43 protein-coding genes (2 of these 43 cut by a window edge) are annotated in these 57,671 nt (G+C 45.9%); 27 read left to right on the top strand and 16 right to left on the bottom strand.

Annotated features, from left to right (window positions below; translation table 11 throughout):
* Positions 1 to 3,887: the 3' portion of a SidE phosphodiesterase domain-containing protein gene (locus J7439_RS06060; RefSeq protein WP_209200929.1), read on the top strand. 1,093 nt of this gene lie to the left of the window's left edge; only the last 3,887 of its 4,980 coding nucleotides appear in the window; the start codon falls outside the window, past its left edge; the stop codon is at positions 3,885 to 3,887.
* A gap of 137 nt (positions 3,888 to 4,024) precedes the next feature.
* Positions 4,025 to 4,264 (top strand): hypothetical protein, encoded by a 240-nt coding sequence (locus J7439_RS06055; RefSeq protein ID WP_209200928.1) that lies wholly within the window; start codon positions 4,025 to 4,027, stop codon positions 4,262 to 4,264.
* 57 nt (positions 4,265 to 4,321) lie between these two features.
* Here J7439_RS06055 and J7439_RS06050 read toward each other — a convergent pair whose 3' ends face one another.
* Positions 4,322 to 5,122 carry a cytochrome C assembly family protein gene (locus J7439_RS06050; protein WP_209200927.1) on the bottom strand — a complete coding sequence of 267 codons (801 nt, stop codon included), beginning with the start codon at positions 5,120 to 5,122 and terminating at the stop codon, positions 4,322 to 4,324.
* Between the two features lie 229 nt (positions 5,123 to 5,351).
* On the opposite strand from J7439_RS06050, the gene ffh reads away from it, so the two are divergent.
* The 11 genes from ffh to J7439_RS05995 all read left to right on the top strand — a co-directional run bounded on the left by ffh (position 5,352) and on the right by J7439_RS05995 (position 23,566).
* Positions 5,352 to 6,767, top strand: coding sequence for a signal recognition particle protein (gene ffh / locus J7439_RS06045; protein WP_209200926.1), 1,416 nt, complete (start codon positions 5,352 to 5,354; stop codon positions 6,765 to 6,767).
* A gap of 493 nt (positions 6,768 to 7,260) precedes the next feature.
* Complete coding sequence (locus J7439_RS06040) at positions 7,261 to 9,381, top strand: hypothetical protein (RefSeq protein ID WP_209200925.1); 2,121 nt, start codon at positions 7,261 to 7,263, stop codon at positions 9,379 to 9,381.
* A 229-nt stretch (positions 9,382 to 9,610) separates the two neighbouring features.
* Complete coding sequence (gene rpsP, locus J7439_RS06035; protein ID WP_101745200.1) at positions 9,611 to 9,859, top strand: 30S ribosomal protein S16; 249 nt, start codon at positions 9,611 to 9,613, stop codon at positions 9,857 to 9,859.
* A 13-nt stretch (positions 9,860 to 9,872) separates the two neighbouring features.
* Positions 9,873 to 10,424: a ribosome maturation factor RimM gene (rimM, locus tag J7439_RS06030; RefSeq protein WP_209200924.1), complete on the top strand. Its 552-nt coding sequence runs from the start codon at positions 9,873 to 9,875 to the stop codon at positions 10,422 to 10,424.
* A 99-nt stretch (positions 10,425 to 10,523) separates the two neighbouring features.
* Positions 10,524 to 11,294 carry a tRNA (guanosine(37)-N1)-methyltransferase TrmD gene (gene trmD, locus J7439_RS06025; RefSeq protein WP_209200952.1) on the top strand — a complete coding sequence of 257 codons (771 nt, stop codon included), beginning with the start codon at positions 10,524 to 10,526 and terminating at the stop codon, positions 11,292 to 11,294.
* Positions 11,295 to 11,424: 130 nt separating this feature from the next.
* The gene (rplS, locus tag J7439_RS06020) at positions 11,425 to 11,778 is read left to right on the top strand and encodes a 50S ribosomal protein L19 (protein WP_209200923.1); all 354 of its coding nucleotides are present in this window, start codon (positions 11,425 to 11,427) and stop codon (positions 11,776 to 11,778) included.
* Between the two features lie 573 nt (positions 11,779 to 12,351).
* Positions 12,352 to 13,353, top strand: coding sequence for a hypothetical protein (locus J7439_RS06015; RefSeq protein WP_209200922.1), 1,002 nt, complete (start codon positions 12,352 to 12,354; stop codon positions 13,351 to 13,353).
* Between the two features lie 357 nt (positions 13,354 to 13,710).
* Positions 13,711 to 17,643: an ankyrin repeat domain-containing protein gene (locus J7439_RS06010; protein ID WP_209200921.1), complete on the top strand. Its 3,933-nt coding sequence runs from the start codon at positions 13,711 to 13,713 to the stop codon at positions 17,641 to 17,643.
* Between the two features lie 899 nt (positions 17,644 to 18,542).
* Entirely contained in the window at positions 18,543 to 21,500 is a 2,958-nt protein-coding gene (locus tag J7439_RS06005) for an ankyrin repeat domain-containing protein (RefSeq protein WP_209200920.1), read from the top strand.
* A gap of 187 nt (positions 21,501 to 21,687) precedes the next feature.
* Positions 21,688 to 22,596: a site-specific tyrosine recombinase XerD gene (gene xerD, locus J7439_RS06000; protein ID WP_209200919.1), complete on the top strand. Its 909-nt coding sequence runs from the start codon at positions 21,688 to 21,690 to the stop codon at positions 22,594 to 22,596.
* A 184-nt stretch (positions 22,597 to 22,780) separates the two neighbouring features.
* Entirely contained in the window at positions 22,781 to 23,566 is a 786-nt protein-coding gene (locus J7439_RS05995; RefSeq protein ID WP_209200918.1) for a thioredoxin fold domain-containing protein, read from the top strand.
* Between the two features lie 60 nt (positions 23,567 to 23,626).
* Here the strand turns inward: J7439_RS05995 and J7439_RS05990 are convergent, their stop codons facing one another.
* Positions 23,627 to 24,337 (bottom strand): SDR family NAD(P)-dependent oxidoreductase, encoded by a 711-nt coding sequence (locus J7439_RS05990; protein WP_209200917.1) that lies wholly within the window; start codon positions 24,335 to 24,337, stop codon positions 23,627 to 23,629.
* 98 nt (positions 24,338 to 24,435) lie between these two features.
* Here J7439_RS05990 and bla point away from each other — a divergent pair, with 98 nt between their 5' ends.
* The 3 genes from bla (at position 24,436) to J7439_RS05975 (ending at position 31,952) form a co-directional block, all read left to right on the top strand.
* Positions 24,436 to 25,329 carry a class A beta-lactamase gene (gene bla / locus J7439_RS05985; protein WP_209200916.1) on the top strand — a complete coding sequence of 298 codons (894 nt, stop codon included), beginning with the start codon at positions 24,436 to 24,438 and terminating at the stop codon, positions 25,327 to 25,329.
* Positions 25,330 to 25,814: 485 nt separating this feature from the next.
* Positions 25,815 to 29,516, top strand: a complete 3,702-nt coding sequence (locus J7439_RS05980; RefSeq protein WP_209200915.1) for an ankyrin repeat domain-containing protein — start codon at positions 25,815 to 25,817, stop codon at positions 29,514 to 29,516.
* 333 nt (positions 29,517 to 29,849) lie between these two features.
* Positions 29,850 to 31,952, top strand: coding sequence for an ankyrin repeat domain-containing protein (locus tag J7439_RS05975; protein ID WP_209200914.1), 2,103 nt, complete (start codon positions 29,850 to 29,852; stop codon positions 31,950 to 31,952).
* Between the two features lie 47 nt (positions 31,953 to 31,999).
* Here J7439_RS05975 and J7439_RS05970 read toward each other — a convergent pair whose 3' ends face one another.
* The 5 genes from J7439_RS05970 to J7439_RS05950 form a co-directional block, all read right to left on the bottom strand.
* Positions 32,000 to 32,245, bottom strand: coding sequence for a hypothetical protein (locus tag J7439_RS05970; RefSeq protein ID WP_209200913.1), 246 nt, complete (start codon positions 32,243 to 32,245; stop codon positions 32,000 to 32,002).
* 18 nt (positions 32,246 to 32,263) lie between these two features.
* Positions 32,264 to 32,452: a hypothetical protein gene (locus J7439_RS05965; protein WP_209200912.1), complete on the bottom strand. Its 189-nt coding sequence runs from the start codon at positions 32,450 to 32,452 to the stop codon at positions 32,264 to 32,266.
* Between the two features lie 152 nt (positions 32,453 to 32,604).
* Positions 32,605 to 32,814, bottom strand: a complete 210-nt coding sequence (locus tag J7439_RS05960; RefSeq protein WP_209200911.1) for a hypothetical protein — start codon at positions 32,812 to 32,814, stop codon at positions 32,605 to 32,607.
* Positions 32,789 to 33,190: a hypothetical protein gene (locus tag J7439_RS05955; RefSeq protein ID WP_209200910.1), complete on the bottom strand. Its 402-nt coding sequence runs from the start codon at positions 33,188 to 33,190 to the stop codon at positions 32,789 to 32,791. Before J7439_RS05955 ends, J7439_RS05960 begins: the two co-directional genes overlap by 26 nt.
* A 145-nt stretch (positions 33,191 to 33,335) precedes the next feature.
* Positions 33,336 to 34,166 carry a hypothetical protein gene (locus tag J7439_RS05950; protein ID WP_209200909.1) on the bottom strand — a complete coding sequence of 277 codons (831 nt, stop codon included), beginning with the start codon at positions 34,164 to 34,166 and terminating at the stop codon, positions 33,336 to 33,338.
* Positions 34,167 to 34,372: 206 nt separating this feature from the next.
* Here J7439_RS05950 and J7439_RS05945 point away from each other — a divergent pair, with 206 nt between their 5' ends.
* Positions 34,373 to 34,756: a DUF2237 family protein gene (locus J7439_RS05945; protein WP_209200908.1), complete on the top strand. Its 384-nt coding sequence runs from the start codon at positions 34,373 to 34,375 to the stop codon at positions 34,754 to 34,756.
* A 180-nt stretch (positions 34,757 to 34,936) separates the two neighbouring features.
* On the opposite strand, the gene J7439_RS05940 is transcribed toward J7439_RS05945, so the two are convergent.
* Positions 34,937 to 35,389 (bottom strand): ferritin-like domain-containing protein, encoded by a 453-nt coding sequence (locus J7439_RS05940; RefSeq protein ID WP_101748767.1) that lies wholly within the window; start codon positions 35,387 to 35,389, stop codon positions 34,937 to 34,939.
* A 380-nt stretch (positions 35,390 to 35,769) separates the two neighbouring features.
* Here J7439_RS05940 and J7439_RS05935 point away from each other — a divergent pair, with 380 nt between their 5' ends.
* The 7 genes from J7439_RS05935 to J7439_RS05910 all read left to right on the top strand — a co-directional run bounded on the left by J7439_RS05935 (position 35,770) and on the right by J7439_RS05910 (position 46,612).
* Positions 35,770 to 39,069, top strand: coding sequence for a hypothetical protein (locus J7439_RS05935; RefSeq protein WP_209200907.1), 3,300 nt, complete (start codon positions 35,770 to 35,772; stop codon positions 39,067 to 39,069).
* A gap of 138 nt (positions 39,070 to 39,207) precedes the next feature.
* The gene (locus J7439_RS05930) at positions 39,208 to 41,235 is read left to right on the top strand and encodes a baculoviral IAP repeat-containing protein (RefSeq protein ID WP_209200906.1); all 2,028 of its coding nucleotides are present in this window, start codon (positions 39,208 to 39,210) and stop codon (positions 41,233 to 41,235) included.
* 526 nt (positions 41,236 to 41,761) lie between these two features.
* Complete coding sequence (locus J7439_RS26350) at positions 41,762 to 41,893, top strand: hypothetical protein (protein WP_286198220.1); 132 nt, start codon at positions 41,762 to 41,764, stop codon at positions 41,891 to 41,893.
* Positions 41,894 to 42,116: 223 nt separating this feature from the next.
* Complete coding sequence (locus tag J7439_RS05925; protein ID WP_209200905.1) at positions 42,117 to 43,196, top strand: hypothetical protein; 1,080 nt, start codon at positions 42,117 to 42,119, stop codon at positions 43,194 to 43,196.
* A gap of 149 nt (positions 43,197 to 43,345) precedes the next feature.
* Positions 43,346 to 44,176, top strand: coding sequence for a hypothetical protein (locus J7439_RS05920; RefSeq protein WP_209200904.1), 831 nt, complete (start codon positions 43,346 to 43,348; stop codon positions 44,174 to 44,176).
* Between the two features lie 88 nt (positions 44,177 to 44,264).
* Positions 44,265 to 45,122, top strand: coding sequence for a YopT-type cysteine protease domain-containing protein (locus J7439_RS05915; protein WP_209200903.1), 858 nt, complete (start codon positions 44,265 to 44,267; stop codon positions 45,120 to 45,122).
* Between the two features lie 47 nt (positions 45,123 to 45,169).
* Entirely contained in the window at positions 45,170 to 46,612 is a 1,443-nt protein-coding gene (locus tag J7439_RS05910) for a hypothetical protein (protein WP_209200902.1), read from the top strand.
* 34 nt (positions 46,613 to 46,646) lie between these two features.
* On the opposite strand, the gene J7439_RS05905 is transcribed toward J7439_RS05910, so the two are convergent.
* From J7439_RS05905 to J7439_RS05870, 8 genes are all read right to left on the bottom strand, one after another.
* The gene (locus J7439_RS05905; protein ID WP_209200901.1) at positions 46,647 to 47,582 is read right to left on the bottom strand and encodes a type VI secretion system baseplate subunit TssG; all 936 of its coding nucleotides are present in this window, start codon (positions 47,580 to 47,582) and stop codon (positions 46,647 to 46,649) included.
* Positions 47,575 to 49,344, bottom strand: a complete 1,770-nt coding sequence (locus J7439_RS05900; protein ID WP_209200900.1) for a type VI secretion system baseplate subunit TssF — start codon at positions 49,342 to 49,344, stop codon at positions 47,575 to 47,577. Before J7439_RS05900 ends, J7439_RS05905 begins: the two co-directional genes overlap by 8 nt.
* A complete protein-coding gene (locus tag J7439_RS05895) occupies positions 49,323 to 49,712 on the bottom strand; it encodes a GPW/gp25 family protein (protein WP_209200899.1) in 390 nt (129 codons plus the stop codon). The genes J7439_RS05900 and J7439_RS05895 overlap by 22 nt, the downstream gene beginning before the upstream one ends.
* A gap of 13 nt (positions 49,713 to 49,725) precedes the next feature.
* The gene (locus J7439_RS05890) at positions 49,726 to 50,982 is read right to left on the bottom strand and encodes a type VI secretion system contractile sheath domain-containing protein (RefSeq protein WP_209200898.1); all 1,257 of its coding nucleotides are present in this window, start codon (positions 50,980 to 50,982) and stop codon (positions 49,726 to 49,728) included.
* 8 nt (positions 50,983 to 50,990) lie between these two features.
* Complete coding sequence (gene tssC / locus J7439_RS05885) at positions 50,991 to 52,475, bottom strand: type VI secretion system contractile sheath large subunit (RefSeq protein WP_209200897.1); 1,485 nt, start codon at positions 52,473 to 52,475, stop codon at positions 50,991 to 50,993.
* Between the two features lie 9 nt (positions 52,476 to 52,484).
* Positions 52,485 to 52,985, bottom strand: a complete 501-nt coding sequence (gene tssB, locus J7439_RS05880; protein ID WP_209200896.1) for a type VI secretion system contractile sheath small subunit — start codon at positions 52,983 to 52,985, stop codon at positions 52,485 to 52,487.
* Between the two features lie 74 nt (positions 52,986 to 53,059).
* The gene (locus tag J7439_RS05875) at positions 53,060 to 53,599 is read right to left on the bottom strand and encodes a type VI secretion system tube protein Hcp (RefSeq protein ID WP_209200895.1); all 540 of its coding nucleotides are present in this window, start codon (positions 53,597 to 53,599) and stop codon (positions 53,060 to 53,062) included.
* Between the two features lie 140 nt (positions 53,600 to 53,739).
* Complete coding sequence (locus tag J7439_RS05870) at positions 53,740 to 54,777, bottom strand: hypothetical protein (protein WP_209200894.1); 1,038 nt, start codon at positions 54,775 to 54,777, stop codon at positions 53,740 to 53,742.
* 305 nt (positions 54,778 to 55,082) lie between these two features.
* On the opposite strand from J7439_RS05870, the gene J7439_RS05865 reads away from it, so the two are divergent.
* The 3 genes in view from J7439_RS05865 to J7439_RS05855 are tightly spaced (at most 4 nt apart) and all read left to right on the top strand, a layout consistent with a single transcriptional unit that may run on beyond the window.
* A complete protein-coding gene (locus J7439_RS05865; protein ID WP_209200893.1) occupies positions 55,083 to 57,035 on the top strand; it encodes a type VI secretion system Vgr family protein in 1,953 nt (650 codons plus the stop codon).
* 4 nt (positions 57,036 to 57,039) lie between these two features.
* Positions 57,040 to 57,633 (top strand): DUF6931 family protein, encoded by a 594-nt coding sequence (locus J7439_RS05860; protein ID WP_209200892.1) that lies wholly within the window; start codon positions 57,040 to 57,042, stop codon positions 57,631 to 57,633.
* Positions 57,630 to 57,671 carry the 5' portion of a PAAR domain-containing protein gene (locus J7439_RS05855; protein WP_209200891.1) on the top strand. It continues 261 nt past the right edge of the window, so only the first 42 of its 303 coding nucleotides appear in the window; its start codon is at positions 57,630 to 57,632; its stop codon lies beyond the right edge, outside the window. Before J7439_RS05860 ends, J7439_RS05855 begins: the two co-directional genes overlap by 4 nt.

Below are 57,671 nucleotides of genomic sequence, written 5' to 3'. Positions count from 1 at the left end.
AACAGTCCGCTGTTATCCGGGAGTTAATCTCCCCATACACCGAACACCCGGCAAAACCACAGGAACCCTCCTTCTCCCTGGCACAACTGACCCCACCCGGTGCGGATATAAAAGAGTGCCAGGGCAGTTGGCCAAAGGGGCTGTATAGCGACCCCGTCAGCCAACAGGTCTATTACATCAAACCGACCAGCGGTGAGCTAAGTGCGCAAAACCAGCGGCTGATGGGCAACCTGGCCCGACTGCTGGGCATCACCGTACCCGAGAGCTTTGTCCATCAGGAACAGGGTCATTTTTATCTGGTCAGTGCTGTTCCCGAACAATGGCAGGGTAAACTCAAAGGCGGGGAGGAGACCCTGCGCTCCCTGTCTTGTGAACAGTGGGCCAGATTACTGCTGATTAATGTGATTGTCGGTAACGAAAGTATGGTGAACAGTGACTGGGAGGGCATTGAACTGACCCCGGAAGGGGAACCGGTGATGTTCCACTGGGACTTTGCCGGGATGGCGACTCGCTACCCATGTCCTGAGAAACCAGACCCCGCCCCCAAAGCGGATGATTTTTCCTCCATGCCGATGCTGCTGAATAAACTGCGAGACCCTCAGGCACCCCCCATGAACTCGCTGCCCATCCACAACCCCTGCGTCGATATCCTTGCGCAATTGGATGATGACTTGCTGGGCCATACCCTGAAAGATATCTTGCACCAGGTTGACTGGCAGGCCCTGGACCGGCTGATCGAACACAGCGGTTTCCTGCCCGGTGACCGCAGCTGGTTAAGGCAGACCATTCACGATCGTATTGCCTGGCTGACCACCCGCTTGCCCAATACCCTGGCGGCAGATGAGCGGGTATCCATGGCGGAATACAAGGCGATTGAGGCGGCGGGTATCCGGGGTGGTTGGCTGCCGGTCAAAGGCCGGGATATCCAGGGCGGACAGATTGGCATTAGCCAGTTACTGGATGCCAATGGCCAACCCATCACCCGGATGACCCTCAAGTTATCACAGGAAGCCGGCAGCAAACTGGCGGATAACCTGGCCCTGGAACGGGGATTGCACCGACTGGCCAGCCAGGTTAAATATGTCAACCATACCCTGAACGTAAATTACCGCGACTGGCGCAGTGAGCTGACCAGCCTGGCCAATGACTGTGACGGCCTGGCCAATCAGCTAACCAACGATAAAACACGATGGTGTAACGAGCATCACGATACCATTGACAAGACCGTGGTGACTCTGCAGGACATTGTTGAAAAGTGCCGGACAGCATTAACTGCTGACGTGCCGTCCATTGAAAAACTGCCATTAATTAAAATTCCCCTGCCTGCTCCTGAGTTTCCTGCACGAGTCAGCTCAAGAACCGGCGAAGAAGTTGAGGCAAAAGTACAACTGGCGGAATTCAGCCACGGTTTTGCCAAACTGACAGGCCAGAGCGTCAGTTACCTGGATCAGCAACAGCTGGATGAAGGCAAACTGACTGCCTCACCGGTACATGGGGTTGAACTCGAAGCGGACGTCTGTGAGGGCGGCAGTATACTGTTTTTTCCTCCGAACCTGCCTGATGCCCTTACCTTTGAAAATCAACTGATCATCACCTTTCCAGGACACGATAAATCAGTGGTTGAGGCGTTGTTCAGGGAACTGGCAGGGCTGGGCATTGATGGCGAGCGGCCAAATACTGTTGACCTGGAAGAGCAATGGCTGGACGCCCTGGCCGACTTCCACGGTTGCCTTGGTGATATGAACCTCGCCGTGGCAGCGGATATCAATATTCCGGTAAACACCAGCAAAAAAGCGTTTCTTAAACGGTTGCTGAACCTCAGTGACGAAAAACTGGATTGTTTCAACCATTCCAGTATTCGCGCAGGACGTTGGGTGCATTACGGCCCGGGGTTTCCCCATGGCATTGGGGCAGACCCAGCAAGGAAGTTCTGCCCCGGCCACAGTATAAACTTTTCTCCAGACCGGCTCCGGAGCACTAAAGAGTTGGTGAACGAGAGCCTGGAAAATGAAGCAGCTCTGATCTCCTTTGGGCGACGTACTCAGATCGGGATAAAACCGTCCGGGAATGCCGCGGGTATGCACTTCAGAATAAATTTCAATACAGAACTAGTATTTACCCGAATTATGGAGATAATGCAGGCAGAAAATCTGGCAGATCAGTCCAAAAAAGAATTAACAGGTGCCATGTCTATGGTCCTGCAACCTGAAGCACTCCGCCGCCTGGATACAATATTTTTTAAAAATCACGATCATTTCAGTACATGCGAATACCCCGAACTGAAATCCTACATCCACAATCAGAAAGTTATTCCGCAGTCAACGGATGATTACCAGAAATTGGTTCAGGGAGATGCGGGGCAGGAAACTTGTTTTTCCAATCCTCTGTCCTTGCATGATGAGTTGAACAAACTTGAGATCAGTTCTCCTGAAGATCAGCAACATCTGTTGCATTCACTGAAGAAACGCTATAGCCACTGGCCCGACGGGCGCCCGCTGGAACAGCTTTTTCAGCAATCCTGGTCCAACTGCTACCATGAGTTAACCTATAAATACAGCAAGGTTGACGAAAACTTCAGAAATCTCATCAAGGCTTGTGGCAAAGAGAGCATTCAACGGCTGGTTGAGCAAAACCCCCATCTGTTGGAGGGACGGCTGGATTCGCTGGATGGCTTGCAACTGAAGGGTGATTATGAAATATATGGCATTGATTTCAGCAGCTGTTCAATGAACGGTACCGTGTTGCAATCTGTTAAATTCCAGAACTGTACATTCAACACAGAGGTGTTAAACCGCCTGACGATTGAAAATGTTTCATTTGTTGGTTGTTATTTTCAAGGTGAGCCGTTTTCATCGTCGGTATTGGACAATGCCAGTTTTGGCCCTGACACTGAGTTTGATGGCTGGGTATTTGAAAGTACCAATCAGCTTTCCCAAATCATCTATAAGTCGTGTGTTAATGAGCAGGGTGAGTTCAATCTGGCACAATGGCTGGAGGTGATGATGAACAATCATTTTCTACGCCGTTCCTCAACACCTTTGGATGATTTAAGCCGGGATATCCTGTCACAACACATGGAAGAAATTATCCAGGATCATCCACATCAACTTATTGGCATGATCAATGAATTTCTCAAAATTAGATTCAATAATATTGACCATGCAATAGGTTTTATCAGGAATAATCAAGAATTCCATACTGGCAAAGTCAAAGATCTCAGAGATTTGTTCTTTGATTTCAAAAGCGTCCTCCTGAAAGAAGGAAATTATCCGGGGGGGCAAAAGGGACCACTTAATGAATTAATTAACTTAGAACCGGACGAGCGCAATGATCTGCCCAGCAAAGTGGTTTTGGCGTTGATTTTAAACATTATTAATCTTGTGATGTTCCCTCAATTCGAAAATGAATACATGGAATTTGGAGTCAATGTCAACAACACAGATGATCACAACAATGACCGGAAGAACATGTCTGAGTCCGGTAGCCAAAGCAGAAAAAATAACACGACATCGTACCCGGAATCAGATGACCTGCCTCTCTATAATCTGAATCGTTACAGAGCCAATCTTTGTCGGTATAACCTTAACAATTATCGGGACTATATGGATAAACTCTGGAAAGAGTGTTCAGAAGAGGGTAAATCAGCAATAGCCAAACACTGTTTGAGTCAGCACAATGTTGCCGTTAGACCCCAGACCACAAGGGAATTTATGAAATTATTGCTGACGAATAATCCCGAAGAAAAACATTGGCAGGATAACTATAACGCTAACATGGCAAAGCATATAAAAAACCAGCAGGCGTGTAACCAGTTGATTACGGATCATTTTGGCTCATGGTTACGTGACAGGACAGTGATTGACGCATCCTTGCCAACAACGATTTAAGACGGAATCGGGATTCAAGACCTGAAATCGCGACGAAGGGTGATTGGCATAGTCTTTATTCAGGCACGGAGTTTACGCCCTTCGACTCCGATCAGGACGAACGGAGTTTGGGTGCGATTGATAGGAAGACCCGTTGAGTGGGCAGTTGTTCGTCTTTATCAATCGTCGCCGAAACTCTGGAAAGAGAAATTCGGGGCCAATCCATTAAAAGCCGATCTCGACAAGTAGGGGGAGTCTGCCCCCTGCTTGAACACTTACCCCGCTATGTAGAAAGGCGTCTCTACCCGGGCAATGTATGGTCCATGGATTTAACCGGAGAAGGCCCGCTGACGCTGACTGCGGCCGATGGCACCGCATTGCACAACATGACGTTCTGACTTACCAGGCAATCCCATGCCCGGCATGGGATTGCCATTTTTGATCTGCAAGCCCCTTCAAAAGCAGGACTGCCCGGAAACCACACAGTCAAGCACCAGTCTTGAGCCAAAGTAAGCAAGGACCAGAAACAGGACACCGGCCAGAGTCCAGCGAACGGCCGTCTGCCCACGCCAGCCAAATCGCCAGTGGCCAACCAACAGCGCCGCAAAAAGACACCAGGCGGTGATGGACAATACCGTTTTATGCACCAGCCTCTGGGCAAACATATCTTCCAGGAACAGAAACCCACTGCCCAGCGAGAGGGTCAGCAAAATAACCCCAAGGACCAGAAACTCAAATAGCAGCCGTTCCATGGTTTGCAACGGTGGCAGTGTCCTGATGGTATGCCGGTGAGTGCGCAGCTGGTGTTCCTGGTAGGAGAGCAGAATGGCCTGAAATGCCGCCACCATCAGAATGCCATAGGCCATAACCGAAAGCAGCACATGGGAAACCATGGATGATGCGGTGTTCCAGACAATATGTTCAACCGGGGCCAGCAGGGCAAGCACAATGGCCAGCATGGTGACCGGCAGAATCATCACCAGCAGGCTTTCCGAGGGTTTTTTCAAACTGCTCAGGAGCACCATCATGGTCACCATCATAGAGGTCAGCGATCCCATGGTGAACACGCCAAGGTTGATGCCCCGATCAGTATGGATGGAAATGTATAACGCAATAACGTGGAAAATCAGGCCAAGGGCGGTAATCAACAGAACCAGCGATTTGGGCACTTCACGCCCGCAGTTTCGCAACCCCTGCCCTACCGTGCCTGCCAGATAGCAACCAAGCGCACCCATACTGACGAACATGACACTCATTAGCGAAGCCTATTTATCCCCAAAGCAGCAAAAAAAGCAGGAAGCCCTCTAAGACCACAGGCTTCAACGTAAAGCAGCATCGGCAGTTTGTCATATTACCCGGCGCTAGACAAACAACCTTACACCAGATCCACTGAAATGGATGCCGCTTTAGTTTTGATTCCTATATAATGGCCAACATTCTGTGCGTTCAACCGCATAAACACCTTAGATCAGGGTAATTCCCAGAATGTTCGAAAATTTAACCGAACGCCTGTCCCGCACACTGAAAACTGTAACCGGGAAGGCCAGGCTCACCGAAGATAATATCAAAGACACCCTGCGCGAAGTGCGCATGGCCCTGCTCGAAGCAGACGTTGCCCTGCCGGTGGTTCGAGAGTTTATCAACCGGATCAGGGACCGGGCCATCGGGCAGGAAGTTCAGTCCAGCCTGAGCCCGGGCCAGGCGTTTGTCAAAATTGTCCAGAATGAGCTGATTGAGGTCATGGGTTCGTCCAACGACGAACTGAACCTGGCCACCCAGCCACCGGCCGTGATCCTGATGGCCGGTCTGCAGGGTGCCGGTAAAACCACCTCCGCGGCCAAACTGGGTAAATGGCTGAAAGAGCGCCAGAAGAAATCCGTTATGGTGGTCAGTGCCGACGTTTACCGTCCCGCGGCGATCAAACAGCTGGAAACCCTGGCCCAGGAAACCGGCCTGAACTTTTTCCCGTCGTCTGCTGACCAGAAACCGGTGGATATTGTTAATGGCGCGATTCATGAAGCCCGCATCAAGCATGCGGATGTCCTGATTGTCGACACCGCCGGTCGTCTGCATATCGATAACGATATGATGGCTGAAATCCAGCAGCTGCACAGCGCCATCAACCCCATAGAAACCCTGTTTGTGGTGGATGCCATGACCGGTCAGGATGCAGCCAATACCGCCAAGGCGTTTGGTGATGCCCTGCCATTGACCGGTGTTATTCTGACCAAAGCGGATGGTGATGCCCGTGGTGGTGCTGCGCTGTCGGTGCGCCAGATCACCGGCAAGCCCATCAAGTTTATCGGTATGGGCGAGAAGACCGATGCCCTGGAGCCTTTCTATCCGGACCGTATTGCCTCCCGCATCCTGGGCATGGGGGATATTCTCTCCCTGATCGAGGAAGCCGAGCGCAAGCTGGACCGCAGCAAGGCGGACAAGCTGGCCAGCAAACTGAAGAAAGGCAAAGGCTTTGATCTTGAAGATTTCCGTGACCAGCTGCAGCAAATGAAGAAAATGGGTGGACTCAGCGGCATGATGGACAAACTGCCCGGCATGGGCGGCATGGCACCACAGCTTCAGGGTCAGATGGACAACAGGATTTTTGTCCAGATGGAAGCCATCATCAACTCCATGACCCCGGCTGAACGCGCCAACCCGGACATCATGAACGGATCCCGCAAAAAACGCATAGCTGCTGGCTCCGGCACCCAGATCCAGGACATCAACCGACTTATCAAGCAGCATAAGCAGATGAGTAAAATGATGAAAAAAGCCACCAAAAAAGGAGGCATGAGCAAACTGATGCGAGGCATGTCGTCCATGAAAGGCCAGCTGCCCGGCGGCATGGGCGGAATAGGTGGCATGATGCCTCCCGGTGGCGGCAAAAAGTTTCCGTTTTAACAACCCATTAATGGCCAGCCCCAAAACAGGGCTGGCCATTTGAATTTAATAACAATTTTCATTGAAATCGATAATTTATTTCAATCCCGAATAATAAATAAAATCCACATTCCGAACATTTACGAATTTTTGCTGTCTAAGTTTCTGCGTAATTAGAAATCAGGTCAGGTAAGGGACCTCTGTTTTTAATCACTGCTCCTGTTCAGAAAAGCCCCGCAAACATGGGGATTGATACGGGTTTAGAGATTTGAATTGGAACCACAAAGCACACAAAGAGCACTAAGAACAGATTTTCTTTTCCTTTGTGTGTTGGTTCCAATCGCCGGGTGCCTTAAAGCCCACGTATGACAAGGCTTTCACCCTTAAGTCAGTGCCATTGGTTCAGAGACCCAAATCCGGGCAAATGAATAAGGCATTTATTTTAATAAACCAAAACGAGCAATGACCTTATAACAAATTAAATTTTGACCATCAGCATAATGGAGTATTCGAAGTGGATAAGATTACCCGGTCCAATCATGATTATTCAAGCTTGCCAGGAAGCCAACCTGACCCGCGGCATCAAGACTTATCTCCTGGTCGTCCTCGCAGCAACAGTGTTTGCCTGGGTTCATTCGGCTTGACAGGAGATGGTGCCAACTGCACCGGCGAGAGTAATGTCGGTGACATTCCGATTCAAGATCGAACGATCGAAATTCCCGTTCATCAGCCCACAACAAACGCCGCCACTGCGCCAAAGACTGATACCGGATCGGAAGATGCATCAGCTAGCCCCTGTCAAGACACCCCCACATTATCTCCTCCGGAGAGCCCCACTCCATCAACCGATAGTAGCTTGTATCTTGCCCACTACAACTTACTGATGCATTACTTGGGAACTATCCCTAAAAAGCAAAAGCCTGATCTGAAGAAGCCAAATGATGGTCCGCAAGAGCAAAAGCCTGATCTGAATAAGCCAAATAATGATCCGCAAGAGCAAAAGTCTGATCCACGAAAACAAACACCTGTTCCAAAACCTCGAAAATCCATTGGCTCAAAATCTCTTCCGCAAACGCAAAAACCTGCTCCGAAACAGCGAAAATGTATCCCTCAAGAGCAAAAACCTATCCAGGGAGATATGACCACACGGGAGGGGCAAGTAGTTAAGGAGCCATTGGAGAACGCAACCAGCGCGGCCTGCCCTTCTCCGACGCCACAGCTAATACACTCATTCGGCAATGTTTCATTAACCATGTATTCAGGCATCCAGGCAAAAAACAACAACTGTGCACTGGCTGCCTTTTTTATGGCTCTATCAAACAACGGAGCATTGAATACATTGATTGACGAGATTGATGACAGAGCCCGTAAACTAAAATCGAAAGGCAAAATGCAAGATGCCAATACTCTGGATGAATTTTTACCGATATGCAGACATTTTCACTTTGATGAAAATACGAATGGCTACATTGCCGATGAGGGTCTGGACCGCATAAGAACACTTTTCAAACTCAACAATGGAACACTCAGCGAACCCCTTTCAATATCGGATATTATCCCCGCAATCCTCGAACGCATCTATGACTATCCGGACGCTGGAAAAGTCCCATCCGAAAATTTCGGTATCCTTAAATATACACAGTCCTCTTTGAAGCACAAAATAGTATCGATTACAGCCGGGGATGGCTTCGTCACTATCAATGACACACAGGAACCAGTCAGCAGTCTCAGGGATGATAGAATTCCCTCAATTGCGATACCAGAGGGCCTGACCAAAGTAGTGAAAAATAAAGAACAACGAAAAGGACCTCCCCCCTCCAACCCGCCAAAATTTGTTTGGACTGTTGACGAATACGTACGGGGTGAGGAACTTGCCATAATATGCACGGAAAAACATGAAAGCAGCACAGGCAATCTGTCCGGTAGAAAATTTGAATATTTTGGTGACCCGGTGAATAAATTGAGGGTGATGGATGCCGAGGTTGAATATCACTATCGCTATGGCCTCTTTCCTCGTACCGTTAGTTCATCATTTATCAATATCCGGGGACAGCAGATATTCGTTAATCATAAGCTAACCGGTTTTAACAAAGATGAACCTGAAAGTGGCAGAATAACCGCAACCTCTTCTCGATGGGCAACAACCCTGCAAGAGCTGATCGATAATTGGCTCAGGAACACTAAGCAAGGAATGGAACTTGATGATTGTGCATTCAAAGAGTTGTTACCTGATAACCATCACTCCCCGGAAGTGTTGTTGGTAACCATACCCAACTTTGGAACCGAGATCAGACCCGAGCTGGAGTGGTGGAAAGATGTCTCTATCCCCACTGCCAACGGAAAAAAGAAGGATTACGAAGTCGGTGGCGTGGTCACTATTGAAACAGGCCATTTTGTGGGCTGGCGTAAAGAAGGCAACGTCCTTCATTATGCTGACTCCATGGGAAACATCGAAGACACTGAGACAATTCCCCTAGTCGTCAAAATGCCGCTGACCGGGGCTGAAGAAACGTTACAGGCCGCTAATAATGACAGTGAAAGTCAATTCGATGCCTATTGCTCGGCAAGCCGAAGGGTCGCCAATCTGGGGAAATCAACAGCACTGGTTATTCTGACACAAAAGCCTGATTCATAGGGAACATACTTATCACAGCATATTGCCTCCTTCCCTTGTTTTCCCTACAATATGCGCCCTTTATGATTGGCTTGAAGCCGATCATGGATTAGCTGACGGATGATGAAAAAGGATCTTTCCTCGCTCAAATCTGTCTCAACTCTTCTGGGTTTCAGTCATACGTCCTGCGCGTCTGGCCAGTGAACACAGAAAACCAGTTGCCGGAAACAACTATAGGAAACCCTATTCCATGGTAACCATTCGTCTTGCACGTGGCGGCTCTAAAAAGCGTCCATTTTACCACCTGACCGTGGCTGACAGCCGTAACGCTAACGGCGGTCGTTTCATTGAGCGCGTAGGTTTCTTCAACCCTGGTGCTCGTGGCCAGGAAGAGCGCCTGCGTATTGATAACGAGCGTGTAGAATTCTGGCTGGGCCAGGGTGCTACTGCATCTGACCGCGTCGCCCAGCTTCTGAAAGAAGCCAAAAAGGCTGCGTGAGGTTAATAACCCAGTGACAACGGCAGTAGAGGGCGCTGTGAAGCGCATTGCGTTAGGCCATATTTCCTCCGTATTCGGGGTCAAAGGCTGGCTGAAGATTCACTCCAACACCAGCCCGATGGAAAACATCCTCAACTACCCACGCTGGATTCTTGACCGCAACGGTGATGTTAAAACCGTTGAAATCGATCAGGCCCGGCCACACGGGAAAGGTCTGATTGCCCATATCGTCGGTTGTGACGATCGTGAGCTGGCCCGCAGTTACTGTGGTTACCAGATCACCATCAACGCCGATGATCTGCCCGAACCGGAAGATGACGAGATTTACTGGCATCAACTGGAATCGCTGGATGTTTTCTCCCGCAACGCCGAGGGAGACAATGTTCTGCTGGGCAAAGTCAGCCACCTGATGGAGACAGGTGCCAACGACGTCCTGGTCATTCGCCCCACGAAAGGCAGCATTGACCGTCGAGAGCGTCTGGTACCCTGGCTTACCGGATCGGTGGTGCTAGACGTCAATCCTGAGAAAGGATTTATCCGGGTAGATTGGGACCCGGAGTTTTAACTGGCCATGACGACTCAACACTCACCCCTTGATGAGCCAGCCGGAGAAACACTGGCAGAAACTCATCAGGACACAGACAAGAGCGCCATGGACATCGGAATGTGGTTCGGTGTCGTCAGCCTCTTCCCGGAGATGTTCCGGGCCATAACCGCGCACGGTATTACCGGCCGCGCGGTTAAGGAACGGCTGATAGAGGTACAGACCTGGAATCCCAGGGACTTTACCCATGACCGGCACCGAACTGTGGATGACCGACCTTATGGCGGTGGTCCCGGCATGTTGATGAAAATTCAACCTCTGCGTGACGCCATCCATGCAGCCCGCAAAGCTGCAGGAGCCGAGGCCAAAGTGATTTACCTCTCTCCCCAGGGTCGTATGCTCGACCAGAAAGGGGTAGAGGAGCTTGCCCAAAGCAAGAAACTGATCCTGGTCGCGGGGCGATATGAAGGTATTGACGAGCGGGTAATCCAGACCGAAATCGATGAAGAATGGTCTATTGGTGATTACGTGTTAAGTGGTGGCGAACTCGCTGCCATGACTCTGATTGATGCAGTATCACGCTTTGTACCGGGCACCCTGGGTCATAAGGATTCCGCTCAGGAAGATTCATTTGCTGATGGTCTTCTTGACTGCCCGCACTACACCCGTCCTGAGCTTTTTGAAGGACAGGAAGTGCCGCAAGTACTGTTATCAGGCAACCATGCTCTGATTGAGCGCTGGCGACTGAAACAGTCCCTGGGCAGAACCTGGCTGAGACGGCCTGACCTGTTGGAGAACCTACTGCAACAAAGGTCACTGACCAGCGAGGAAGAAAGGTTGTTGTCGGAGTTTATTGCTGAACACTCAGCCAAAAGTGACGACAGTGCCTGAGAGCCAGACTCTCAAGCCAACCAGATTGTGCTATCGGCTTGTTTCGGATTGGTTTTGACCCTGCGTCAGGGCAATCTGAGTGAAACACAGCTTGAGCGGGACAGAATTGACTAACCAGGAGCAATTATCAATGAGCAAAAACAAAATCATTGCGCAGCTTGAAGCTGAACAAATGACCAAAGAGATCCCTGCTTTTAGCCAGGGTGACACTGTAGTCGTACAGGTTAAGGTAAAAGAAGGCAACCGTGAGCGTCTGCAGGCGTTCGAAGGTGTTGTCATCGGTAAGCGTAACCGTGGCCTGAACTCTGCCTTCACCGTTCGTAAAATCTCCAGCGGTGTTGGCGTTGAGCGTACCTTCCAGACTTACTCTCCACTGATCGCTTCTGTGACTGTGAAGCGTCGTGGTGACGTTCGTCAGGCTAAGCTGTACTACCTCCGTGAGCTGAGCGGTAAAGCTGCTCGTATCAAGGAAAAGCTCAACTAAGATTCAGTTTAATTTTCCGGCAACTGATTTTTACACGAGTTTCTCAGAAGAGCGGATGGGTGAAACACCTGATCCGGGAAAAGCGGCGAAAGCCGCTTTTTTTTATCTGAACAAATCATGTCTTTCGCTGTCTTAATAAATCGAGAAGCAGTTATAAAGGCAGTCATATTTATGCCGGATATTATTCAACCCTGCCATTCCAGCTTTGCCGTAAGAACAGCACCACCGAGTGAGAATAACACTGTAGATAGCAGAAACAGCAGTGCCACTCACTTTCGGGAGTCAGACCTACCCTCCACCAGAACAACAGTTACCAGCGGTATTGGCGATTCGAACCCCACCAGAATCAGTCATAGGCACGTCTCGACTAATACCGCCACGACCCACTCACCACTCACGTCAACGGCAACTCAGGATATGGCAACACTACCTGAGGGGCCTGACTTTCTTCTGCGCTTTCCCGAAGAACATCTTTTCCTGTTATTTGCCGACCCGGATGACATTATTTCAAGTCGTTCACCACAGAAATATGAAGATGCAGAGCCAGGATGCACAGCGGCCTGGTGCCGCTGCATGAGCCAGGTGTTAGAGTGGATCCAGCATGACGCTGCAGATGCCCCCCTGATTTCCCGACAACGCTATATGCAGATCAACGCCCTACTGACCGAGGGCGTGCAAAATATGCTTGACAGCCATATCCCCGGAACCGTACGAAAAAGGCACGTGGGGTACCCCTCCAGTGAACATACCCAAAAAGGCTTCATCCAGGCACTGTTATACAAACAACGACTGGAAGAAAGCTATGAACTTTGCCGTGGCACCCATGGTGCGACCATTGCCACTTCTTCGAATGGCCGCATAATTCCTGATAGCAAACTGATTGCAAATTATACCGACCTCAAAGGTATCACCATTTCTTTCAGGGCATTAGGGCCTAATGGTCCAATATCAGATACAAACGGAATGGATAAAATTTTGTTCAAATACCAACTCATGACCCTCCTTGAGAAAGAAATAATCACGCCACTGAATACACAACTGGAATCACTTCAGCACAAAAAAATCAGCACGCCTAAACTGCTGGTAAAACTGATTAGCACACTTGCCACATACTGGCCCAGACTTGAGCAGCTACACATTCCTATGGATGGCACCTGCAGAACAAATTATATGTTAATGCAATATATTTTTATGAAATTTGGTTTCCCTCCGCCGGTATTGATGGATCCAAACTCAGTTGACCTGGTTCATACTTCTCTTTGTAAACGAATCATAGGCATTGGCTTAAAAAATTCACTTGAACTGATGAATAAAAAAGATCAGTTATCAGAAACAGAGGCAATTATCCATCGATACACAAAACAATACCTGAAAAATTCGTTTTGCCTTATCCGCCCATCTCAAAATTACGAAAAATACCTGATCCCGGATGTATTGAATTTTAACGATCATCACAAGACCCAAATGAAGCATCTTACCAAAGAGCTCATTGAGGTACTGGCTCCATACAGAGCCACCACACAAACCGGTACAAGACCACTGAAGACACCTTTACGCAGCCGGAAAAAATCATGATTTCACTTGGTTAACTACTTATTGCACCACTGAATCAATCAGCTCATCCGGAACAATCACAATGACCAGCTTTCCCCCGGGAAAAAGATAAAACTATAGTACAGACAAAAAACTCCTGGGCTTGCTGAATGATTAAAAAAGAACGGCAGTATTGGAACTATTGATCAATTTTACGGTCTGAATAAAGGCAAAATTATTAAAGCTCGTTAAAGTTTCAGTTATTGCCCGGCATTTCAGGTTCTCTTACGGCTTATAGCAAAAGTAGTACCGTAGTAATTTATTATCAGGAAGCTCAAAGGCCAACAGCGAAACCTCAACAGGCTTTGAAAATACTTAGGTAAAAAAAGGACCTGATAAATGTTCTATATTGGCGTACTGATTACTGCTGTTGCAGATACTATTTCTTCAGCTATTGCAACTGATCCACAGAATCCAACTACCGGCACAGCCACTGGTGACACCCGCCAGCTTCCCGATGACTTCGATCATCGCCAGGTGTGCCGGAACTCATCTGCAACCACATCCATTTGCAATCCTCCGCCAGACTCACCATCACCCCATCGACAAAGCCTCGGGCAAAGAACCATGCGGCCGCTCCATGTTGATATCACGATCACTGACACACCCTCCAGTGAAGAAAACGGGCATGATGCTGCTGTAAGTGGTTCAGCTGAAGTTGCTGTAGCCATAGATACTGCTCAATTACCCGAAGAAACTCTTGGAGCTGTTGACCAGGATTCTACTGAATTGCACGAAGAAACTCCTGAAACTGTTGACCAGGATTCTACGGAATTGCACGAAGAAACTCCTGGAGCTGTTGACCAGGATTCTACTGAATTGCACGAAGAAGCTCCTGGAGCTGCTGACCAGGATTCTACTGAATTGCACGAAGAAACTCCTGTAGCTGTTGACCAGGATTCTACTGAATTGCACGAAGAAGCTCCTGGAGCTGCTGACCAGGACTCTACTGAATTGCACGAAGAAACTCCTGGAGCTGTTGACCAGGATTCTACTGGATTGCACGAAGAAACTCCTGGAGCTGTTGACCAGGATTCTACTGGATTGCACGAAGAAACTCCTGGAGCTGTTGACCAGGATTCTACTGAATTGTACGAAGAAACTACTAACGCTATTGCCAAAGATACTTCTGAACCACCCAGAGACACCACTGAAACTACTGCCGAAGATTCATTTGAATTACGCGGAGACTCTCCTGAAACCGCTGCCATAAATAATACTTCCGGGCTACCCGGAGAAACAAATGAAACCGCTGTTATAGATGATACTAATGAACCACCTGCATCAACTTCAGATATGACTAGCTTCTTTGGCACAGACCATGAAGATAGTGGTGCAGCGTCTAGTAATGGTACTTTGGTACGTCATGACACAGACACAGCAACATTTCCACTAACTCCACCTCCTTCACCTTCAGCTCCTCCACCCGGATATTACGAGCTATACCCCAGGTACGCATTATATAATTCAGTGGACAATATTTATCCACCAGAAGCAAACGAGATTAACAAAAATCCCATCCCGGACGACCTTGAAGGGGCATGTGCATTGCCACCAGTTACTGAGATGCCAATAAGTCTGAAAGATTTCAATGACACCTACTATGATGCCTTACAGTATGGTGACTTATATACTATAAAGCGCCTGAGGCAAGATTATCCCCAGTTAATGATTGATCCTTTGACGCATCCGGAAGAACCGAAGAAATCATTTCATCCCCTGCATGTAGCTGCCACATTTAATCAGATTGAAGCGTTAGAATTTCTTTGCGAGAATCCGTATATTGATATAAATGCCTTATCATCTTTTAAGATGACTGCTCTCCACCACGCTATCAATAAAAATAACGTGGCAGCCGTAAAATTTCTCTGTCAACGCCAGGATATTAATGTAGATCTGGAGAATGCTTTCGGCTCCACCCCTATTATTTTAGCCTGTAAAAAGAACGTAGACGGCCAGATAATAGATGAATTATTGGCTCATAACCCATACCTGGGTGAGAACACAAACAGCAAAATTGCTCTTTCCTTTAGCGTTGAAAACAACAATTTTGAAACCACTAAAAAATTATTAGAATCCGGCGCAAAGGTTAACACGAAACATAAGGATGGAAAAGACAGCATATTTTATATTTCCTTCGATAAAGCCTCTGACGAAATCAGTAAATTGCTACTGCGTTATCTGCGGGACGTAAATCAACCACTATCTGACTGTAATGCTCGGGCATTGCATCTGGCTTCTTTAAAAAGCAAAGCTGATATTGCTGATTATCTGGTTAAAACTCGTAATGCTTCAAGATTTGTAACCAATAAATATAAATCCATGCCAGTCCATTATGCAGCGTTTGCAGGTGATGAAACAATATTTCGCAAATTAATTGACCTTGGATGCACCCTGGATGAAGAAAGAGGAAAAATAGAAGAAGACTTTTGGGATATGGAGAAAAATCCCAAGAAATTTAAAGAACACAGAAACATGCTAATTCGTCAGGGCGGCACACCTTCGGACTTTTTTAGATATAGAGGTGATATCGAACAGATTAGAAATCATGAGGCTAAATATAACCGCTCAAAAAAATCAATTAAGTTAGAAAAAGAAAATGATAAAAAGAAGATGCAAAATATGCAGGAACATCTTAAAGAGCAAGAAGCACTGGAGATAAAAAAAAGAGACCAAGCAAGAAAATTAGAACGTCTGAAACTTCAAATTGGCAGGTTTGAAGAACAAAATAAAAAAACAACTGACACTGATGCTGCCACAGGCGTTACATTAAGTACACCATCGACACCTGAACAGCCTGCTCCAGACTCAGATCTCTCTGCCCTTGCTTACACGCATCAAAGCGGACATAAAGCTATGCAGAATGAGTGGACCCGTTATGATGTAAATGACAGCAGGCTTCCACCAATGACACCGTTTACCAACATGGACGACGTGCCCGGGGCATCAGCAATACCAGCCATAATGAAGGAGCAATTAGACGATAAAACATTCAAAAAAAAGTACCTTAATGCAATCCAGGCAGGTGATATAGACACTTTAAGGTACCTGAAACAAGTTCGGCCCGAATCAATGATAGATTCCCTGAAAGACCCAAAGGATCCAGACGCATATATTCACCCCTTACATCTGGCTGCCTTAAATAACCAGTGGACGGCATTAACATTTCTTTGTGAGCTGGATGGAATTAATATCAATACTCGCATGAGTAATGGGCAGACAGTTCTTAATCTGGCTGTCCGCAAGAAAAAGGAGGACATCATACTTTTTCTCTGTCGGCAACCACACATTAATGTTGATTTATCGGATAACTCCACCAAACATACCCCTATTATTTCTGCCTGTGAGTTAAATTTAAGTGATCAGGTTATAGAGGCATTATTAGCGCATAAACCGAGTCTGGAGCCGAATAATAACCAAAAAACCGCACTTGGATTCAGTGTTGAAAACCATAATATTACAATTACTAAAAAGTTATTAGAGGCTGGAGCTGACGTTGGCAAGATTGTAGAAGATGGGAAAAACTCGGTGTTCTATATCGCTTTCCAGGATGGCACCGAAGAGATGAGTAAATTATTATTGAGTTATTTACCCGACATAGATAAAGCAGTAACTAAAAATGGTGCTCGCGTGCTTCAATTAGCTTCTCTTTTAGGCAAAAAAACACTGATTAAGCACTTGATAAGTGATTGTGAAGCATCAAGATTTATAGAGAATAATAGTCATGCCATGCCTGTCCATTATGCGGCACATCATGATCATTCAGAAGCACTGCGTGAATTACTCAAACAAGGATGCTCGATGAACGAGGGTCCGGGAAAAATAGAAGATGATTTCTGGCGCAAGAATAACGATGGATTTTATAGTTTTTTGGCTGGAAACGTACCTCCAACTGTAGATTATGAAAGTTACAACAAACCAAATGCGACTCACTTACACTTCCATGGAGGTACACCTTCAGAGTATTATGGAAAGCTAGATATAAATCAGTTAAACAACATTGAAAAACAGCTAAAATTCGACAATAAGGAAGAAAAAATGAAGGACAAAGTAAGAATGGAGAATAGACAAAAACAGAAAAGAAAGAAACAAAAACAACTAAAACAGGAAAAAGCGAAAGAAACAAAACAAAATAAAGAGCTAGAAAAACTAAATAAACAACTAGAAGAATTGCAGAAAAAAGAACTAGAACTGCAGAAAAAAGTACAAAACCAAAATGAGCCAAAAAAGCTAAAGAAGCCAAAAATATTTGGAGCTATTTGGAAAAAATAAGTGAGTATCTATTGGAACTTACGTATTTTAGCAATGTAAAACTCATTGCTCAGGTGCTATGCAAGCAGCAATGGCGTGCACTGGCACATGATTTCAAAGAGTTTGACGGGGTGTCGTGCTTCCGCACTCCGTTCGTCCCGGGCCTGTCGAAGGGCGGAAACTCCAGACTCTATCGAGCCAGGCACCCTTCGACCGTACATCCTGAGCCGAGCCGAAGGGCGCTCAGGGTGATCAGAGACTGTACACGTCAAACTCATTAAAACCCTTACCAGAATCTGATAACGCAAATTCGAAAAAGCTATTCCCTTAACCTCCCTTCAGGGAAATGATATGTTCCGAATTATCATGCAATAATAGATCTAAGGATTGATAAAATTTTTCCAAAATACCAATTCCCCGTCCTCCTTGAGAAAGAAACAATTACCCTGCCGAATACTCAACTTAAATCACTGAAGATTTGGATACAGAAAATTAAACTAAAGCATCTGAAAAATTCCAGTAATGATCTGCACCAATTTGCATTTAACCTTTACGATTTTGAAAGCCATAATCAAACGTGGCATAAAGCATCGGATAGTGATGAAGATTGATTAATATCACACTAGTCAAACAGCCTGTTTCAATTGAACAGGTCTTCCAGAAAACCATGGCATGCGTTGCCAAGTGTGACTGAGGCAGGCAAAGAAGGCAGTGCTGGAACTATTGGATAGTTTTACGGTCTGAACAAAGGCATTAATTAACAAAGTTCGTTAACGTTCAGTTTTTGCACGGCATTTCAGATTCTCTTATGGCTTATCCCAAAGGTAGTACCATAGTGATGCGCTATCAGGAAATTCAAAGGCCAACAACGAAACCGAAACAGGCTTTGGAAATACCCAATCAGACATAAGGCATGTACCATGTACTACTCCGTTGGCAATCCGGTTACTACTGTTCCAGATACTGATTCATTTGCCACTACAACTAATCCACAGAATCAAATTCCAGACACAACCACTAATGACACAACCACTGATAATGGTGCTCCCGGGAATTCAGGTGACTTCGATAACCGCCACATTTACGAGAGTTTATCTTCTACCTCACTCTTTTTTGATCTGCCAGATTCACAATCGCCCCCTCCTCAGGCGAGGAGCATCGGGCAAAGAACCATGTTGCCGCATCCTGTTGATAGCACGATGACTATCCCACCCTGCGGTCAAGAAACCGGGCATGCTACTGCTGATGAATATCAACTACCGTCAGATCCACCACCAGCCTATCCCGACAGTTCTGACCTTCCATATTTCAATCTGCCAACGTATGATCAGCTGTTCCCCTTGTTTTCAGTTCATGAGACAAATATGGCCATGCCCCGGCCAGAAGAAGACGAGATTAACGAAAATCCCTTCCCGGACGACCTTGAAGGGGCATGCGCATTGCCACCCATAACTGCCAAGCCATTAAATCCGGATGAATTCAATAATATATACTTTCATGCCTGTCTGAGTGATGATATAGAGACAATTTTTCAGCTGTGCCAGGCTGCTGATCCCAAGTCAATGAATAATTTTCTGACGCATCCGGACAACCCAACAATATCAGTTCATCCCCTGCATCTGGCTGCCGAACGTAATCAGCACAGAGTGTTAAGATTTCTTTGCCAAAATCCATATATTAATATAAATGCTCGCGGGCCTGAAAAAAATACCGCTCTCCACTTTGCCATCAGAATGCACCAGGGGGCGGCCGTACAATTTCTCTGTCAACAACCTAACATTGATGTAAATGTGGAAAACAGCCTCGGTTGCACACCTATTATTTTAGCCTGTGAAAAAAACTCAGATGATCGTATTATACAAACATTATTGAATAAAAAGCCGTACCTGGGCCCGAACAAAAACGGTGAAACCGCACTTTCCCATAGCGTTAAAAACAATAATCTGAAAGCTACTGAAAGATTATTATATAACGAGGCACCTGTTGACATGATCCATCGTGATGGAAAAGACAGCGTATTTTACATTTCTTTCACAAATGCCTCCGATGAGATTAGTATTTTGTTATTGAGTCATTTGACAGACATAAATCAAAAAATATCCGAAGCTGGGGCTCGTGTGCTGCATCTTGCTGCTTTAACAGGCAAAGATGACATCATTACTTACCTGATAGATAGGCGCAAAGCGTCGAAATCCCTGACCAATAAATACGATTCCATGGCAGTTCATTATGCAGCGCATGACAATAACGCAACAACATTGCGTAGATTAATCGATCATGGATGCACCCTGTTTGTAAGAAAAGGAAGAATAGAAAAAGACTTCTGGAAAAAGAAAATAATTGATGGTCGTTATACACAAAAAATAGACTTTACCAGGGCAAATAAATCAAACGGAGAAAAATTATTTCATCATGGTGGCACACCTTTGGAAATTTATGAAGGTGATAAAGTACAGATGATGAACTATGAGAAGAAACATGGAATTAAAAACAATGAAAAAGATACAAAACCAATAACAATATTCCAGAAATTAGCACAAAAACTACAAATACTGCCTACAGAAAAACCTGAAAAAACAACCGAAGCTGTTGCTTCCACAGACACTACACCAAGTGCGCTACCAGTACCTGAACAGCCTATACAGGGCTCGGACCACTCTGCCTTTGCCAACACACATACAAGTGGTGATGAAACAAACAGGCATCCTGAAAATATCGATCCAGACGACGTCTGCGGAGCATCAGCACTGCCAACTATAATGCAGGCACCACTTAGCCGGGACGATTTCAATATAACGTACTATAATGCGTGCGTTGAAGGTGATTTAGACACTATCAAGCGCCTGAAACAAACTCACCCCCAATTAATGATTGACTCTCTGAGAGATCCAAATGATCCAGAAGTATTACTTCATCCCTTGCCTCTGGCAGCCTTAAATAATCAGTGGGCAGTGTTAGAATTTCTTTGTAAGCTGGACGGTATTCATATAAACGCTTGCATGAGAGATGGTAATACCGCTCTTAGTCTGGCTGTTCGCATGAACAACCAGGATGCCATACTTTTTCTCTGCCATCAGCCTGGCATTGATGTCAATGTGTCGGATTCCAAACGTAATACCCCTGTTACTACTGCATGTGAGTTAAATTTGAACGATCAGGTTATAGATGCATTATTAGTGAATCCGAAGCAGGGCTGGATTAGATACGCACATACTGCACTTTATTTCAGTGTTAAAAACAATAATCTTAACACTACTGAAAAATTATTGAATGCTGGAGCCTTCTCGGACAGGTGTTATAAATACGCAACAAATTCCTTGCTTTACTTTTCTTTTACACATGCCAACGATGATATCAGTAAATTGTTATTGAAAAATATGCCCAACATAAACTCAGCAATATCTGAAAATGGTACCTGCGCACTTCATTTGATATGTGACCTGGGCAAACATACACTTATCTCGTACCTGATAAATGATCTTGGCGCATCAAAATTCATAGAGACTAAACTGCGTTCCAGGCCTGTCCATTATGCAGCGCACAAAGACAATAAAGAAACACTGATAGAATTAATCAAGCATGGATGCACCTTGAAGGAAGGTCGGGGAAAAATAGAAGATGAGTTCTGGCCACAGAGCATTGGAGCAATGTACGCCGGGGGTCGTTATATACCTCCAAGAATAAATTTTAAAAAATACAATAAATCAAATGGAGAGGATTTACACTACTATGGTGGTACACCTTTAGAATTTTACGGGCAAGATATAAAGGAGTTAGAACGTATTGAGGCATCGCTGAATATAAACATAAAGGAAGAAAAGAAGAAGGATCGAAAAAGTATGGAAGAAAAAAAGCTTAATTTAAAACAGGAAAAATAAGACAAGAGTTAAAACCCCACACGACTGCATGGATGCAGGATCAGTTGCTGGAAGTGACTGATCATCTGGCAATAGGTTCTCATTTGATTAACTGATTATGGCAGCAATGCAAAACTCCCGGGAGGCCCTATGCAAAGAGAACTGATATTATCTACACTATCGTGCAATATTGGATCTATTGATTGCCATGCCAACCCCCACTTCTCTGGAAATACAGGCCTTTTTACAACACCTCTGGCTTGAACGAGGGCTCAGCAAAAATACCCGTGAAGCTTACCAACGTGACCTGCTGCTGTTCACTGAGTGGCTGCAGGAGCACACTCAAAACGTCGGCAAGCTATTACTCTCAGCCAGCGAAGAGGACCTTCGCCGGTTTCTGGGCTGGCGTTATGAGCAGGGTTATCACCCACGATCAACCGCCCGGCAAATCTCCAGCCTGAGAGCCTTCTACCGTTACCTGCTTCAATCTGAACAGATCACCACTGACATTACGGCCAATATTGACATGCCCCGCCAGGGCAAGGCGTTGCCAAAAACATTGTCAGAAGAAGAGGTAGAAGCACTGCTCAATAGCCCGGATACCGATACCGCCATTGGTCTTCGTGATCGTGCCATGCTTGAGATCCTGTATGCCTGCGGCCTGAGAATCTCAGAACTGGTCAACCTGAAGATGGACAATATTAATCTCAGACAGGGAGTGCTCCGCATTATCGGTAAAGGCCGGAAGGAACGGCTGGTCCCCATGGGCCAGAATGCCATTGAATGGCTGCAGCAATATATACGACAGGCAAGAGGTGATCTGCTGAACCAGTATGACAGCCGAACCCTGTTTCCGGGTCGTCAGGGACGCCCCATGACCCGGCAGACCTTCTGGCATCGGATCAAGCGCTACAATACGATCGCTGGTATCACTGCCGACGTTTCTCCCCATGTCCTTCGACATGCTTTTGCCACTCACCTTCTGAACCACGGTGCAGATCTTCGAGTGGTCCAGCTGCTGCTTGGTCATAGCGATCTGTCCACCACCCAGATCTATACCCATATTGCCAACCACAGGCTGTCAGAACTGCATCGTGAGCATCATCCCAGGGGGTAATCTGACCGTTTATTCACTATTTTTTAGAACTCTCCACCGGATAACAGTGTCCAAGCGATACAACAGGAAGAAATAAGGCTAGACTACCCTGTTTTTATCCAGCGCTTCTCTCCAATGCTGGAACGGCTTGCCGATAGCCCTTGTGATGTCCGGGCTTATCTTGTGGATCTAATAAGGAATCAGTATGTCTAAATTCTCTGCGCTTCTGTTAACGGCCATGATGACCACCAGTACCGCCTGGTCTGTGGCCGTCAATGCAGAGGCTACCGGCAAGGACAGTGCCGTTCAGGGCCCCGAGACCCTGATTGAACGTCAGCTGAAACAACTTGATGCCAACGTTCCCATTGAGTCAATCACCAAAAGCCCGATGCCCGGCATCTACAAAGTGATGCTCAAAGGTGGCTTTGTGATCTACAGCAGCGAAAACGGGCAGTATTTTATCAAAGGCGAACTGTTGGAAGTTCGCGGTAACCAGCTGGTTAACTTGACAGAAGAGGTGAAAAGCCAGCAAAACGCCAGGCTGCTGAAATCCCTGAACAAGGAAGATATGGTGATTTTTGCACCGACAGGTGAAACCAAAGGTGTTGTTTATGCTTTCACGGATGTCGACTGTGGCTACTGCCGCAAACTGCACCGGGAAGTCGGCCAGCTGAATGCGCTGGGTATTGAATTGCGCTATCTTGCCTTCCCCCGGGGTGGCCAGCAGTCGCCAGTGCATGGCAAGATGACCGATGCCTGGTGTTCAGCAGACCGCAAACAGGCATTAACCGACCTGAAAACCGGCAAGTCAATCAGTGCAGAAATTCAAGGTGATAAGGCAGCGTGCAGTACTGTCATTGATAACCACTACAACCTCGGTGTCCAAATGGGCATTAACGGCACTCCGGCAATGGTGCTGGAAAACGGTCAGGTTATTCCGGGTTATCGCCCTGCTGCCGATATTGCCAGAATCATCAACAGTCAGCCTTGATGTTTGGGGAAGCCTGTCTGGCAGGCTTCCCTGGCACAAACTGAACCCCTGGTTTGGCCATTACAGATAGATCATTTTCTTTGTCATACCCCCATCAACCACGATATTGGCACCGTTAATAAAGTCATTCTCTTCATGGGTCAGAAACAGACAGGTATTAACAATATCCCGTGGCTTACCCACTCTCCCCGATGGATGCTGGCGGTGATCCTGCCCGGTCAGCTGATCATAATCTTCAGTTTGAATCCAGCCAGGGCTGATGGCATTCACGGTAATCGGCGTTTGTGCCAGTGATATGGCCAGTGTATTGGTCAGTGATACCAGGCCGCCTTTAGACGCACCATAGGCCTCCCAGCCGGGTTCATTCTGGTGCCAGCGGGTAGACGCAATATTGATAATTCGTCCGTACTGATTATCGCTATGGTGCCTGACAAACTCCCTGGCACAGTTAAAGCTGCCACTCAGATTGACATCAATTACTCTGGAAAACTCCGCAGCAGCAAGCTCAGTCACCGGTTTATTAAACTGGCTTATGGCACCATTATTAATCAGGATATGTGCCGTGCCATATTGGCGAGCAATGCTGTCAAAGGCTGCTTCAATCATCTCCGGTTTTCCCAGGTCAACGCTGTAGAAATCCATATCACCCGTTGCCGGTTGGTGCAGGTCGAAGCCAACCACAGTAGCCCCCTGCTCCCTGTAAGCCCTGGCAATGGCGTTGCCAATACCCTGACTGGCACCTGTGACAATAACGACTTTATCTGAGTACATACCGTGAGACATCCGTTATAGATAGCTGAAAAGCTGGCATAAAATCATTGTCCGATGATAGCATTCAGCCCCCTCTTATAGTGCCTGTTTATTTTCCAATGCACGTTTCCATTATCAAACGCTGGATTTTCTCCTCACTGACCTTAGTGAGTTTCTCCTCATACACTCTTGCCCACCCGGTGACTGAACTGGCCATTGATCTGGAAAATCAGCATGGAGGTCAAATAGGAATAGCGGTACTGGATACAGCAGACCAGTCTCTGTGGCATTACCGGGGCAATACTCGCTTTCCCTTAATGAGCACCTTCAAAACTCTGGCCTGCGCCAAACTGCTTGCAGGTGTTGATCAGCAAAAGCAACAACTGAACACTGAGTCCATGATTGAAAAGGCATTACTGGTCACTTACTCCCCGGTCACCGAACCCATGGCAGGCCAGACAATCACTCTCGGGCAGGCCTGTGAAGCGACGATGACAACCAGCGACAACACCGCCGCCAATATAGTACTGGCTGGCATTGGCGGCCCACAGACATTGACTGAATTTCTGCGTGCTACCGGAGATACTGTTACACGTCTGGATCGTATTGAGCCTGAATTAAATGAAGCGCATCCGGGTGACAAACGGGACACCACAACGCCACTGGCAATCAACAACACCCTGAATCAACTGATCCTGGGGAATACCCTGTCAGACGGCTCCCGGGCCCAACTGAAAACCTGGATGATGGCCAATCAAGTGGCAGGCAACCTGCTCCGCTCAATACTTCCGGCAGATTGGTCGATTGCCGATAGATCAGGTGCCGGCGGCAATGGTTCCCGGGGCATCACCGCCATTACCTGGAGTCACAGGCGTCCACCACTGATCATCAGTATTTATATGACCGGCACAAACGCCAGCCTGGAAGAGAGAAACCGGATGGTGGTAAAAATAGGTCAGGTTATTTTCAGTCATTTCGGGGTTCAGCAGGAGGCTGCCATAAAAGCCTCCTAATAGCCGACCTGTGTATCATTTATGAGTTTGATGTGTAAAATCTCCGTTCACCCTGAGCGTCCTTCGGCTCGGCTCAGAACGAACGGAGCCTGATAGAAGGAACCCATTAACCATGTACTACATGGAGAGACGTGCTTTCGGAGTTGGCAATCCCTGGAGCGTGGCAACAATTCTATTAAAGAAATGACAACTCATTAAAAACCGCTTCTAATTAAACACCGCGATGGGAAAAATCACCATTACCTTTTTATCAACTTTGTACTTTTTTATTCTTTATTAACTCTAAATTCAATTTGATACAAGATGGCTTAAACTTGTATATCCTCAAAACCCCGTACATCTCAAATATGGTTAATAATCATCGTGCCTGAATTACGCCAATACATTACGTGTGTGCTTCATAACAAGTATGATTTTTTGATAAGATACAATCACGCATTACCAAGACAGAATAGTTACATTAAATAATCAACAGGAAATAATAAATGATACCAAAACATCACTCTGCTTTATTCCAGAAGCCATTACTCTCAGAAAGCACTGAAAAACTGAATAAGAAAATAACTGATTACATTGCTTTCCCTAACGGAAGTTTTAGAACGCTAGCAAAAGTTAAAGAGGATGAACCTGAAGTCTACAGCAAAATGAAAACTCAGTTTATGACTGACATTGGCAAGCTGAAGCTTTTGACACAGCGTTTAATCAGCAACGAATTTGATGATCAAATTGATACCTTTCACTCAAAGATTTCAGATGATCTGAAAAATGATGATAAAAAACCTCAGAGCCTGGTATCATTCACGGATACTCGTTATTATCTCCATAATATCATTCATCGAACTGAGCGGTTTCTTGAGCTGGAAGCGGAAAATCCTGGTAATGCTGATAAGTTGTCTTTCAATAGAGACAGTTTTTGCGCTTTGTTTCATGAGTTTCTTTCAGGGATAGACTATTGTCTTGGGGGCAATGGTACCCGTATTCAAGGTGCATATACCAGCATCGAGAACTCCCGCGACCCACAAAAGGTTCTTCAGCAGATTCGACACGGGTTACTGGATTATGGCATTAAATTATTCCTGATAAAAGAGCGTGCCATTGATAAGAATGTATTTGTATTAGGTAATGAAGTACACACGTACAACGAGCTTTACAATTTAGTCTGTAAACAGTTTGGTTTGGACCCCCTAAAAGATCATGATCACAATGTAAAGATCAATGATAAGATTGAAATGCTTAACCGATTCGAACTTATCCTGCCATCCCTGATGCCAGAGTTCGAAATACTCAACAAAATGACAGATGTGTTTTACCAGGACTTAGTATACTCTTTAAAAAAGCGAAATAAGGAAGACTGGCTAACCCGTCCTGTTCTCACCTCAGAATTGGAGGATGAAATCACTGAAGGAATTAACGTGGATTTTATAACCCCAGTAAATCTTCGGTTCAAAACCAGCAATAAAAACAGGCTTAGCCTATGGACAATCATCAAACCCTGCGTTGATGGGAGCTATGAATTTTCAGAGAGTCGGGAGCGATTGCAGGTATGGTTAATCGATAATTATTTGAATCATACTCCTACCGCAAACGTGCTCACTATGGTTGGCAAGAAAAATAACGAAGCTTCTTCCCGGCTTTTTTCGAAGAAAAATAAAGATAAAGACAAAGATAAGGATGAATCACCACTTTCCTACATTGGCTCGAAGGATAATCTTTATTTTTGGGTCTTTAAATCAGAGACCCCTCTTATACAAGGTGCCAGCTGCAACCTGGATTGGGAGAACCATCAGACACTGACTCTGAGCCATTTAAAAACAGTTGATTTTTATAGCTTGTCGAATGAAGCACGTTTCAATCTTTTTCAATATGCTTTGAACAACTCCAATAAATCAAGTGACTTTTTTGAGTTTTTCTTTGATAAAACTGCATCTAAAAAATGGGACGCAATGGTTAAATCTGACCCTCAAATAAAGGAGATCATGTTAGAAAAAATCATTAATACCCTGAACAATGATGAAGCAGGGCCAACCGGTCTTTTACTGCATCTGCCTGTGGGATCTCTTAAAAAGCACGCCAGTGCTTTCTTTACCGACTTATTACATCGAGCATTTAAACTAAAAGAGGTTGGTATCATTGATTTTTTACTAAAACATGGTTTACACAAGAGTCCAACCAGTTTTATTAAAACTGAATACCAGAAAGTCTTGTTTTCCACGGTACAGTCTGACTCAGAAAAATTTAAAATACTCTGTAAACGCCCTGTTATTGACTTAAACTCAAAAAATGAAAAAGGTCAAACGCTGTTAATGATAGCTGCAAAATATGGAAAAACAGAGCACCTGAAACTACTTCTGGCAATGAAAGAAATTAAAGTGAACTTGCAGGACAAGAATGGCTATACCGCACTTATTCTGGCTGCATCAAATGGGCGATTGGAGTGCCTGAAAGCACTTCTGACACAGCAAAAAATTAATGTAGGGCTGCGTAGCAAGAATTGCTGGTCGCCATTAATGTCGGCAGCGAGATACGGTCATGGGGACTGCGTATTGGAATTGTTTGACCATGGTGCGTCGTCCATCGATGAACAAAACAAGGCAGGCTATACAGCGTTGATGCTGGCGGTAATTGGAGGGAATGAACGCTGCGTCTCGTTTTTATTCCAGAAATCCGATAGCGGCATCAATACAACCAATAAAAAAGATAACAATGCATGGATTCATCTGCGTAATAGATTTGGGGAAACGCTGGTAATGCTGGCTGCAAAACATGGCAATATTTATTGCCTGAAAGCAATTCTGGAGAAAAAAATCATTGACGTGGACGACACAGATAATGACGGCGATACTGCACTCATACATGCTGCAGAAAATGGGCAAACGAAGAGCCTGGAACTACTTCTGGAACAGAAAGGAATTGACGTTAACAAGCGGAACAATAACAACGAGACGGCTCTCATCATAGCTGCAAAAAATGGGCTCACGGAGTCCGTGCAACTACTTCTGGCACACAAAAATATTGATGTGAATTGTCAGGCCAATTGGGGTGTTACTGCGCTCATGCTGGCGGCAAAACTCGGTCACACGAACAGCCTGATATTACTTTTGACACATAAAGACATCGAATTGAATGAGTGGGACAGTGTCGGTTGGACCGCATTAATGAACGCAGCAAGACACGGTAAAACGGACTGTTTGCTGGCGCTGCTGAAAAAACAGGGAATTGACGCAAAACTGACTGACAGTCTTGGCTGGACGGCATTAATGTTGGCAGCAAAATACGGTCATGGGGACTGTGTTGAGGCGTTGCTTCTACATGATCCTTCGTCGATCAATGCAAAACAAAATGGAGGCTTTACGGCTTTGATGCTGGCGGCAGATGGAAAGGATGAACGTTGTGCCACGTTATTACTAAAACAACCCAATATAGACATCAATACAATAAATTTTTTCGGTAAAACCGCATTACAGAATGCGAAGGCCAATAATTTAGCAGAGTGTCAACCATGGCAAAAATTTCAACAGATCCTGAATGCAATAATCAGTGGTGATTTGAGATTACTGACTGAACTGCTGGATTTTGCCGAAGCATTGATCCATGTTCGCACCACAAAAGGGTTAACACTGGCAATGGTGGCCGCAAAAAATGGCCAGATTGATTGCCTCAAAGCAATTCTGGCAAGGAAAGTCATTGAGGTGAACAAGAGGGATGATATAGGCAAAACAGCACTCATGCATGCTGCAGAAAATGGGCAAACGAAGTGCCTGGAAGAGCTTCTGACACAGGAAAAAATCGACCCGAATGCGCAATCGGATGCAGGTTGGACTGCAATATTATACGCAGCAAGTAAGGGGCGATTGGACTGTCTGAAGGTGCTTATGAAACACCCGGGAATTAAATCAGACCTGCCTGAAAAGAATGGCTGGACACCATTAATGTCTTCAGCAAGAAACGGTGATGTCGACTGCGTTCAGGTATTGATTGAACAGGGTGATCCGTCAATCAATGCAAAAAAAAATGACGGCTATACGGCTTTGATGCTGGCAGTATTTGCAGGCGCATCAGATTGTATCAGGTGTTTACTTTTACACCCTGACATCAAAATTGATAGCGAAGTTATCAATCTGGCTAAAGAGAAAAATGGCCCGGAAATTTATCAGCTAATCGCTAATCATAACCCTGAATCCCGTTGAATCTATCATCAGAAGGTCCATGTCCAATAATAAGTAGCTGAACAAATGAGATCATTTTTTCTGACACATCAGGGCAAAAACCACCGACTGCGGGTAACCAGGAGGCTGACCGAGAATAGACTGCCCTACTGCGGTGGCTGCAAATTGGTCTAAAAATTCGCTTTTGTTCGGCAAATAGCCCCGCTATTCACCTCACAAAACCGAATTTTTATCCTCAATTTTCTGCCATCCTCGCTTCGGGCGCTATTCTCGGTCAGCCTCCTGGCCGGAACTTATTTCCATGGTTATTGTTCTAAGCAACCTGACACCTATCAGGACACATGACAAGTTACCATGCAACCACTTAATGCCGGTGGTTACCCAGCCTTGCTACAAGCCGGTGCTGCTGGAGCCTCAGAAACTTCGGATAATATAGACGACACTGATTCACCCACATATGTCAACCAGATTCCCCGTAGCTCTGGACCCGACGATCCGGGCGTATTCGGCAGCACCGGGTTACAGCCCCCCCATGGTCATAATCGTTCTGTGAGCGTGCAAACCGCAGTCAAGACGGACGGCCTGGCTGCTGGAACCGGCGACAACAGTGATGAAGTCGTACACTGCACCGGCGCTACCAGCAGGGTCCCGCTGAATTGCGCAGTTGAGTGCGGGGATATCAAAATGGTGGCATGGCTGCTGCAAAATGGCACCGAGGTTGATGGCCGCAACGAAGGCTTGCGGAAGCAGCGTAAAGCCCGCAGATTCCCCGGCAGAGAGGGTTTTACCCCATTAACCCGGGCCGCCATGCATGGGTCAGTTGACATTGCGAGGTTACTGCTGAAGTCCGGGGCAGATGTTAACCACAGGGATGCCAAAGGCATGACGCCACTGGCCACGGCTGCGGCCCGGGGTAACATTGAACTTATGCAGCTGTTGCTTGATCACCGGGCGGATATTAACGGCAATACCGTTGGTTGGCGGACTCCCCTGACCCAGGCTGCCAGAATGGGGCAGGTCAAGGCGATAAGCCTGTTGCTGGCCCATGGCGCGGATATTGACAGCTTTGCCCGCAGAGGCGTAACGCCTCTGACTCAGGCTACCAAAAATGGCCATATCGAGAGCGTACGACTGTTGCTGACTATGGGAGCCGACGCTGATGGTAATGATTCTGGATGGTCGTCGCCACTGTGCAGGGCAGCAAGCAAGGGAGATATTGAGATTGCCCGACTACTGGTGAGTCATGGAGCCAACGTTAACAGCTTTTACGGCGGCTATTTCAGGTCGAATGCCCTGATCGAAGCTGTCCATTATAGTCATGTTGAGCTGGTGCAGCTGTTGCTGAAACATGGCGCACAGTGGCAAGGTCCGGCTGACCAGAGAGGTCTGCTTAGAATAGCTGTTGAGAATGGTGATATCGAAACCGTAAAATTGCTGTTGAAGTATAATGCGGATAATGTAAACGGCAGTGGGCTCAGAGTCTATTCACCACTGAGAGGGGCAATCAATCGGGGGAATATTGAGTTAGCGAAACTTCTATTGCAATCCGGTGCTGATCCTGATTACAAAGCCCAAAGTAGTGGCTTTCCCCTCAGCCCGCTGGCCCTGGCGGCTCATTTCGGACGAATTGAATTTGTTAAACTGCTGTTGCAATACGGTGCCGATATTCACAGCCATACCTGCGGGGAACATACACCCTTAACAATAGCGGCGTTGGCAGGGCATGACCAGGTCGTGCAATTATTGTTGCAGCATCAGGCGGACGTTCATAGTCGTGCCAAGGGTAATGCTGCCCCTTTGACGCAGGCGGCGGCCAAAGGACATTACAAGGTGGTGCAGTTATTGTTGCAACATAAGGCGGATGCCCATAGTCACACCTCTGGTGCTTGCACTCCTTTGACTCAGGCGGCGGATGCAGGGCATGACAAGGTGGTGCAGCTATTGTTGCAGCATAAGGCGGATGCTAATAGTCATTCCTCTGCCCAGGGTACTCCTTTAACCCGGGCGGCTTATGCAGGACATGACAAGGTGGTGCAGTTATTGTTGCAGCATAAGGCGGATGTTCATGGCCATTCCTCTGGTTATTTTACGCCTTTGACGAGGGCGGCTCTTGCAGGAAATTACCGGGTGGTGCTGTTGTTGTTGCGGCATAAGGCGGATGTCCATAGTCATAACGTTGGAGATGGTACTCCCCTGTTCTGGGCCAACCAAAGAGGGTTCTGGGAAATTGCTTTTGAACTGCTCTACTATGGTGCCTGTCCGGAAAGAAGTCAGGCACCGGATGTTATCCAAACAGTCACTCAGAAATTTGGCTACAACCCCCAGGAAACCCCCCTCAGTCTGGAAAGTTTGTGCAAGAGGCGTCTGGATGCTGTGTTTGATAAACGAACAATATCTTCTTTGGATTTACCTTATTTTTTGAAAAAAGAACTGATGAAGGAAAAATTTTTCCCATAAACCGGAGCAATACGACCTGCCATTATTCAGGCCCAATGCCTTACTGGCTAAACAGCAGTCTCATGGTTTGGACGAATCCGCAGAGGTACCAGCATTTTCTGCATTTTTATCCCGCCTTTGTCATTGTATCCCCTGAAGCGCTTCCGACTGACCACTGCAAATCCTCTTTGCGCAAGTACTCTTTTTGCCCGACGTGATTTCAGGGTTTCCTGGGTTAATGTGCCGAGGCTCATAAGTATCCCCTTCAATTGCAGTCGTTGCACCTCTTGAGCGATGGCATCTTGTGTTTCCATACTTAATAAACTGAAGCCCTATTGATTCAGGGTTTTTGCTTTTAATGGCATTGGCAGAAGATTCAATACCCGCTTGAAGGTCTCTTCAGAAATATTATGGGAAAACGCAAAATTGCTGAGCCTGGCTTCATTATGCGCTAACAGATGACCACTGAACTCATCCTCAAAATAAACCTCAGCAGAACCGCTTTGCTGGGAATAAACCATCCAGGGCAATGACTCAATGCCAAAAACCTCTTCTAATTGGTGCTTATCCTGAAGATGCTCGGTAATACTTTTGTCAATGTCCTCTTTTACAGATAAAAAGCATCTGATTTGTGATTTTATATAACCGGTGGTTAACCATTCTGAATGGCGTGTTAACTTTTCACAATTTTTTCCCTGAATTCAGGCGGTTTGAATGTGCCATTCTTTTTCAGATGTCCTGATGTCGTTTTCTGATATTTCTGATCGATGGAGTTAGCTTGCTCCTCCAATTTACTTTTCAGTGATCTGTGGTCAGGCAGGCATTTAACACGCAATTCATCCGGCTGGAGAGCATTATCATCCAGGGCGCATGTTTCGGTCATTTTTTTTAAACGCAGCAAGCGTATCGGGATTTATAATGCCTACGGTGACATGGTCCGGTCCTAATATCGAGGGCACGTCTTCCAAAATCAGGATGACCGGCCTTGGCGCTTTTGGTAACTTATCGTTATGGTCCAGATAAGCGAACTCTTTATTGAATCTTGTATGAAATGAATACTCAGGATACATCATTATCTGCCGGGCTCCAAACGTACCAGCCCTCACAGCTTCCAGCAATTCCTGCCTTATCTGCTCTCTGCTACCCGGGGAATGGCGAGTTTCAGTGTTTGAATGTTTGCCTTGTTGCACCAGGCAACTCTCAGGGTTCTTAAACGATACTGTTGAGAATGAATGTACTGTATTGGGTAATAAATTCATGGTAATAATACATAGAGTAATCAGAATGCCAGAGTGATGACGAAGGTGAGTTTATAACCGGCAATAACTGGCCTTTATATCAAAAAAAGTTCCTCTATTTCTGTAAAAATGCAGCCTTTGTAAAATCGCTGTTGCTTTCCTGTCCTTACACCATGGAAAACATTCGCTTGTTAAAATCCAGAGACTCTATTCCCTCTCTAATATCCTGACGCCAACTTTTCATTAATTGTTCACACAGCTTTTTATTACCTAACCAATATTCTCTAAAATTCATCACACACCTGATTTCATCTTCTCCTGTGCGATCAGTATTTGTTTGATTAAATGGTGGTGACAAATCACTTATGTGCTTAAAAATAATTTTCACTGAATTAATAATTTGTTGATGCAGCATTTCAGCATAACCAAGGCGTTGCTCTCTCAGGCAGACGTCTTCTTCCGGAATATGGCGAGGATCACTACGAGGGTAGCCGGGTGAGGATAACCTGGGTAATCCTGCAGTGGGTTGCGGGCCATAACGATACCAACTTTCAGGCAGGCAACGGGCTTCATCTGCAAATGCCTGAGCCAGATCATACAATTTGCTTATTTTAGTAAATGATTGCTCTGGTGTAATACCTTTAAATGTCATTTCGTTTAAAAGTGAATTCAAATATTGTGACAACTCTTCTGCCCTGGGAGAGTTTTCCAAGTGAGGTCCTGCAGTATAATCAAACATTCCCTGACTTACCGGAATCGCTAATGGAATGGAGACCTGCCATTCACTTATGCGCTTTGCAATACGCTCTCCGAGATGGACATCCAAATGTTGAACAAAGTTATCTCTGGCTAATTCTACATTTCTGGCAACAGTGTCAGTAAAGGCTCTTATGGCAGAATATACGACACAGGTGTCTTCCCGGTACCCTTCATACTTAAACCAGAACGCATCACTATAGGATAGCCTTACACCTGAATCTGCCAGAACAATACTCATGACTGAAAAACAACCATTTTTCATATATAAAATATGTAGGTATTTCGACAGTGCTTCGTACCGAAAGGTTCAAAATTCTGAGAATATCCTGACAGAGATCATGGATGTTGACTCAATGACTTCACTTTTCAGGTATCAATACAAAAAAAGTAGAATGGATCTCTTATCCTATAATGTCGGATAAACAAAATATGGGAGTCAAATAAATGGCCGAGTCATTCTTCGAACAACAAAATGTGCTTGGACTTATACTGGAAACCTGCTGCAAGGACCCTGTCACCGGCTTTTTTCGTGACGGTTTCTGCCATACCCACCCCGATGACAAAGGGGGGCATACGGTGTGTGCTCACATGACTGATGAATTTCTGCAATACTCGCTGTCCAGGGGCAATGACCTGATCACCCCCCGGGAGGAATGGAACTTTCCCGGACTCAGGGCCGGTGATCGATGGTGCCTGTGTGCAGCACGATGGCAAGAAGCATTGGAAAACAATGTAGCACCTCCTGTTTATATCCGGGCGACCCATATCAATACGCTGAAGGTGATTGAACTGACTGTTTTGAAGCAATTTGCCATTGATATCAGCTAAGTCGTGGCATCGTATATTTCTGGCTATGTGGGCAGTTACTGTGCAAGGCAAAACGCTATCATGCGGGTACACAGCCATCGCAGGGTTTGCCAAGTGTCATCTTGTACATTGAAGAACCCGCAGCCAGTCTGTTCAAGCCCTGGCTGCGATTAATGAAAGAGAAGCCGACTCCATAACAATCTAAACCACGCTGGCGATCTCGCCTGGTTTCCTCAGCATTTTATCTATGTCGCCTATATGAGTTTCCTCATCTGCTATCAAACGGCGGGCATACTCTTCAACCACCACCAGTTTATCTTTCTCAGCAAGTTCCAATAGATCGTAATAGTACTTTACCCCCTGCTTCTCAAAATCCAGAGATTCCATAAGGATGTCGTGAATATCATGTTTCGAGGTTTCCAAAAGCCCACCGATGCCAAGGGATGGGTGCTCACCGAGATAAGTGATCATTTCTCCCGCTTCATAGGCATGATTCAGCGTTTCTGTTGCTGCTGAACGAAACCATCCAACAATGGGAATCCTGCTATAGCCAAACACCATAAAGCTGTAGTGACTGTATCGTACAACCCCTGCCAGCTCATGCTCCAGAATCTGGTTCAACTTGACCACTACGGCCTGATGCTCAGTGGACATAAACACCTCATCTCAAGGTTATATTTGAGCCTGAAAGTATAGTCAGAATTATCAGTGAACCAGTCAGGATGATATTTCACCAAGTCAAGAACCTAATAATCATTTTGAGGTCAAAAGGCGGTGTTTAAAGTCCAGCTGTTCAGGGTTACATTCTGAAAGCAAACACATCGACCTCCTCTCACTCAAAGCCTGCTGGCAGGATTGACCAGGCAGCCGGTTCACGTCGGCCGCCCAACCGCTCCAGAAGTACCTTTAACGGCAAAAAAGTCTCAAACCAGCAGTCTCAAAGCAAAGCCTCCATCCCGGATAGAGGCAAACAGATTGAAGACAGCTTTTGGCAAAATAAACAGTTACAAAGCCGTAAAATCACCACGGCTGACGTGCTTAAAGCCTATAGAAATGATAGCTCGACGATAAGAAGCGGCTTCTTCCTGCAGAAGCTCTGCTTACAGAACATTTTACACGACGATAGCAAAGTTACCCCGGATCAGGTCATTCAAGAGTTTCGCCAGAAGCCAGATCAGCACAATAAGTACCAATTAGCGATAGCCCGCTTCAGAGCGGAATGTTGCCTGAGATATTTGCCATTGCATGGCCAGCAGGTCACACCGGAGCAAGTGGTCAGGGATTATCAGGCAGTCAGGGCAAGACTGGAGCTGGCGCGCTTTAAGGAAGAATGTTGCCTGAGAGGGCTTGCATTGAATGACCGGCAAGTCACACCGGATGTAGTAATCAAGGATTTTCAGGCAGTCGGAGCAACACTTGAGCTGGCGCACTTCAAAGCAGAGTGTTGCCTGAGAAACCTGGCGTTAAATGGCCAGCAGGTCACACCGGATGAGGTGGTGAAGGATTTCCCGGATAGTCCGAAGGGCAAACTCGGGCTAATGCGTTTTAAGGAAGAGTGTTGCCTGAAGCGCCTGCCGTTGAATGGCCAGCAGGTCACACCGGATACGGTGATTAAGGGGTATCAGACAGTCAGTACACCACTGGAGCTGGCGCGTTTCAAAGAAGAATGCTGTCTGAGGGGATTGATGCTGAATGACCAGCAGGTCAAACCGGATGCAGTGGTGAAAGATTATCAGACAGCCAAAGCGACACTGGATCTGGCGCGCTTCAAAGCGGAATGTTGCCTTAGGGGCCTGACCTTGCATGGTCAGCAGGTCTCACCGGATTCAGTGGTTAAGGATTTTCAGGCCATCAGGGCAACACTGGAGCTGGCTCGCTTTAAACAACAATGTTGCCTGAGGGGCCTGCTGTTAAACGGCCAGAAGGTCAACCCGGATTCGGTGGTAAAGGATTTCCCGGACAGTCCGGAAGGCAAACTGGGAATAACGCGCTTCAAAGCGGAATGTTGCCTGAGAGGCCTGACGTTGAATGGCCAGCAGATCTCACTGGAGGCGGTGGTTAAGGGCTTTCAGGAAAGTCAGGATAACAAACTGGGGGTCGCACGTTTCAAAGCGGAATGCTGCCTGAGGGGGCTGACGTTGAATGGCCGACAGGTCACAGCGGATATGGTGGTCAAGTGTTTTCCGGGCAGTCTGGAAGGCAAACTGGGGATCGCACGTTTCAAAGCAGAATGTTGCCTGAGGGGCCTGACATTGAATGGCCAGCCGGTCACAGCGGATATGGTGGTCAAGTGTTTCCCGGGCAGTCCGGAAGGCAAACTGGGGATAGCGCGCTTTAAGGAACAATGTTGCCTGAGGGGCCTGGCATTAAATGGTCAGAACGTAACACCGGATACGGTGGTCAAGCATTTCCTCGATAGTCCGGATCGCAAAATGGGGATAGCCCGCTTCAAAGCGGAATGTTGTCTGAGAGGCTTGCCATTAAATGGTCAGCCGGTCACACCGGAGGCGGTGGTTAACGATTATCAGGCAGCCAGGGCAACACTGGCGCTGGGGCGATTCAAAGCGGAATGCTGCCTGAGGGGCCTGCCGTTGAATGGTCAGCAGGTCACACCGGAGGCGGTGGTTAACGATTATCAGGCAGCCAAAGCCACACTGGAGTTGGCGCGCTTTAAAGAACAATGTTGTCTCAGGGGTATGTTGCTGAATGGCCAGCCGGTCAAACCGGAGGCCGTGGTTAAGGATTATGAGCGTGGAGGCTGGTTGCTCGAAAGAGCTATTTTTTATACTCAGCTGACATTGAGCGCCAGGGAATTGAATGGCCACTATCTGGATAACAGAGAGGTATTAGCAGCGTTTAATGAAGCTCCCGGAGATTATTCTGCAAAGCAAGCCAGGTATCTGATTCAAAGGTTGACACCACCTCAGCAGTTCGATGAAACCAGCGACACCCGCAGTATACTTCAAGAGGCCTGGCACATCTTAAACAATGTCATGGTGAAAGATGATGAGCAACATCGACTCCAATGTATAGTGCAGTTCATGGCTATGCAGCATGGGCTACCCATTGATCATCAGAGAGTATCAGCAGAACAGGTATTGCTGTCCATCAGGACGCTGAGACGCTCATTTCAGAATTCACGCCTGCATTTCTTCTTCCTGACATACTGTTATATCACGGGACAGTCTATTGATGGACGGAAGATCACTAAGCATCAGGCTCTGGAGTGTCTTCAAAGCTTTCCAGCCGCAAGCAAGCTGTGCCACGCATTAGGCTGCTGGTTCGCACAATACTGCTGTGACGCCAGTACAATGGATGAGTTACTGTTCGATAGCAACAGGCACTCAGCTAACCGTGCCATTGTGGGTCAAACCCTGAAACAGCGGTTAACAACCGGTGACACCGGTTTTTTGCAAAAGCAGGTTTCGCGGTTTACTGCGCTTACCCTGAAAACACTGGAGATTATTCAGGAAATCAATGATTCTTATACCAATCCACCCATGCTGATTACCGGTTCTTACGCACGCTTTTTACAGAACCTCTGCTCATCATTTAATGACATTGACATTATCTGCACGCAAGAAGCCTCTGCCAGAACACTCTTTGACAGGCTGCAGGCACTGAACACCGACAGTGATTCTGAAATCCCCAAAAACATCATTATCCGGCCAATCCGGGGGTGTCAGGCGATTAAACTGCCACACGCCTACAATATTCAATTTAATGACGGTGATTTGGGGATGAAAGCAATGGTACTTCAGATCAGCATTGTCGCCAGAGTAGCCCATGAACAGGCCGTACAATTGCCCGTGCACGTTCCCGGCGTTGAAAGGCCGGTATGGTGCCTGTCGTTTGCTGAAGAAACCCGATTACTGAACGATACGCTGGAATACCTCGCTAACAATCTTGACTTGCTGATAGAACAATTGCAAAAAGGAACAGAATACCTGCCACGAACCATTCTGTTTAATCTTCCTCAAACCCCTGATGAGCGTATTTATGGTTTGTTTATGCGCTGCCTGCTTAGCCTGAATAAAGCCCGGCAGTTTATCGCTCTGCAAGAAGCCCAACCCAAACAACCTGACGGCCAGACCAATCACCTTCAAGAACAACAACATCGCCTGCCTGTGCTGACTGAAACGCTGCAAATAAAATTGACCAGCCATGCTTGCCGTAAGGATTTTGAACATAGAATAAACGACTGGCTAGCGACAACACATCATGTTAATGATTATGAGTTCAAGAGGAAGGACTTCATCAAAACACTACTGGCAATAATGAACATTGAAAAAACTCATAAACTTGAAACAGTTAATCAGATTGAAAGCAATTAACCACAAAACCAATCCTGATTAAATTATCAGTTTTTTATTTAATTTTTTTAAATTATTAAATATCATCTATTAACTAATTTCAGCAATTACAGATGTTCATCCCAGAAAATGATTGATGAGTAAGGATCTATTCGAGTTATGAATAACATTCGAAACGGTAATTATACCTATGACCTCAGTTCTGCAACAAACCAGCAGGATACCGAAGCAGCTGCTGGCCCCTCAAGAGCAATACTGGGACACCATAGCGTTGATTATAATAATACCCCTCAGACCCATTTACCCAATGCACCTTCACCCGAAGCTGAGACAATTTTTAAATTTGTTGATGTAAATACTGGTGACACCCACATAGCAAAAGGTTTTTCAGAGCTTTTAAATTACGACCAACTTCTTTTAAATCTAAGAAACTCTGGTGGTGATGATTATGTCAACTACGGGCAGCCCGTAGAGGAAATCGCCGACGATATTCGTTCAAATGATAATCTAAAGTCGTTACTATTAGTAGTGAACAATATTGAGGAAGTTCCTGTTGCCCGGGAAACTTCTCGTATTGCAGACAGGGATATATCCATTAGTGGATTTGATGTAGAAGATAACAGTGGATCTGATACTGACCCTGAGAGACCATTTAACGAAGTGATGAGTAATCTGGCAAACAGGGCGCAGACATTTAATAATACTAACTGGAGAAATGTAAGACGTTCGTCCGTTTTTTCCTCTGGTGTCTCTGATCAGGATATTTTCAACAGCGGTTTTTATTCACTCAAAGATGGGGAACTGGTGCGATGTTTTTCATGTGGTGGTTGTCTGGAAAACTGGAAGAGAGATGAAACGCCAGATGATTTACATGCCCAGAAGTTTCCAAAGTGCCAGTTTATCAGAAAGAAGTTGGGTGTTGATTTGGTTAATACCATTCAAAAGGCCCTTACCACTGAACAAAAAAATGACGTAGCCAGGACTATTCCCGGATCGCGACATTTATACAGTCAACCTATCGGTGGGCAGAGTAATCGCCAAGTGGCGAGCTCCAGCGATGACTTAACACGTTTTCTTGCCTCTTCATCCTCCAGAACAGCCAGATCCAGAGCCCGATCCAGGGCAGAAAGATCCAGAGCAGAAAGATCCAGGTCCAGACTTGATTCCAGATCAAGTTCCAGCTCTATATCCGGATACAGGTCTGGCTCTAGTTCTGGTACTTCATCACCAGTATCCTGGCTTGATCAAGAGCATCCTGCAAATTACAGAACAGATAATCAACCTGCAGATATTAATCTGTCGGTTAACCAAGCCAAAGCAAGGCTTGTAAATATTTTCAATCCAGTTCAAATGCAGAAACTTCACATTCTTGAAGATAAGGTCAACAGTGCAAACCGTTCAGAGCGTTTAAACCTGGGTAATGTATACAAAGAAATACTCAATAATCTGCTGAAAAAACCAGAGCTCATTGGAGAAATTATCGAAATAATTGAAAGTATGTCATCCGAAGATTGCGAGGACCATACCGCAGAAGTTTGTGACCTGATAAAAATAAGATTCAAGGCGGCATCACTGACGGAGGGTATATGTGATCAAGATAACAGCATTAACTGGTTTTCATTGCTTGGTAAAGTCAAACTACTTATTCATGAGGAACAACTGATCAGCGTCCTGGGCAGGCACAACCTCCTTGGAGGTGATGAATCCACTGAAATCAGAGCATATGTAAAAAACCGGTTTGCAAGAGAAATTTGTGATTTTTCTGAAAATCATATTCAACAATATTTCTCAGAAGAGGGTCGTAGTGCTGTCGATGCTATCGAGGGTTGTTATGAAAGATTGCAATATGAATTTATTCAGGCAATAAACAATAAAAGCCTGTTAAAAAATTATTTGATAAACTTATGCAAGGATGAAATATTTTTTGCATTTACCAAAGCCCATGATGAAGAATTTTCACAATGGCTGGCTAAGGAAGATAGCAACTTTGAAGGGTTAGCAGATCATTACGACCAAAACAATGCAGGGAGTTCCAGTTCAAATGAATATGCCTATGTCACCTCATTAAATAGGCTCAGGGAAACCAAGAATCTTGTTGATTCATTGGCACTAAATCAATTTTTTGATTCAAAGATTGATAAACAATGGGATGCACTGGTTTATGCGACCAAACCATCAACTTACTAGTATCTGATTTTTTTGTAACCAACTGAATGCTTGATTCAATTCATCCAGGAGGCTGACCGGGAATAATGCCCGTCCAGGAGCAGTTGCCGCGAAGGGCTGCCTATTCTCGAACAACCTCCTGGTGATGCAGGAATTCACCAATCTCAACGTCCCGGGCTTTATTAGCCGCTTATTTTCCGTTTCACTCTAAAGCCTGCTCCCAAAGACACCCATCTCGATTATTCTACCTGCATAAAGTCATCATCCCTGACAGTGCGCCCAGGGAGAAAGTTTAAAAAACCAGTGACCGTAAGCATTCAATGCTCCATCCCTTGAGATACACAGGGTCCAAAAGCAGTTACCGGGTTTGTTTGATAAACATAATACTGACAGATTATTTATCATAGGAACCTTTCTAACAAGAGGAGGTCTTAATACATAATTCAATTATTATATAATTCAATGTATTACTATCATCAATTACCCGATTTTGATATTGATAGCCTTTTTGCAAGACCATCAGATCAACCACTTCAGACAGGCACAAATGAACAACAGTCGACGTACCAGGGTGTGTCCGTTAAAACGTCTATTGAACCGTTGCCTCTATATCATGATCAACCAGGTAAACAATACAATAACACTGGCTCCGCTGGCTTTTGGGATGGACATGGCATAGCACCTCTACCACATGTCACGCCTTCAGACTTTTTCAGAACTGATATTACTAAGGATGCTCCAAAGGGAACGCTACCGGAATAATCCAACTTATGCAGAAAGTGAAAGGGAGCGTCAAAGAGTGATTAGAAAAACAAATTATTTAAAGCGTAAAAAGAAGCTTCACAAACAAGCCACGAGTGCAAAAGAAACTGTATGAACACTGACAAGGCAGAGGCTTTATCATGGATAGACTTTATTTTACTGCTCAGGTAAATGCAGCTCCTGATCACTTGTCGTACGTTCAAGATACTGCTTCTTCTGAACCTGGCACATCAGGTCGGGCCTTTTCCCGTGACGTTGGGGAAACAGCCACTAGTCTCTATATTGTGAGTAGAGATGAAACCACTGAAAACCACCTTCAGCAGCCTGCTGTCCCTTTTCATAACCCATTTGATGATCCCCGGTTTGAGAAAAGATCGATAGTCATCATCGATGGCCTTACCAGGCAAGATCAGGTTCTTGATATTACGGTTAGACGAAAACTTCAGCGTAGTGAGCCCACATATATTTATAACGTGGGTTTACCTCAAAGAGCCTCACAATGCTTGTTGTGTGTTGATAATAACCTTCATCAACCAGCCTACACTACTGATTGGGCGTTTGTTAATCATCATGTTAAGCCAGCAACGCCAGTGACAATGATTACGGATAGTGTGCCATTTCAAAGTGGTACCGTTTACGCAGAGAGCAAAAAAGCGCTCAAAAATGCCCGCGAAAAGGCGCGCTATCAGAATGATCCTGCCTATGCCAAGCGCAAAAAAGAGTACAACAGGGTGTTCAGAAGGAATCGCTTACAGAATGATCCTGCTTACGCAGAGAGCACAAGAGTGCGCAACAATGCACGGGAAAGGGCGCGTTATAAGAATGATCCTGTCTTTGCCAAGCGCAAAAACGAGGGCAACAAGGTGCGCAGAAGGACTCGCTTACAGAATGATCCTGCTTACGCAGAGCGCCTGAGAGAGCGTGACAGGGATCGCAAAAGAACTCGCTACCAGAATGATCCCGCTTACGCACAGCGCGAAAGAGAGCGCAAAAGGATGCTTCAGAGAAAGTCCCGCTTACGCAAGAGCCTGAGAGAAAGTACCAAAAGAAGCGCTGTCACAATGAGCTCGATTTCGCAGAGCGCCAGAGAGAGAGCTAAAGAAAACGCTATTGGCATACTACCTCTTAACCCTGGCACCATATACCCGGGACAGTCAAAATTACCATTTTCTAACTTGAACTTTTATGAGAAAGAATGGTCTCAGGGTGGTGTTCAATAATTCAATAATTCAATAGTTCGATGTACAGCCATTCTTCTTTTGCTTCAGCTCGATTAAATGCAGCCTATGGCCGCTTACCTTACCTTCATGATTCTACTTTTTCTGAATCAGTAGCAATAGGCAGGGCCTTCTGCCGTGACGTTTCAGAAGTGTCGAATATTCTATCCATTATGCGTGGTGATGAAACTGCTGAAGACTATCTTAAGCATCCAGCTGTGCCTTTTTATAATCCCTGGTTTGAAAAAAAACCAGTGGTAATCGTTGCCAGCTGTCATGATAAAAATCAATCAGTTGACTTAATACCCGGAAATAAAGTTCAAAATAAGGTTCCCCCCCCTGCATACATTCCCGGTAATGAACGTTTTTCGATCCAGTCTCTTTTAGGTTTAAGGCAATCAACCAATCAAAGCATATCAATTGTTAATAACAGTCATCATCAATCTGAAGAAAGTTCCACTCATGTTGACAATACACAAGTTCGTGCCGGTACTATTTCCGGGTCGGTTGAAAAGGCTGAGATAATTAAACCTCAACCAACTACACATTCAACTCAGGCTACCACTCTTGAAGATATTTTTCTGTTACCAAATAAACAGGCCAAAGCCAAATATGATCTATCCGACGGCAGATCAAAATACGAAACATCTGATAAAGGCAAGAAGACCCGGGCCAAATACCGTTCATCCGACAAGGGTAAAAGAGTCAGGGCAAAAGCCAGGGCCAAATACGAAGCAACCGATAAGGGAAAAGCAGCCAGAGCAAGGGCCAGGGCCAAATACGAAGCATCCGGTAAAGGCAAGAAAGCCAGGGCCAAATACGATGCATCCGGTAAAGGCAAGAAAGCCAGGGCCAAATACGAAGCATCCGGTAAAGGCAGGAAAGCCAGGGCCAAATACGAAGCATCCGAGAAAGGCAGGCAAACCAGGGCACAAAGGCAGAATTATCGTATCGGTACAAATGGTGCAGGTAAGATGAGTTAATTTTTCACTCACCAGCTCTGATAACTCAGGAATAAGAAATGAATAACTGCCTTACTAACAAAAACAGTGATATTCTCAACCTTGGCTCATGGCAAACTACAAAGGTCATTTCAAATCCTTACCTGGAACTTCAGGGGTTATTAGTAAAGACTGTATTGACGGTGATAAAACTATGCAAGATTCCTCGTTTATTGTTATAAGACAATTTATTAAAAGAGTACGAAAGACTGTAAGCAAATTTAATGGCTCCTGCACATGGCACTTTTCACAGGTGGAAAATCCGGTAGCTGGAATCATTGGAAGTCTCCCGGAATCACGAAGAGGTATATGTGAGATGCTAGCGGCCCGGTGGATTGAACGGCATGCCCATAACAGCAGTCTTGCCAGCTGGCTATCAACTTCCGGTTCAATTGAAAAAAATGACATCAACCCTTCAAAAATCAGACAAATTATGCAGCAGTTTATCGTTACTTATACACTGAAATCCGGTTTGATATTAGAGAGTAATTCGGGAGATGTTAATCAAGAATCTTCAATTGACTTATGGCTTGGGCGCCATGGCATCCTACAACTTCGAAACATCAATTATTCGTGGGCTGGTCGGTATAAATTTAACGAGGAACAAACACGGTCTGATATTCGTGAAAACATGTCTAAAGGCGATTATGCCAGAGACATTGCCATAAATGTGCAGCGAGACTTACATAATTGCCATTATGGAAACTATGCCTTGATTAGAATTTTTGGTTTTAGTGGGCATGCGATGGCAGCCTGGATTGCTCAGGATGCCTGTTTTTTTGATCCCAACTTTGGTGAGTTCTATTTTTCAGATAAGAACACCTTTATCAACTGGTTTCCATACTTTTTTCTTGCATCACCCTACAGCCTTCCTATTGTAGGTCTTTCTGAATGGTATGAGAACTGTTTTTATGCCCCATGCCGGTAACCATTGGTTTCCACTATTAGTCAGAGGTTAATAGCATGGACAACTGCATGAAATCAAACACTGCCAACAATACTCAACAAACAGTTTATCTGGGAGATCCCTCCCGTATCAGGGGTGGAAGACCAGCATCGGTGTTCAACAGAATTGGTCAGTTGATCAATCCAATGAACTGGTTCTCTCAACGGGTGGGAAGTAACCGATACAGTGACTATCAAAAAGCCAGCAGTAATTTGGTAAAGAGTTTGAATAATTACCATGAAATCAAGCTGGCAGCTAGCAAAGTCCTTTATCTGACAACCGGCAACCATCGTGAGGATATTGGTCATAAAATACAAGAAGAACTCAACTCCATGAAGCCTGCTATTTACAGGCGACTTGAGGACCATGATCCGACCTGTTCAATATCGACTACTGACATCAAGCCGAAGCAGGAAATTACAATGACAGATCAGGAATTAGAAACAATGCTGGATAATAATACGTCCATACTCAGTAGATTTGAGGAGCTTATAACAATAATTGAAAACAGGAAGTCACTTAGCCCCAGTTCAAGTGATAGTAAGCAGGCTCAAGCCAGTACAGGAAAATTGGCAGATAATATCACTACGGCAATCAACGAACTGGCTTTGACCTGCATGAAAACCAGTGAAACAAATAAACAGAACCTTCATTATCAGCTGGCCGTCAAAGAAACAATAATAATGAATGGCGTATTAATCAGGAACCCTGAGTTGAACACTATTGACAACTATATAAATCAAAGAATTAAAAATTCATGTATACCCGAGGAGTACAGGCAGATAGCCCATTTAAACATATCATGGAATATCCTTCTTCATACTTTGGGTCTTGACACTGAATTATTAGCAGTTAGATTTTCAGAACTGGACAATATCAAATATCTGATTTTTCATTCGATGAACGCCTCTTCCATAAAAGAAGGAAAGGATTGTGGAATCAGCCGATTTTTCACCCGTTTTATGAGTCAGGAGGATGGAGATATTAATAACCCGGCCAGGGCCGAACGAGTAAAAGAAATTATGGCTCTGGAAACAAGCATCGCTTCTGGCAAATTACAACCAATCTTGCTCGATGGTATTAAACTCGCGGAACCTGTGGAAACATCCAGCGTTGATTTTACCAGTTCAGCTATACTGCGAAGTAATGAAATATATAATTTCAGGCGGGCCATACTCTATCCGGCTTACAAATGCCATAAAGCTCAACTTGAAGGAAAGCCTCAGGAAGAGAAAGACTGCCTGCACATACTGACCTTGTCTTGTCTGGCCTATTTCTTCCGTATAATGAGAGCTGAGTGGTCAGAGGGTTTAACCAGCCATGTTAATGCTGCAATCCGGATTATAGAGTTTATTCAGTCTATAAAATCAGATCGTTTATCTTCATTGTCCGGACGGAAAGAGTATCCATTTAAAAACCTGGAACAGTTAAACGAGCATTTTTCAGGGTTTTATCACAAATATTGTACGTAGCAATCACCGATCTCAATCTTCGGGCAATGCCGGATTATGTTTTCGCCAAAAGCACTTGAACCTTTTTCTTATCGCAAGACTGAGGACCCAGAACCTGATATTGTCCTAAACGTATTCTGCCTGCAGATAGCACAGGAGCCTCAAGAAGACAACCCGGTATTTCGGCGTAACATTTTAAAGTTGTACAATTCATCAGCAAATAACCGTAATTGTACAAACTGTTTATTGTATTCTTTGTCTTCAGTTTTTGCCAAAGGCCCCTACTGTTTACGCTGACATGTATGGTACATGACATATCATTGGTCATAACCTGCCTTCCCAACAGTAATCCTCTGCCAAGAGGATTACTGGTCTTGTAACCAAGGTGCCAACACTGATCTTCATTTAACGTATAATGCGACAAATGCCCCCAACGCACTTTGACCGGCAAATTAAAGTAGAACGATAGCATCCTGCTCAGGTCACCAATATAGGTGGTTTTTACTTTCAGGATCGAATGGAATCGTAATAAAGTAAGGTTAGTGAATACCCTGTCAGTGGTTTGTGATAACCCGTTGATATCTAAAAAAGCCCCCGGCCACTTGCCGAGTTGATGGATACGCTCAAGCATCATGGGCAGTGATGCGTATTGATCTATTGCAAAGCGTTTTTCAAGGATTGTACGATTAAATAATTCAATAAAATTAAAAAGACCGGATTTTTGTTGCTCAATGTAAACCTGTCGCAAAGCATCTTGAAAGTAATGGGGCATGATGCCTTTAGGACCGGTCAAACAGGGAAGGTTTGCCATCACAACCGTCTCGTTGTCGGTGGCATTCAGGGCGAATACTTCCTGATCAGACTGATACCCATATAAAGAGGTCAATATTCCCGGAAGCTTCCCATCGATAGCAAGCAATATCCTTAGAACCTGGCGAAACTCAAATCTTTCAGACTGTTTGAATAGCGAGCTTTGGATAGTATCAGTCATCAGTCAGTACCGGGAAACTCAGGGTCTTTATGCCACCGTCAGCACCCGACTTTAAATGCGCTATCATACGACTATGGGTACCCATCGGCCGCCAGAAATTGAGTACATGGCACAGCAGGTTTAACAACAGCGTTGCAGGAAAAGCGGTTAATTCCTGACAATTCAGGGTTATATGAAAACAGCAGCCCTGACTGACAAAATGGCGGTTGTCTATTATGGTGGGCCGAAGGTCATGTGACACTTCCAGCGACTCAATACTCCGCACTATTTGGCCGGCATTCCCCGAGCCCGGCTGGATAAATAATTCAAGCAAGTGTTGTAATTTACTGGCCTCATTCCTGTGGATTCTGAAACTGCGTATATTCAGCTGTAAGGCCGAGAGTAAATCCCAGCTGGCTCCCGCAGACAACAAACCATCCACACACACCCTGGAAGTATCATTTAACAAACGAATACCGCAAGGCAAAGACACATTGATCCCTCTGACTTTAGCCGTAACCGGCAACTGGCTGGCCTGCGGATCATAGCAAAGGCATTTTACTGCCAGCAATCGCCTGTCAGGGTGATTATGCTGCCCTGTGTATATGAACTGTAGATAGTCAGTGTCCTGATCTCTGCTGAACTGCCAGCTCACGTCTGAACGGACCTGTTCAAAGCTGGAATGAAACAGCGCTGATAGTTCAACAGACTGCTCCGGCTCGGTGATATCGGTGACTGAAAGTATTTCCCGTATCCGTGCATGATGGTGCAGTGGCCCCATGGATAGCGGCGTATCATGGGTTTCATGGTTGATTTTGACCGGATTGGTATAACCCTCAAACAGGTTAACCACTGGCGTACAGCCCAGCAGCAGATGATCCAGCCCGATATTCTCGGTACTTTGTTCGATCTCATCATCCAGTAACCAGAGAATATCCAGTGTTGTACTGCGGATTTTTTCGGCATAACCGGTGAGATCGAGATGAAGAAAACGGAACAGTTCCGGTGCCTGAAAAAAATTCATCAGCAGCAGATGGCTGTCGGAAAGACCGGGATCTGTTGGTAATATACGGCAATCGCCACCAAACATCGGCCATGATAATCGCTCCACGGGTATGGTGATCACCTGTTGATCAAAGCAGATCAGAATACGTTTCAATGAACTGACCAGGGTATCGAGGAACTCATCGGCCCTTAAAGCGTTCGGGTTGGCGTAAAACTCTATGCCCTGTCCCAGGTATTCTCCCAGGCCGGTGGACAAATCATTGCTGGCAATGGAAACCTTCAGAGCTGAACGGACCTCCGGTAATAGCGCCATAACCTCTTCCGGGAATGGAGCTGAAAGGCTTTTAATGCCGTTTATATTGACCGGTATCAGGTATTGGTTTCTGCAGGTTTGAAACTGGTATTTACCCTGTTTATCCGCAAGTTCAAACAATTCCCCTTTCTCAAGGGTTGTTTCTTCCTTTAATGTGCCAGTGGCAAATGTCAGAATGCCCAGTGCCGGTAACGGCTTGAGAAAATCCGAATAAAACAGCTGGTATATCTGTCGACAGACGGACTCATAACCATCATCCAGGCGAATCTGGAGCTCGGTACAGAGCCAGGCAACCCCCTCAAGAAGACGGGATATATCCGGATCTGATGGGTAACCCTCGTTCAAATCCAGTTGCCGGGCGGTCTCTGGCTGCTCACTGGCAAACGTCCGGAGCTTAACCCGAAGTTTGTGTAACTCCTGTTCGTAACGCCTGTTCTGTAGACTCAACTTATGTGTAGATGGCATGGGTAACTAACCCTGAATTGAATATTCTGCTGGTAACGATCCGATAACGCCCCTTCGATAAAAAAACTCAGTAGATTCTGTCCATAATCTACATGCACCGTTACCCAGTCCAGGCGTGGTTCAAAGATAAGAATTCGCTGCCAGAGCGTTTGCCGCAGGCGAAGGTTATCGATCAGGTGAGTCTGACAGCACGGTATGCCAAAACCGGCAAGACCGGTTTGTCCGGGCCCGGCTTCATTGCGGCCAGACAGCATTGAATTTCCGGGAGGAGCCCGGGTTGATAGCAGAGTCACTATGGTGTAGACGACAGCGCCACGGATACTGTCATGCTCGTCAGGAGTGGACATATTAATAAACTTTTCGAACATGATTACCTCCACACTATCCGTCGGTGTGATGTGACAGAAAATCATCAGACTCCGTTGACAGTTGCAAGTGAATTCTTAATGCATCCAGGGTAAATCCCGGCGGCAAGTGCGGGAGCAGTTCCAGCGTTGCCAGAAATACTCCCGGCTTGTCTTCTACCTCCTGAACCGAAAATTTTGCCCATTTCAGAGGCGAAACCGCCAGCAGGGACAGGTCCCTGATTTCTGAGGGGCTGCAGTATTGGTCAAGCCACCGTTGCAGGTCGTGTGCATACTCCACAACCTGATGGGTCGAGCCTACCCGCTCACGGGCTTTTACTTTCAGATAATGCCCAAAACGACAGACAATCAGCAAAGGCGGCAGAAACTGGCAGTACTCCTTTCCCGGGAGTACCCCGGTCATGGACATGGAAAAAAAACCCGTTCTATGGTCAAGCCAGCCGCTACCCAGCGGCATGATGCCCAGTCTGGTAAAGGTCGATTCCACCGATTCAGTCAGCCGGACTTCAGCCATGGTTCCCGGCTGATCGGGCAGTAGAGCTCCACACTTGACCCCCTCGCCCCAAGCCTGCAAGCCGGAAAACCAGCCATGCTCACCAAATTCCCTGACCACCAGGGCAAGTAGCGCATAACCACTATGACACCAGACAGCCCTGGTGCGAGGTAGATAAACCTTGTCGTAAGCCCCCCGGTCACTGCCGTTAGTAAAACGAGGCCAGGTAACGGCAAGAAAAACGGCAGACGCCTGTTCTCTGATGGCTCTGAAGCCTTCATAATCGGCAAATGTACCCACCCTTTCCAACCTTGATGCACAGCTGGATAACGCAGGGTTGTCACATTGCCACTGGTTGCCCATACCAAGAACAACAGGACAGAGAGACAGTTCTCCCAACTCAGACAGTTTGCCAACAAGCTCTGCCTGCTCAGAGGGGATATGGTTGAAAAACTCAAAGCGATAGTCTGCCATCAACAAACCAAAAGGCTCCCCTCCCAGCATACATAGCCCTTCCCGGTACACCTTCTGATAGAGCAGGGTTTGTGACAGATTGCCCGACGATTGCAGGTTGTTGTGCAACTCTGCCTGAGATAAATCCATAACCTTGACTTTAGTGCCATCGCCATCCTGTTGCTGCTGGACCAGCCAGGACAAACCGGCCCAGGTTGCCTTGAGTTCTGTATAGGCGACAGAATCAATAACGACCTGAACCTGACAATGCAGCAGGTCATCAATCGCTGCAACCAGGCGTAAAATGTTGATTTCCAGTGTGCCCATATCAGTCATTACGAAGAGGGTATGGCGGCCACAGTTCTCAGCGACGCAGTAAGCTCTTCCATTTGCAGCCAGGGCCTGAGATTGGCAACCACAAAATAACTGCCGGGCTTGCCTTTTTGTTCTACTACCGAGACCTGCGACTCCCTGAGGGGGCATCTTGCCCTGGCTTCATTACCAATGGCATTGGGGTTGGTATACTGGCCAATCCAGTTCTTCAGCTGCTTTTCAACGTCTTCAGCGGTCAAATTGGAACCGATATAATCACGCCCCATCACTTTCAGATAATGGGCAATCCGGCTGCAGGCCATAACATAGGGCAGCCGGGCGGATATCGCAGCATTGGCTGTGGTTTCCGGCTCAACAAAAGTCTGCGGTTTCTGTGCCGTTTGCGCGCCCAGGAACACGGCAAAGTTCTGCCCTTTATAATGCACCAACGGCAGGAAACCGAGGTCACTGAGTTCCTTCTCCCGTTCATCGGTAAGATTGACCTCGGCAGGACAATACTGAAGACGATCACCTGACAGCGATTGATAAGTAAAGTTGGGTAAGTTCTCTACCCTGCCGCCATTATCAACGCCACGAATGGCGGTACACCAGCCAGACTGGCTAAATGCCCTGGTCATATTCAACGCCAGTTCATAGGCGGCGTTGGTCCAGACAAAGTCCCGTTCATGATCCAGTTGAACAACGCCTTCCTCGCTGCGGGCCAGCTCCTCAAAGTCAAATCGGGTTGCCGGGTTGGTCTCGGCCCCGTAGGGGAGCCGGGCCAATACACGGGGCATGGTCAAGGTAACAAAGCGGGCATCATCACAGCTTCTGAAAGCATTCCAGGCACCATAGAGCGGATCATCAAAACCTGTGGCTACAGGCCGACCTTCTGCCAGGGCAACAAAAGAAGGTAATTCAAACATCCCGGAGGGGGCAGCCGCTATAAAAGGACAGTGGCTGGCGGCGGCAACTTCCGCAAGATAACGGAGCAGCGTAATATCCTGATCGCTGTAGCTGAAATACATATCGCCCACCAGCAGGCCATAAGGCTCACCACCGGCCGTACCGAACTCCTGCTGATAGAAGTTATTAAACAGTGGACTGCGATCAACAGCAGGTGCATTCTCAAATTGCGTTAGCAACTCTTGCTGAGAGGCATCAAAGAGTTTTATCTTCAAGCTGGTACCGAGTTCTGAGTTACGTACCAGCTTTTGCAGCCCCAGCCAACTGCCCTCCAACCTGCGAAAATCAGGGTTTGCCATTACAGAAGACAACTGCCGTGAAACAAGGGCATCAATATTGGCAACCGCATCGTTGATGGTATGGGTCAGGTTACCCATCCACTTCAGGTGCCCTTCTCTGAATTGAATAACAAGATTGATGATCAGAGACTTAAGGTCATCTGCATTGCTCTGGCCCCGGTTTTCCTGAAGGGTTAATAAAACACCGTTGGCAAAAACATCCGGAAGGTTTGTTTCAGCGAGGTTAGCTTCAACATCACTCATGATAGTCAACTACTCCTTACTAATATCCAGCTCATCGGCCAGTTTTTGCATCAAATCATTATTGCTGATCACTTGTCTCAGTGTTTTTTCGAGATCCCGACAACGGTCCGACTTGCCAAGTAGCGACATCAGCTGATTTCTGGCAGTAACCAGGTCATTCAGAACAGGCACCTGTTGTACGATATTGTCGGGTTCAAAATCTTCCATGGCATTAAAAGAGAGATCACAGGCAATTGGTGCCCCATCCTCTTCAAGTTTATTTTCTACAGAAAGACTGAGTTCAGGACCCAGCTTTGACATAATCAAATCAAAATTATCCTGATCTACCCGGATAAACTGCCGGTCTTCTATGGCATCTTTTCGATCATCAGGGCGATGACCTGAGAGATCGGCAATAACCCCGACCACAAATGGCAGTTCACGGGTTTGGGTTGATCCGCTCACATCAACATCGTATGTGATACTGACACGATTTTTATGAATACGTTTATGTTGGGAATTTTGAGGCATTTTTTTGATCCTCACCAATTTCAGGTAGTTTTTCGCAATAAATTCTATAAATTTTAAAGAACGGACACAGCTGATTAACTTGTTACGGTAGATTCTGCCGATGCTGATTTAACGTTATAAGTAATCAACCCACCAGGTGTTAATTCACCACTGGCCGATTCAAACCAGTGTTTTATATGAAACATGCTATAGGTGATGTGATACTGGACCGTCGGTGTGCCATCATTACCGGACATACTGAAATAACTGAGCCGACTTTCCTCAAGGGTCACCTGCAGGTAGACTTCAGGCCCCTGATTTGCCACCCTTTCAGGCTTTGTGCCAATCAGAAATAATTTCTTTCCCTCACTTGAAGGTGCCAGTAACAGGGATAATATGTTTTCATAGGCTCCGCAGAGTGTTTTATTGAGCCTGAATTCGTGCATCATACAATTACCACTCTCCATATTACTGTGGTCTCCAACATCCATGCCTATTGATCGGGAAGCTCCCCAGCTAAACGACGATATTGCAAACCAGCCTTCCTTCGGCAAACCATCACCACCAGTGAATTTTTCCAATGTTGACGCCCCTTTTGGAGTTTGTCCTTCAATATTCATGTAAAAAGTAGCCATGGTAGTTTTCCCGGGAATATAGAAAATTGATAATGTATAGTACTGGCCGTACTTAAAGAGATCAGCCAGACAATCAATGGCTAAAGGCAGCTCTACTAATACAAATAGCAGAAGACCTGTTTTTTCAATTTCTCATAAGATTATCCCTCGTTTTTTTCTTCAATTGACAGGGTATCAACCATACCGAGCCGCCGACTGATATCCTGATACAGTTCTTGCTGCTCACCGGTCATTTTTAAAAGAAGCTCGGGAAAACTGAGATCCAGCCAGTTCAATGCCGTTTCAAGTTGCCAGGAAACCGGGCTATGGGGTTCGGTCCGGCGAAAAAAGGTAAGCAGCTCCTGAATGGTGACCCTGGCACTATCACGATTCAGGACTTTTGGTGCCATAGGTGTGACTGTCAGACCATCACCACCCATACTATCTGATGTTTGAAGACCGTCTGTGATTTCTTGCTCAACGGACTGCGATTTTGGAACACATTGATTGAGCACCAGAATAGCGTCATTAATAACCGATTTGATTTTCTCAAGATGTATTATTTGGCCAAAACGCTTGAAATGCCCCGGAAGCTTCTCCCATGATTCAGCGAGAGACTGGAGGCTACTCAATATGTCAGCAGAAAGTCGGTCAGGTGTTTCATATCCCTGATTAATTGCCTTAATGTCTTTCAAGGAGTGATTATTCAATAGTTCCGTTTCCAGCAGAGGGGCCAAAAACAGTGGCTCTTTACTCTCATCTGAGATCATGGAAGCAAGGCGACCAAGGGATTCACAAAAAGACTCTTTAATATCACTACTACAATCAGTGGGCACCCGTTCAAGACACAGATCAAGCAGAAGGAAAGAAAGGCAGAAAGACTGCCATGGTGATTCAGGAGTGTACAGGCCGGAATACGCCAGCCAACCGAACCATTCCGGTGACCACAATGCCTTGCTCTTCGTTTCACCTAACAACCACTGATGACACTCCTGCCAGGCGCTGAACAGACTCTTTCTGAGGTTGATTGCGGCTTCAACATCAGGCTCTTGCAACCAGGCCCTGGCAACCGAATTAGCCTCCGCAATCAGTTTGCGGAGAAACCTGTATTGATCGGTGCCGTGTAACAGAGGGGGTACGAACGAGTCTGTAAAGTGAGAACTAAGAGATAAATATAGATTCTCATTCAAAATAATCATAATCAAAATACATCAATAATAATTTTTCAATGGAACAATATATATTCCAGTGAAACGAAATATACATTCCAGTGAAACGAAATCTTGAAGAAGTTTAGTTAGATAACATTGAAGGCTATTCTCCTTTCCAGCCAGACTTATTCAATCCGACAACTTGGATTAGAATCTAGATCAATTTCAAAAAAACACTTAACTTTTTTATGCTATATACAGCATTTATTAATTAGTTTTTTTTATTTTCATTTTTAAGAAAAATAACTAGGATTCCATGAATAAATATTTGTGTATTAAAAAAATATATGAAAATGAATAACAACTTTACACCTGACAATAGACGTCTTATCGCTGAAGACGTTGCAGGAAACAAGTATATTGCTACAAAGCTGGAAGTCAGTGAGAAACTGTGTGAGCTGTTTACGGTTCGGGCAACGGTATTCACCAGCGGAAGCTTTGATGAGCACAGTTTTATTAACAAACCTTTAACTATCAGCTACAGATCGGGTTTTGAAACACAGCTAACAACACGATTTGTTGTTAATGGCTACGTAAAAGAGCTTTGGAAGTATTCAAGGGAACGAGGGGATACCTTATGGGAGATAGAGCTATGCCCCTGGCTGTATAGACTCAGCACCAGAAAGAACTGTCGTATTTTTCAAAACATGAATGCCTACGAAATCATTGATCAGATCTGTTCTGAGTATGAATTCGATACATCGATCCGTTTTTCTGATTTCAATGATATTGAGTCCCGAACAGTTTGCGTACAGTACCTGGAAACTGATCTTGAATTTTTCTCCCGACTCCTCAGTGAAGAGGGCAAGTGCTACTATTTTGCCCACGACTTCGGCAGCCATACCATGGTTGTTGGTTCAAACCATGAGGCCTTTACCCGGATCGATGAGCCGGTTGAATATGGCGAACAGGCCAGCGATAAAATTAAAAGCCTGCGAGGCTGCACTCCGGTTTTCCACACCCATTACAGCTGTAAAGCTGTTGTCACCGGTTACAACCGGGAGCAGGCGGAGGCCATCATCAGTTCAGCTGCCCAGGCCAATAGAGGTTCGGGTACAGCGCCCTCCACGGAGGCGATGCTCTGGGATTCCCGGGTTGACCAGAGATCGACTGCTGATCAGGCGGCCCTGAATTTTACCAATCGCTTATCCAGTCATCGTCTTAGCTGCAAAAGTTCACAATCCGGGTTTCGTATTGGCACCAGGTTTGAAATCATCTGTCATACGGATTCTAACCAGCAGGGAGAGTATTATATTGATCAAATCTCTCACCAGTTTCACTGCAATGTCAATGAACAGTCCAGGAGTAAGCAAAAAGAGTACGAGAACACCTTTACCTGTATCAATATTGACTATCCTTTTGTTCCCCCTGCCCTCAACAAAAACAGAATTCCAGGCATACAAACCGCCCTGGTTTCAGGGCCTGACAGCAAAGAGATTTATCATAATGACCAGGGTGATATAAAAGTCCGTTTTCATTGGGACAGTTCAGGAACAACAAAAGGCGATCAATGCTTCTGCTGGGTACCAGTGGCTCAATCATTGGCAGGCTCTGGTTTCGGAAGTTTTATATTGCCCCGTGTCGGACAGGAAGTGGTCGTCAGTTTTATTGACGGAGATCCCGACCAACCTGTAGTGGTAGGCTGTCTGTTTAATGGTCTTAACAAAAGACCATACAGTGAAGGGCATTTTACCGGCTTCAAAACACTGTCCATGCCCAATGGTGCTGAAGGTCACGAGGTCAGGCTGGATGATACCAAAGATCAGGAGGAGTTTTACATAAGGAGCCAGAGGGACATGTTACTGGAAGTTGTCAACGACCTGGCCTCCTCTGTTGCGGGTAATCAGACAATGAATACTGAAAAGAACCTGAAATTGGTATCCGGCGCTGACATCGATATTGCATCTGGCGCTAACGCCAGTTATTCCTCTGATTCTGATACTGCTATCAAGGGACAGAAGATTAATATATCAGGCAGTGCGGGTATCACTCTGACCTGTGGCAACAGTGAAATCAGTATCAGCCCTTCAGAAGTCACCATAAAATCGCCCAGTGTTACCATTGAGGCGGATGTATCAACAACAATAAATGGCAAGATGGTTAACATTAAAGGAGAGCTGGCAGCCCTGCGTGGAGAGATGGTTGAAGTAGCAGGAAAAATGGTGACGTCCAGTGGCGATGCCTGCGTGAATTTAAAAAGCGATGGTGTGTTAATCATTAATGGCAAATTAACAATGGTCAATTGAGATTATGAGTGCTTTGTTGTTTGATGACCTTACCAGACTTTTGCAGGTGTACGATTTTAATGAACACCTTGTGCAGCAGGCGAAAAAAGTAACAAGCCCGGATCAACTGCTGACCAGCCTGTTAAAAGAACAGGCTTATAGTGACTCTGTCGCTTTTTTGGCCCACTGTTTCAAGAAAGAATATTCCATCTCATGGGGTTACCTATGTCTGGTGCACACACCTGCCTTATGGAGCAGGCAAGAGGCAAATGTTCTTGAAGGAATAGATTCCTGGTTAAAGGAACCTGTGGAAAAGCACCGCCGGTCCCACGAAAAAGATTTACATCATCTTGGCGTAAAATCCCCGGTAGCCTGGCTGGGACAGGCAATATTCTGGAGTGGCGGCAGTATTACGCCTGAAGATGCGCCAGCTGTTGACCCCAGTCCTTCGCTGTTTGGCCAGGCGGTATCCGGAGCTGTTCAACTGGCGGCACTGGTCGAGGATGCCATGCATACCCGTACACTCTTTCCGCGATTTATCAACCTTGGGATCAAGCTGATTGAGGGCATGCATAAAGATGACTTACTCACTCTTTCGCCGGAGGAGGATAATTTATGATGCCCGCCGCCCGTGTTCTTGATATGCACGTATGCCCA

The sequence above is a fragment of the Salinisphaera sp. G21_0 genome, assembly GCF_017744115.1.
Taxonomy (GTDB): Bacteria; Pseudomonadota; Gammaproteobacteria; order Pseudomonadales; family Endozoicomonadaceae; genus Endozoicomonas.
Note: the sequence above shows the minus strand (reverse complement) of the source record. Positions and strands in the feature narration are given on the sequence as shown.

Coding starts and splice junctions, on each gene's coding strand:
- J7439_RS06050 (WP_209200927.1), bottom strand. CDS start 5,122: ATGAGTGTCATGTTCGTCAGTATGGGTGCGCTTGGTTGCTATCTGGCA.
- ffh (WP_209200926.1), top strand. CDS start 5,352: ATGTTCGAAAATTTAACCGAACGCCTGTCCCGCACACTGAAAACTGTA.
- rpsP (WP_101745200.1), top strand. CDS start 9,611: ATGGTAACCATTCGTCTTGCACGTGGCGGCTCTAAAAAGCGTCCATTT.
- trmD (WP_209200952.1), top strand. CDS start 10,524: ATGTGGTTCGGTGTCGTCAGCCTCTTCCCGGAGATGTTCCGGGCCATA.
- rplS (WP_209200923.1), top strand. CDS start 11,425: ATGAGCAAAAACAAAATCATTGCGCAGCTTGAAGCTGAACAAATGACC.
- J7439_RS06015 (WP_209200922.1), top strand. CDS start 12,352: ATGAGCCAGGTGTTAGAGTGGATCCAGCATGACGCTGCAGATGCCCCC.
- J7439_RS06010 (WP_209200921.1), top strand. CDS start 13,711: ATGTTCTATATTGGCGTACTGATTACTGCTGTTGCAGATACTATTTCT.
- J7439_RS06005 (WP_209200920.1), top strand. CDS start 18,543: ATGTACTACTCCGTTGGCAATCCGGTTACTACTGTTCCAGATACTGAT.
- xerD (WP_209200919.1), top strand. CDS start 21,688: ATGCCAACCCCCACTTCTCTGGAAATACAGGCCTTTTTACAACACCTC.
- J7439_RS05995 (WP_209200918.1), top strand. CDS start 22,781: ATGTCTAAATTCTCTGCGCTTCTGTTAACGGCCATGATGACCACCAGT.
- J7439_RS05990 (WP_209200917.1), bottom strand. CDS start 24,337: ATGTACTCAGATAAAGTCGTTATTGTCACAGGTGCCAGTCAGGGTATT.
- bla (WP_209200916.1), top strand. CDS start 24,436: ATGCACGTTTCCATTATCAAACGCTGGATTTTCTCCTCACTGACCTTA.
- J7439_RS05980 (WP_209200915.1), top strand. CDS start 25,815: ATGATACCAAAACATCACTCTGCTTTATTCCAGAAGCCATTACTCTCA.
- J7439_RS05975 (WP_209200914.1), top strand. CDS start 29,850: ATGCAACCACTTAATGCCGGTGGTTACCCAGCCTTGCTACAAGCCGGT.
- J7439_RS05970 (WP_209200913.1), bottom strand. CDS start 32,245: ATGGAAACACAAGATGCCATCGCTCAAGAGGTGCAACGACTGCAATTG.
- J7439_RS05965 (WP_209200912.1), bottom strand. CDS start 32,452: ATGGTTTATTCCCAGCAAAGCGGTTCTGCTGAGGTTTATTTTGAGGAT.
- J7439_RS05960 (WP_209200911.1), bottom strand. CDS start 32,814: ATGACCGAAACATGCGCCCTGGATGATAATGCTCTCCAGCCGGATGAA.
- J7439_RS05955 (WP_209200910.1), bottom strand. CDS start 33,190: ATGAATTTATTACCCAATACAGTACATTCATTCTCAACAGTATCGTTT.
- J7439_RS05950 (WP_209200909.1), bottom strand. CDS start 34,166: ATGAGTATTGTTCTGGCAGATTCAGGTGTAAGGCTATCCTATAGTGAT.
- J7439_RS05945 (WP_209200908.1), top strand. CDS start 34,373: ATGGCCGAGTCATTCTTCGAACAACAAAATGTGCTTGGACTTATACTG.
- J7439_RS05940 (WP_101748767.1), bottom strand. CDS start 35,389: ATGTCCACTGAGCATCAGGCCGTAGTGGTCAAGTTGAACCAGATTCTG.
- J7439_RS05930 (WP_209200906.1), top strand. CDS start 39,208: ATGAATAACATTCGAAACGGTAATTATACCTATGACCTCAGTTCTGCA.
- J7439_RS26350 (WP_286198220.1), top strand. CDS start 41,762: ATGAACAACAGTCGACGTACCAGGGTGTGTCCGTTAAAACGTCTATTG.
- J7439_RS05925 (WP_209200905.1), top strand. CDS start 42,117: ATGGATAGACTTTATTTTACTGCTCAGGTAAATGCAGCTCCTGATCAC.
- J7439_RS05915 (WP_209200903.1), top strand. CDS start 44,265: ATGGCAAACTACAAAGGTCATTTCAAATCCTTACCTGGAACTTCAGGG.
- J7439_RS05910 (WP_209200902.1), top strand. CDS start 45,170: ATGAAATCAAACACTGCCAACAATACTCAACAAACAGTTTATCTGGGA.
- J7439_RS05905 (WP_209200901.1), bottom strand. CDS start 47,582: ATGACTGATACTATCCAAAGCTCGCTATTCAAACAGTCTGAAAGATTT.
- J7439_RS05900 (WP_209200900.1), bottom strand. CDS start 49,344: ATGCCATCTACACATAAGTTGAGTCTACAGAACAGGCGTTACGAACAG.
- J7439_RS05895 (WP_209200899.1), bottom strand. CDS start 49,712: ATGTTCGAAAAGTTTATTAATATGTCCACTCCTGACGAGCATGACAGT.
- J7439_RS05890 (WP_209200898.1), bottom strand. CDS start 50,982: ATGGGCACACTGGAAATCAACATTTTACGCCTGGTTGCAGCGATTGAT.
- tssC (WP_209200897.1), bottom strand. CDS start 52,475: ATGAGTGATGTTGAAGCTAACCTCGCTGAAACAAACCTTCCGGATGTT.
- tssB (WP_209200896.1), bottom strand. CDS start 52,985: ATGCCTCAAAATTCCCAACATAAACGTATTCATAAAAATCGTGTCAGT.
- J7439_RS05875 (WP_209200895.1), bottom strand. CDS start 53,599: ATGGCTACTTTTTACATGAATATTGAAGGACAAACTCCAAAAGGGGCG.
- J7439_RS05870 (WP_209200894.1), bottom strand. CDS start 54,777: ATGATTATTTTGAATGAGAATCTATATTTATCTCTTAGTTCTCACTTT.
- J7439_RS05865 (WP_209200893.1), top strand. CDS start 55,083: ATGAATAACAACTTTACACCTGACAATAGACGTCTTATCGCTGAAGAC.
- J7439_RS05860 (WP_209200892.1), top strand. CDS start 57,040: ATGAGTGCTTTGTTGTTTGATGACCTTACCAGACTTTTGCAGGTGTAC.